Genomic DNA, 54750 nt, shown 5'->3' with positions numbered 1-54750 from the left:
AGTCCGGGGCCACGGGGATCTCGACGCGCGCTCCAGGCTGCAGGAACAGGTCGTAGACATGGGAACCGGCGGCCTCACGGACGGGCGAGCGCATCCCGAACGCCTCACCGGCCACCACCCGCAGCCGCACACCCTCGGCCAGTTCGCCGGAAGGCAGCTCGTCCGGGGTGAAGTGCATGCCGTACGGGTCGTCCTCCTCGGCGGACTGCGGCAGCCGTACGAAGATCTGCACGCCGTGCCCGAGGCGGCCGGTCTCCTCGACGACCTCGTCGTGCACGATCCCGGATGCCGCGACGGTCCAGTGCAGTCCGCCCGGCTCGATCAGACTCGTGTCGCCGAGGCTGTCCCGGTTGTGCAGCCGGGTGACGGAGCTGTCGAACATGTACGTCGCCGCGGAGAAGCCGGCGTGCGGGTGCGGCGCGAACGTGGGACCGGTGATCTCGAACAGGTCCATGTTGATGAACGGGTCCAGGTCGACGGTGCCGCGCGCACCGCGCGCCGCGAACTGGTCTCCGATTCGGTGGGTGTCGATGTCAGTGACGGTCGACAAGACGCGGGGCTCACGCATGTCGTTCTCCTCGATGCCTTGGATTGCCGGGGATTTCCGGGCGAGCCGGTCAGACGGAGGCGATGCCGAACGCCAGCGGCGCCAGGGACAGGACGGTCAGGACGACCGGGGCGCCAACGCCCTTCTTGTCACCGGCACGCAGGTGCGCGAGCACGGCGCCGACGAAGAAGAGGACGACGCCCACGCCGGCGGCGATGCCGAGCGGACGCGCGAACAGCCCGACCAGCAGACCGGCCGCACCCGCGAACTTGATCAGCCCCAGCGGGACGAACCAGCTGTCCGGGACGCCGATCTCGGCCATGCCGGCGGTCACCTTCTCGTTCTTGGTGGCGGTGGCGAACCCCGACCCGAGCAGTACGAGGGCGATGAGGACGGCAGAGATGGTGTAGGCGATGGACAAGGGTTGCTCCTGTGATGGTGCTCGATCAATGATGGAAGTACATCAACGATTTAAACACATCGAGAATCGGAACGCTTGTTAGGATCGAGAGCATGACGGAGAGTGCACGCGTTGAGACGGCGGATCGACTGGGACTTCTGTTGGCGCACCACGCGGGGACTTCCGGCGCCACGGTGCGGCAGGCGCTGCGCGCCATTGGCCTCTCCATCCGGCATGTGGTCGCGCTGCAGCGCCTCGCGGGCGGCCCGGTCGCGCAGCAGGCGCTCGCGGAACAGCTCGAGGTCGACCCGAGTGTGATGGTGGCCCTGCTCAACGACCTCGAAGGCAGGGAACTGCTGCAGCGCCGCAGAGATCCGGCCGACCGGCGCCGTCACATCGTCGAGATGACGGACGAGGGCGCGGCCGTCCTGCGGAAGGCGGACGCGGCGGTCGACGCGGCCGAGTCCGAACTGTTCGCGGACCTGACGGACCTTGAGCGCACCACACTGCGGAGCTTGCTGGCCCGCGTCCGGATGCCCGCGACGTTCGAGTTCGAGTGCACGGACAGGGACTGATCGGGCTCTTAAGTCCCCGTGCGGTGACAACCGTGCTGCCGGCTAGCCGCAGTGGTCAGGCCCCTGGCGTGCGGGATGGCCGAGGTCCTCGGCCATGGCGGTGGCCGAGCGGAGCAGCTCGGCGGTCATGTCGTCCATGATTTTCGGGGTGATGTGTCGGGCGGGCATGGCCAGCGCCACCACCAGCGGCAGCGAGTCCCCTGAGGTGAACACCGGGGCGGCCACGGAGGCGACGCCCGGTACGACGCCGCCGATGGTGGTCGCGACCCCGTCGCGCAGTACGTCGTCCTTGAGGGCTGTGATCTCGCCCGGGGACGGTGTCCGGCCCGCCTCCTCGGCCTGGGCGCGCAGTACCGGGCCGGTGATGGTTTCGGGCAGGTGTGCCAGGTAGACCCGGCCGATCGCCGAGGTGAGCAGCGGCATCGTCGCGCCCACCCGCACCGTGATGGGCAGGGCGTACGCCCCGTACTCCCAGCGCACGACCACGGGTCCGTGATCGCCCCACACGGCCAGATTGACCGCATGACCCGTGCGCTCGCGCAGGCCGGGGAGGTGCTCGGTCACCAGGGCCACCTCGTCCATCCGCCGCAGCGACTCGATGCCGAGACGTCGCAGCGCGGGCCCCATGTCGTACAGGCCGGAACTGGGGGACTGGGCGAGAAGTCCGATCCTGGTCAGGCTCACCAGGTAGCGATGCACCTTGCTGGGCTGCATGCCGCTCGCCGTGGCGATCTGCGTCAGGCTCATCGGGCCGAGGCCCCGTTCGAGCGCCGTCAGGACGGTCATGGCCAGCTCGACCGACTGGATGCCCTGACGGGGGGCCTTCTCCGCGTCGCCGTCAGCGGTTTCGGGAAGTGGCTGAGCTGTCACGGCGAGAGATCTTACCGACCCGGGGCGTCCCGGCAGGTCGGTGGGGCGGGGGGACGAGAGCCGCCAGCAGCGCGCCGAGGGCGCCGGGCACGACGAAGGCGTAGAAGTTCCACCGGGACGGGAGGTCGGAGGCGAGGATCCAGGCGCCCACCTGGGGGCCCGCAATCGCGCCGAGCCGTCCCGCGGTCAGCGCCCAGCCGAGGCCCGGGCCGCGGAGCGCGGCCGGGTAGCTGGTCACGATGAAAGCATTGACCAGCGCCTGGGAGCCGATGAACCCGAGACCGCTGAGGAACATGAGCCCGAAGAGCACGCCGAGGGGAGGTCCCGCGCTCAGTGCCACCAGGCACGCCGACCCGGCAACGAAGGCGATCACGACGACGGCCTTGGCGCCGATCTGATCCGCACCTCTGCCGCCGGCGACCATCCCGACCGCGGCGCCCGCCCACATGGCCGCGGTCTGCAGCAGGGACGAGCCGAGTGAGTAGCCCTCGGCGATCATGATGGCCGGCAGCCAGGTGCTGATGCCGAAGACCAGCAGCAGGCCGCAGAAGGCGATGCCCCAGAACAGGAGAGTGGCGGTGCGCGTGCCGCGCGCGAAGAGCGGTCGCAGTCCGAACAGGTCCTGACGCGCGGCCGATGGCTGCCCTTCTGTTGTCTGAGGTGTCGGAACCCGCACGAGCAGCCGAACCGAGAGCGGCACCAGGGCCGTCGCCGGAAGCGCCCCGGCGGCGTAGATCCAGCGCCACGACTGACCGGGCAGCAGCACGCTGCCCAGCAGGGGCGCCAACAGCGCGCCCACGGGGTAACCCGCCATCATCACACCGATGTTGCTCCCGTGCCGATGCGGCTCTGAGGCGTCAGCGACGTAGGCCGTCACGGCGGGTAGGACCACTCCCAGACCGGCGCCGACGACGAGGCGCGCGGCCCCGAACAGCGCGAGGGACGGCACGAGCGCACACGCCAACATGCCCGCGGAGAACGCGGCGGTGCCGATCAGAATCAGCAGCCGATTGCCGAACCGGCGGATCAGCGCGGCGGCGAGCGCTGTGCCGATGAGCATCCCGACAGCGGCCAGAGAACCGACGGTGCCCGCGGCGGCCTTGTCCACGCCGAGACCGTGCGGGCCGAGGAGTGAGGGAACGGTCACCCCGTAGCAGGCCATGTCGTAGCCCTCGAATCCGGCGATGCCTGCGGTGAGCAGGGCGACGGCCGTCGGTGAGGGGCGGCCCCGCGGCGCGGAACCAGAGTCGGGACGGCGCACAAGTCCTCCTGTGTCTTCCCCGTGTTCCGGGGTTCCGGTGGGTAGTTCGGGTGGCGACGCGCCGCTACGGAAGAAGGGCGTGTGCTCCCGCGGCGGTGAGCAGTTCACCGGCGAGCGCGGCAGTGGCGGCGGGACCGGTCGCCGTGCCGAACACGTACAGGTCTGGCCGGACGGCCACGGCCGAGCAGCCCAGTTCCGCGAACCACCTGCGATACGTCCCGTCGACGTCGCGCACCACGGCGGCTGACGGGTGGGTGGCGGTGTCGGGGCCGGGCGCGACGACGCGCACCCCGGCTGAGCGCAGCGGTCCGAGGAACTCGCCGAGCGTGTCCAGGAGTTCGGGCTCGACCAGGAGGTGGAAGCCGCCGCCGACCACCTGGTCCAGGCGGTCGCGCCGGTGTCCGTCGTCCACCACGCCCTGAAGTGATAGCTCGCCTCGCCCAGAGCCGGAGACGCGGGCGAGAAGCCCGCCGCCGAGCCCGGGGAAGCGGACGCTCTCGGGCTTCTGGGAGGCCGCGCGGCGGTCAAGCAGTTCCCGGTCGCGGGCCGCGGCGCGCTCGGGGTCCCGGATGGTCTGGGCGCGTCCCAGCTCGATGCCCTTCTTGGTCACGGCGCGCACGTGGGGTTCACGCTCGCGCTGGTAGGTGTCGAGAAGTCCAGCGTCGGCGGCGCCACGTAGGACGAGATCCAGTTTGAAGGCGAGGTTCTGCGCGTCACGGATGCCCGAGCACATGCCCTGGCCGAGAAAGGGCGGCATCTGGTGCGCGGCGTCCCCTGCCAGGAGGACCCTGCCGCGCCGCCAGTGTTCGGCGGACAGCGAACGGAAGGTGTACGTCGCCACGCGGATGAGTTCGGCGTCGTCCTTGCAGAGGTAACCGGCGACACGGGCCCAGACTTTGTCGGGAGCGCTCTCGGTCTCGAAGGCCTCCGGGGCGTCGAGCATGAAGCTGAACCGGTGGTGATCGGGGCCGAGCGAGATGATCGAGGTCGGCCCCGCCGGGTCGCCCAGCTGCAGAGCGGCCGGGACCTCGACCGGCCGCAGGAAACGGAAGTCGCACACCATCCACGGCTCGGAGAACCCCAGGTCCAGCTGGCCGATGCCGAGCGCCTCGCGGACGAAGCTGTTTCCCCCGTCGCACGCCACCACGTACCGGGCGGTCGTCGTCTCGGGACCCTGTGGGCCGTCGACGGTCAGCTCGACGCCGTCGGCTCGCTCCTCGATGGCGACGACCGGGCTCGAGAAGCGCACATCGACACCGGGCGAACTGCGACAGGCGGCGTCGAGGGCGTCCTCCAGGTCGGGCTGGTACATCGCGTACCACTCGGCCCACCCGCTGCGGCCGGTCGTCGCGTACGGCTGCTCGATGAGCAGGTCGCCCTTGGCGCCTCGCCACTCATAACTCGTCTGCACCCGCAGCTTCGGCAGCAGGCCCTCCGCCAGGCCGAGGCGGGCGAAGGTGCGCATGGTCTCGTCGTCGAAGATCGCGGCCCGCGGCAGGTTGTAGAGGCCGGAGTACCGCTCGAGGACCCGCACCCGGTGCCCCGCCTGGCCGAGCAGCGCCGCTGTGACCATGCCCGCCGGCCCGTAGCCCACCACAGCGACGTCCGACGTCAACTCACCCTGGTCCCGGTCTTGTTCGCTCATCTCACGTCTCCCCGATGGCTATCAGTGACTTCGCGCGTGGCCTTTGACACAGCGGACCGTAGGCTTCACCATCAGTGAAGTCAATGCAGCATAGTGAATGGAGTTGTGGTGCGAACGAAGCGAACGATGCGGACGATCGGCCTTGAAGAACACTTCGTCACCCCCGAACTCGTGGGCTACGGCGCCGGATCGGCGTCGATCGCCCAGCCCGCCCGCTGGGAGGAGGCATCGCGCCGGCTGCTCGACCTGACCGGAGAACGCCTGGAAGAGATGGATGCCGCAGGCCTCGACCTGCAGGTACTTTCACTCAACGCCCCCGGAATCCAGGCGGAGTCGGACCCGGCCGTCGCCGTCGCCCAGGCCGCCGCGGTGAACGACCTGCTGGCCTCGGTGATCGCCGAACACCCCACCCGGTTCGCCGGGTTCGCCGCGCTGCCGCTGCAGGATCCCGCCGCCGCAGCAAAGGAACTCGAGCGGGCGGTGACCGGACTCGGCCTGCGCGGAGCCCTCGTCAACGCGCACACGCAGGGCCGCTACCTCGACGATCCGGATCTGCGCGTGGTGTGGGAGTACGCGCAAGGCCTGGACGTCCCGCTCTACCTGCACCCCGCCAACGGCGTCGACAGCGGCCACGTACTGAACGGCCACCCCGAACTCATCGGACCGATGTGGAGCTGGGGCACCGACACCGCGTCCCACGTACTACGGCTCATCTTCAGCGGCGTCTTTGACGACTTCCCGGAGGCGAAACTCCTGCTCGGGCACATGGGGGAGGGGCTGCCCTACATGCTGTGGCGCCTCGACTCACGCTGGGGCTTCCACAACCACCACGGCATCGAACTCCGGCGCGAGAACCCCTCCGCGTACCTGCGCCACAACCTCTACATCACCACCAGCGGCGTCTGCTCCGCGCCGCCGCTGCTCTGCGCCCTGCTCGCCCTCGGGCCCGAACACATCCTCTTCGGCACGGACTACCCCTTCGAGGACATGGGCACCGCCACCGACTTCCTGCGCACCGCCCCGGTCAGCGAAGCCGACCGCGCCAAGATCGCGCACGGCAACGCCGAGCGGTTGCTGCGCCTTTGACGAGGCGGTGTTGCGAACCCGCCGAGGCGCTGGACAGGGGCTCGGCGGAAGCGCAACTGATCAGGCGGCCGACCGTGTGCGCGATCTGGTCGATGACGGGCGCGCACCAGGCAGGGTGACGGAAGCGATCGGGAGGGCCGGACGTTCTGGATCTTCTGGGTGATGTTCGCCCTCGGGTTCGTCTTCGTCCTGCGGCAGGTGCCGGAGACGAAGGGGCGTACGGGCGAACAGGTCGCGGCCGCGCTCGGGTCGGTGTGAGGAGTCCAGTGAGTTGGGCCGCCGGATCGCTCTGCCGACAGGTATGGACCCGACTCACGTGCTCTCGCGGCCTGTTGGATCCGTGGTGCTGTGTGCGTAGATCAGGCGCAACGCCTCGGGCCGGTCGCGCCGGTCCAGCGCATCGACCAGATCGCGGTGCAGGGCGAGCCGCTGGGCCACATATTCGCCGAGTGGTTGGTCATCGGCAGGGAGTACCGCCAGGGTGTGGGACTCGATGACCTCGAGCAGGTTCTGGTACAGGGACCGCAGCAACCGGTTGGGGCTCACGGCCGCGATCCGCGCGTGGAGGCGCCAGTTCGCATGCACGAAGGCGACGGGGTCCGCTGCACGCTCGGCGCTCTCCATCGCGGCGACCTCAACTCGCAGGTCTGCGATGTCGGCGGGTGAGGCATGCCAGAGCGCGTCCTCGATCAACAGAGGGTCAAGAGCGTCGCGGATCCGCACGGCCTCCGCGACATCCGTCTCGTGCGCGTCCAGCGCAAGCACCGAGTGTCCAAGGCGCACCATCGGGGAGGGCATGGCCGAGAAGATCCCGCCGCCCGGTCCTGGACGTACGGTCACCAACCCACGTGCCTGAAGCAGCCTCAGGGCCTCGTTGAACGTTCCCACCGAGACCTGACACGCCTGCCGCAGCGCTTCTTTCGTGCCCAGCCGGGTCCCCGGCTCGGCGCTCTGTGCGAGCGAGGCGACATGCTCGGCCGCTTGCTCGGCGCGGCTCGACGCGCCGGCCTGGGCAGCATCACGTACTGACTCCACCACTTACTCCCACAGGGCGATCGCACTTCACCATGAAGGCCACTCACGGCCTTCCTCGTGGATGAACACCACCGCACGACAGCAGCAGCATAATCATCATGCATGATACGACGGCGCAGGCTTGTCGGCGTCACGCTTCCCTAGTCACGAGCCCGCAAGGGCCGCGGGAAGGTTACCGCCCGCCTCCCTCTCCCTCCTTGCTGCGCGCCCTTGTTGCCGGTCGCCAGGAAATCATCATGCGGATTTGTGTCGCATCTCTTGACGAGACTTCTACCTCGGCACAACATCAGCGTAATCATCATGCTCAATAGGTGCAGCACTGGGAGTACACATGCGTGTCGCCAATCTCGCCGGCCGGTCGGTCCTCCTGACCCGCGACGGGCGGGCGGTCGATGTCGAGCAAGCCAGCAATGGGCGGTTCCCTTCAGAACCGCAGGCCGTCTATGACCAATGGTCCGGATTCCGTGCCTGGGCGCACAGCGCCGCGCTCCCCGAGGGCAGCGCGTACGACCCGGCCGACCTCGGTTCGCCGGTGCCCGCTCCGCGTCAGGTCCTGGCCATCGGCCTCAACTACCGTGACCACGCCGACGAATCGGGTTTCGAAGTTCCCCAGGACCTGCCGCCCGTGTTCACCAAGTTCGTGACCAGCATCACCGGCCCCGTCACCACCGTCGCCCTGCCCGACGGTGGACACACCGACTGGGAGGTGGAGTTGGTCGCCGTCATCGGCCGCCGCGCCGATCGTGTGTCCGAAGCCGACGCCTGGGGCCACGTCGCCGGCCTGACGGCAGGTCAGGACATCTCCGAGCGGCGCGGTCAACTCGCGGGGCCCGCACCACAGTTCAGCCTCGGCAAGTCCCATCCTGGCTTCGCGCCGATCGGCCCTTGCCTGGTCACCCCGGACGAGTTCGATGACCCGGACGATCTGGAGCTGCGCTGCTCCATCAACGGCGAGGAGATGCAGAAGGACCGCACCAGGCAGCTGATCTTCTCCGTTCCCGCCCTGATCGAGCGGCTGTCGGCTGTCCTTCCGCTACTGCCCGGAGACGTGATCTTCACCGGTACGCCGGCGGGCGTCGGCCTGGGGCGCACGCCGCAGCGGTGGCTGAAGGACGGCGACGTACTGGTGTCGCAGATCGAGGGCATCGGCGAACTGCGGCAGACCTTCACGAGCACCCCGACCGGCGCCACGGCCTGAGCCATTGATCCCGTGCGCCCACCTCTGATCCCGACACAAGGAGTTCTGCCGTGCCCCTGCATCGCCTGACCTCCATCACCATGGGGGTCCCAGACCCCGCGGCGGCGGCCGCGTACTACACCGACTTCGGGCTCGGCCTCGACGGTGAGGGTTGGTTCAGCACCCGGGACGTCGGCCGCCAGCTGCGGATCGTCTACTCCCCGACCCGCCGCCTTGTCGAGGTCCGCATCGGTGCGGACGATCCCGACGATCTGCGTGCAGCCGCCTCCCGGCTTGAGCGACTGGGCATCGGTGCCGGTCTGACGGACACCGTCCTGACCGCTCATGACGGCCCCACCGGGGTGAGGGCCGTCGTGGAAATCGCGCCGCGCCTTACCCAGCGCCCCGTCGCAGCGACCCCCTACAACGGTCCGGGGCGCGTCGAGCGGCCCGGCACCCGGGCGCCGGGGGTGCTGCGGTCCGGCGGTGTCCGTCCGCGCAAGCTCGGGCACGCGGTCGTCGGTTCGACCGATTTCGACGCCACCACCGCGTTCTTCCGCGACGGGCTCGGCTTCAAGGCATCGGACTACATCAAGGGCGCGGGGGCGTTCCTGCGCTGCTCCACCGACCACCACAACATCCTGGTCCTGGCCGCGCCGGTGGCCTTCCTGCACCACACCTCATGGCAGGTCGACGACATCGACGAGGTCGGCCGCGGCGCCGCCGCGATGCTCGAGGACCACCCGGAGCGCCACGTGTGGGGCCTTGGCCGCCACCACGCCGGCTCCAACTTCTTCTGGTACCTCAAGGACCCGGCCGGCAACTTCTCCGAGTACTACGCCGACATGGACTGCATCGCCGAGGACCAGCTGTGGACACCGGAGGTCCTCGAGGGTGCCAAGGGCCTGTTCAACTGGGGCCCTCCGCCGCCCCCGTCCTTCCTCCACCCCGAGGACCTCGCCGCCCTCATGACCGGCAGCCACGGCACAGACGGCTGACTGGCGCTCCGCTCCACGCCCACACGTCGAACGAAGGAAAGCACCATGACGCCCGTTCTGGCGCAGCGCGAAGCGGCAGGAAGTCATGGAATCCCGCCCCAAGCACGTGCCTCGTAGCGGCACAGCGAGGAGGGGCACAGCGACGAGCGGCACGGCCAGAGTCTCCCTCCTTCAGGAGGGAGTACGAGTCGATGCCGGATGCTGTCCAGCTGATGCACGTCTTCGCCATCGGCGCTCCTTGACGGCTGTTGCTGTCGGAGCGCTGTCCGGCGCGGGGGGCCAGGCACTCTGCGGACGGCCACACTCGCTCGGTGTCGCGACCGCGCAAGGTTCGCCATCGGCCTCGTCGTGACCCTGCTCCTCTGCCGTCCAGGCCCACCCCCCATCAGTCGATGAGGAAAAGCCGTAGCGGCGTGAGGGAGAAACCGGACTGCGCGCGATCGTCAACCCCAGCCCACGTCCACGGTTGTCCACCGCCCTGGTCCGCCCTCCCGTACCGGGCACTGACCACTCCAGAGTCGGCCGAGTGGGAGGGCGGAATCCAGGGCCCTGCGGCGAGGCCGGTGACGGCCCCGCCGCAGGTGCGGAGCGCCCGGCGGGGGATCCAGTCCTGGCGGGCAGTCCGCGACTTGGGCGGCCCGTGATGGTGAGGGGCCGCGGCTTGGTGTGTGGAGGCGGGCGTTCAGGCCCGGATGAAGCCGCCGTCGACGGCCAGGGTCTGGCCGGTGATGAACGCGGAGTCGTCCGAGGCGAGGAAGGACACGGTCCCCACCAGATCGTCCGGCTCCGCCACCCGTTGGATCGCCTGCCGCGTGACGACCGCGTCGAAGACGCCCAGTTCCAGCTGCGGGCCGGCGAGCGTCCCCGGGGTCCGGACCAGGCCCGGTGCGATCGCGTTGACGGTGACGCCGACTTCGCCGACCTCGGCGGCGAGGGAGCGGACAAAGCCGATCACGCCGCCCTTGCTGGCCGTGTAGGCCGACATCCCGGCCGAGCCGTCGTGGAACGTCGTCGAGGCCATCATCACGATCCGCCCCCAGCCCGCCTGCTTCATGCCGGGCAGGAAGGCTTTGGTGAGATGGAAGGCGGAGTCGAGGTTGATGTCCATGATGCGGCGCCACGTCGCCCAGTCGATGTCGTCGAATGCGGCGATCGGATAGATGCCGGCGTTGTGGACCAGGATGTCGACGGTCCCGAACCGGTCGAGCGCGGCCTCGGCGAAGCGCGCCACGCTGTGCGCGTCGGACACGTCGCATTGCGCGGAGAAGACCTCACCCCCGCCCTTTCGGATGAGCTGCGCCGTCTCGTCGGCCGGTTCCAGATCCGCGATCGCGACCGCGTGTCCGTCCTGGGCGAGGCGCAGCGCGTAAGCCTGGCCGATCCCCGCGGCGCCTCCGGTGATGACCGCGACGCGCCTGGTGCCGCGCTCGCCCGTTGTTCTGGCGTTCAATTCGTCCCCTCTCCGAGTCTCCGAGCAGTCCCAGACAGTCAGGCCGTGGCCGGCTTCGCGGCCGGGAGCACGCCCAACTGCTGGAGGAAGCCGAGCTCGTCGCCCACTGCCCAGACCTCGCTGACCTTGCCGTCGACGACGCGTTGGTAGAGGACCTCGTGGAACTCGATCTTGCGGTGGGTGGCTGCGACGCCGAGGAAGTCGCCTTCGTGGGTGCCGGTGAACGTGACGTGGGTGATCACGAGGTCGCCGTCGACGACCTGCGGGCCGACGACGTTGTTCCGCATGTCCGGGAAGGCCTGCATCAGCATGGTGAACACAGCCTTGAAGCCTTCGACCGGATCACCGGGGAGATCGCCGTCGAGCCCCGAACTACCGTCCTTCTGTGGCGGGTTGAGGGTGGTCAGATACTGGGCTGGGCCCAGCATGCCCATGCGGCGCAGCTGAAGTTTGGGATGCAGGACCTCATGGGCGAGGTCGGGGCGATGGGCGTTGACGACATCCTCGATGAGGCGGTTGACCACCGCCCGCGGGTCGGTCTCCATGCGAACTCCTGTCTGCTGCTCTTCGTGGTGGGCGGACTTGTGGGATCGGGGTCAGCCGGCGAGCCAGCCGCCGTCGATGTCCAGGACCGTGCCGTGCACGTACGAGGCGGCGGTGGAGCTGAGCCAGACGACGGCTTCGGCGATGTCCTCCGGCTGTCCCATACGCCGCACGGCGGTGCGTGCCACGACGGCGTCGAGGTAGCCGACCCTCGCCGCCTCGGCGGTCATCGGCGTCAGGATGGGGCCCGGCGCGACCGCGTTGATCCGGATGCCCTCCGCCGCGTGGTCGAGGGCGGCCGAGCGGGTCAGGCCGATGACGGCGTGCTTGCTGGCCGCATAGGCCGCACCGGTGGGGACGCCGACCCGCCCCCAGATCGACGCGGTGTTGACGATGGAGCCGCCATCACCGTGCTGCCTCATGGCGCGGATCTGGTGCTTCATGCCGTAGAACACGCCGTTGAGGTTGACCTGGATGACACGGGCCCAGTCCTCGTCCTGCTGCTCGGCCACCGGTGCCGGGACGGAGATTCCGGCGTTGTTGTGGGCGAAGTCGAGGCGGCCGAATTTCTCGACGCAGGCCTCGACCGCGCGGGCTACGGCGTCGGGGTCACCGACGTCGGTGTGGACGTAGAACGCCCGGCCGTCTTCCTTCTCGATGAGTTCCACCGTCTCCTGCCCCTGGTCGGACACGTCCGCGACCAGGACGGACGCGCCGCGGCGGGCGAAGGCGAGGGCGCTCGTGCGCCCGATGCCGCCGGCGGCGCCGGTCACGAAGGCGGTCCGCCCGGCGAAGTCCTGCGCGATGTCGGCGCTGCGGGTCATGACGGCTTGGTTTCGAGGTTGTGGAGGAAGTCCTCGGGCATCAGCGGGCACCACACGGCCGGCGGGACGTCCCAGTCCTGCCCCTTCCAGTTCTCGGAGATCTGGTCGATGTCGGAGAAGTACTCGATCCAGCTGCCCCACGGGTCGCGCATGTAGTGGAAGAGGTTGGAGCCGAGGGTGTGGCGGCCCAGGCCCCAGCCGGTCGCGTAGCCCTTGTCGGCCATCGTCCGTGCGCCGAGGGCGAGTTCGTCGAGGTTGTTCACTTCCCAGCTGGAGTGGTGCAGACCGGGGTGGCTGGACTGGATGAACCCGAAGACGTGGTGGTCGCCGGGACCGGAGTTCATGAAGACGACCTTGCCGGTGATCCTGTCTGACAGGCGCAGGCCGAGCGCACGGGTGTAGAAGTCCTCGGAGCGTCCTACGTCGGAGGAGAAGATCAGCATGTGGCCTAGCCGGCGGGGGCGTGGCGAAGCGTCCGCCGTCAGCCAGCGCGCTTGGTCCACGCGGTGGTACTCGCCCGCGAAGTTGGTCTGCTCCGGGACCGTGTGGCGCGGCAGAGCCAGTTCCTGTTCGCGTACGTTGACGACGTTGCCGTCCGGGTCGCGGAACCACAGTCCGCCGTCGAGTCCTCCGGCCGGAGCGTCCTCCAGCACGATGCCCAAGCCCTCCAATTGTTGCTGGAGCGCGGGCAGGGTGCCCACGGGGGTGGCGAACGCCACGTGGTGCAGGCGCTTCTCGCGCCCTTCGACGAGCAGGGTCTGGTCCTGGTCACGACCGTCGCACCGCACAGCCAGTTGGCCGGGGCGCTCGTCGACGTCGAGCCCGAAGGCGGAGTAGAAGTCCTTGCCCTGGCTCAGGTCGGGCACTTGGAGGCCATAGTGCAGGAGGCCGCTGACGCGCATGGGGTGGTGCCACCTTTCGTGAGGCGTGCGTGCCTTGTACGAGGCACTGGTGCAGAAGTCGTTTTGTGACGGTGGTCAGGTCGCGCTGACGCGTCTGAGATGGGTCCACAGGCGGTCGAGGAGTGGAGGACCGGCCGCCTGCCAGGCGGCGATCTCGTCGGCGGACAGCAGCTTGGGCAGCCCCGCGGAACGGGCGGTGAGGTGGACGCGGCAGGCGATGTCGAGCAGCCACATGCGGGCCACCGCGTGGCCGGGTGAACTGCCGGTCGTCACCGCTCCGTTACCCCGTAAGACCATGGCGTCGGCCGCTCCCAGAGTCTGCGCAGCCCTCTGGGCGATGTCGGCCGAGCGCATCAGGCGTGCGTCGTCATGGACGGGGATCGCGGCACCGAGCAGCGCCCCCTGTCCGTGCAGAGCGGGAAGGGCGGAGGCAACGGCCCCGGCGGCGAAGGCCGATTCGGGGATGGCGCGTGTGACGGCCGTGACGTCGGGCCGCGCCGCGTAGATCGCCAGATGCGCCCACGCCTCGCCCGGGGCCGTCGGAGGTAGGGACGTTGCGGTGAGGGGCACGCGCAACAGCCCGTCCTCGGTCGCCTCGGCGAGGTCGATCGCGGGTGTGATGAGCATGTGGTCACCGTCGCGCGCCGATACGTTCCCGAACGCCGAGACGAATCCGAGCGCGGCCAACGTCCGGGCGGCGGCCACGACCGATGAGGCCGTGCGGCGGGAGGGCGCACCCGCGCGTACGGCGGATGCGCCCTCCCGGGCGGCCACCGCCTCGTGTGCCGTGAGCGGTCCGGTCACGAGGCGGCTCCCCCTTCCCCGGGCTCCTCGGCTCCGACGGCCGCCCAGAGGGGAGCCGAGTCCTGGTAGATGCGGAGCGAGGAGATCTGGCCCGCGGGGGAGCGGTTGACCAACGTGACGCACGGCAGAGGGACGACGGTGCCGCCGTGCGTCGTGTAGTGCACCCGGGCCTCCAGGACGGCGGTGCCGTCGTCGGACACCCCGCGGCTGAGCCATTCATGGCGCAGGCCGCCGATCGCGGACCAGAAGCCGGTGAGCGCCTCGTGGAGGGCGGCATGGCCGACGGCGGGCGGGTTGCTGCCGAACACCAACTCACCGTCGGGCGAGAAGCGTTCGAGGACCTCGCGCAGCCGCATGCCGTCGACGTCGGCGTACAGGCCGTCCGTCCACGCGGAGAGGTCGGTCAGATCGGACATCGTCACAGTCTCCCGTCGAGGGTCGCGTGTCGTGGTCAGGCGGCTTCGCCGGCGGCGATGCGGCGCAGCGCGTCCCGGGTGCCGATCACGCCTTGGAGGTAGTCGCCGGTCATGGTCTCGGCGAAGCGCTGCTCCTCCTTGGAGTTGCCGGGCGCACCGGCGACCACCAGGGAAAAGCTGAACCGGAGTTCCATGTCGGTGCCTTCGCCCTCGATCTCGTTGGCGATGGTGCCGAGCACCGGGCCTGATGTGCGGGTGAAGGTGACGCGGTGCGGTTCTTCGAGCGTGATCCGCTCGGTGAACTTCTGCCCGCGCACTTCCACGTCGCGGTCGAAACAGGTGTCGCTGTGGCGTGCCGTGACGGTGCAGGAGCTGATGGCAGGCACGAACGGGAGGGCGTTGTTGGCCTTGCGAACGAGGCCCTCCCACACGGCGGCGCGGTCCAGGAGCGGAGCGCCCGGCTCGTTGATCGGCACCGCACGACTGACGAAGATCATGAACGTACCCTCCTTCGATCGGCCGCATCGCCGATCGCGGTAACTGTATGCAGTATCGACCGCTGGCGGTCAAGAGGTATGTATGCAGTTTCAAAGCTGGTTCGGTATCATCCGCGCATGCCCCAGCAAACCCTCCGGATCCCGGGGATCGAGCGGCTCGACCTCCCCCAGACACGTGGGGCCATCGAGCCTCTGCACGCCTATCTGCGTGAGTGCATCCTCGACGGCCGGATTCCACCGGGCACGAAGCTGTCGCAGGTCGCGCTCGCCGATCAGGTCGGCGTGAGTCGCACTCCCGTGCGGGAAGTGATGCGCATGCTCCAGGAAGAAGGCCTGGTCGAGGGGCAGGCGAACCAGCGCTTGCGCGTTGCCGGCTTCGACCCGGCGGAGCTGGACGACATCTACGGCGCCCGGATCATGCTGGAGTGCCTGGCCATCTCCATGACGATCGGCGTCTTCGACGCGGGGCAGCGCCGGCAGGCCAAGGCTGCACTCACCGGGATGCGGCGCGCCGCCAGGAGCCGTGACCTGTCCGCCTGGTTCACCGCCCACCGCGAATTCCACGGCGTCCTGGGTCGTGCTCCGGGCGGGATGCTGCATGCGCAAATGTGCGCTCTCGCCGACCGCAGCGTCCGCTACATCCGTATTGAGCAGCACGTGGATCCCGGTGACTGGCAGAAGGAAGGCGACCTTGAGCACGCCGTCATACTTGACGCGATGGTGGCCCGTGACGAACGACGCGCCGTCTCCCTGATGGCACGTCACCTGGAGCGCACCGCACGACGGGTGCTCACCGACTGTGCGCCCGACTACACCCTGCGCGCCGTGCCCAAGGCGGTGGCCCTGATGGTGCGCGAGGACGACGTGCCCGGCGGGGTCGACTGAGTGGCGCAAGGCCGCCCCGCGGTGTGCGGCCGGGCGCCGTTCAGGCTCCTTCGATGTGCATCACCACCGCCTTGGGTTCGGTGAAGAACTCCCGGCTGAACGTGCCCCCTTCCCGCCCGATCCCTGAGTCGCCGACGCCTCCGAAGGGCGCCCGCAGGTCCCGTACGAAGAAGCAGTTGACCCAGACGGTGCCGGCGCGCAGAGCGGCGGAGACGCGGTGAGCGCGGTGCACGTTCTCGGTGAACAGCATCGCGTTGAGGCCGTACGGGGTGTCGTTGGCCAGGGCGACCGCCTCGGCCTCCGTGTCGAACGGGATGACCACGACGACCGGGCCGAAGATCTCTTCGCGGACGTGCCGGGCGTTCGGCCCCATCCCTGTGATCACCGTAGGGCGTACGGTCAAGCCCTCGCCCAGGCCTCCGGTGTGCAGGATGCCGCCCTCCTGCGCGACGGTGTTCACGTAGGAGGCGACCTTGCCGTGATGCTCGGCGGAGGCCAGCGGGCCGACCTGGGTCTTCTCGTCCCTGGGGTCGCCGATGACCATCGCGTCGGCCGCCGCGGTGAAGCGGGCGAGGAACTCGTCGTACACCTCGCGCTGGACATAGAGCCGTGAACCGGCGAGGCACACCTGTCCGGCGTTGGTGAACACCGCCTTGACGGACCACTCCACCGCAGCCGCCAGATCGGCGTCGGCGAACACCAGGTTGGCGCCCTTGCCGCCGAGTTCGAGGCTCACCGGCGTGAGGTGACGGGCTCCGGCCGCCGCGATGACGCGGCCGGTGCCGGACTCGCCGGTGAAGGTGATCCGGTCGACGTCCGGGTGCTCGGTGAGGGCCTGGCCCGCGGAGTCGGGGCCATAGCCGTGGACGACATTGAAGACGCCGGGCGGCATGTCGGCCTCAAGTGCTAGGCGAGCCAGCAGAGTTGCGGACACAGGGGTGTCCTCGGCGGGCTTGAGCACGACCGTGTTGCCCCAGGCCAGGGCCGGCGCGACCTTCCAGGACTCCAGCATCATCGGGAAGTTCCACGGCGCGATCGCCGCGACGACCCCGGCGGGGTCGAAGCGGGTGTACGCGTGGTGGCCCGAGTCCATCGGGTAGGCCTCGGACGTCGCGAGCCGGGCGTGGTCGGCGAAGAAACGGAAGTTCGCCGCGGTGCGCGGGACGTCGTTGCCGCGGGACTGCGTGACGGGCTTGCCCATGTCGCGGGTGTCCGCGAGGGCGAGATCGTCGGCCTGGGCCTCGATCAGGTCGGCGAGACGGTGCAGGATGCGGCCGCGTTCGGCAGTGCCCATGCGGGGCCAGGGGCCGGAGTCGAAGGCGCGGCGGGCCGCGGCCACCGCCCGGTCGGCATCGTCCGCGTTGCCGAGAGCGATGTCTGCCCACGGCGCGCGGGTGTACGGGTCGGTCGAGGTGAAGATGGCTCCGGTGCCGGAGGCCACTTCCTCCCCGTCGATGACATGGCCGTAGGACTCCATCAGCGCGTTCCCTCAGGAGAGTTGGCAGCCTCGCGCTCGGCGATCGTGACATCGCCGGCCGCCCAGTGCGTCGTGGGCAGCTCCCGGACGGCGACGCGGACGCTCTGCTGCGGTACGTCGAGGGACTTGACGACCGCCGCGGTGATCTCGTGGATCACGTCGCGCAGCTGCTGCGGAGTGCGGCCTTGGGTCAGGGTGACTTCGATGAGGGGCATGTCAGCTTCCCTTGAGGTGGAGTGAGCCGAGGTGGGTGAAGTGGACTGCGACGGTCGTGTCGGGCGTGACGTGCACGGCGTCGGTCATGCCGCCGGTGAGGACCAGCCAGCCCGGCTCGATCGCCAGGGCCCGCAGGCCGAGCTCGTTGGCGGCCAGGGCGAGTGCCTCGGCCGGATGCCCCTGAACAGCGGCACCGGTGGCGCTGTCGACCACCTGCCCGTTGATCTCGACCAGGGCGGCCTCAAGAGCGAGGTCGAGGCGCTCGGGCGGCAGGCCGACGGGGCCGGTGACGAACCGGGCAGAGGAGGCGTTGTCGGCCACGGTGTCAGGCAACTTGAAGCGGAAGTCGCGGTAGCGGCTGTCGATCACCTCGATCCCGCCGTGCACTGTGCCGACCGCAGCCAGTGCCTGCGCGGCGGTGACCCCGGGCCCCGCCAGCCGGTCCTTCATCACGAACACGATCTCCGGCTCGACGCGCGGATGGATGAGCCTGCCCTGCGGGACCGGCTCACCGGCCGGCAGCACCATCGCGTCGGTCAGCCACGCGGTGAGGGGGACGTCGATGCCCATGCGCTGTTGCTTGGCGCGCGAGGTCAGGCCGAGCTTGACCCCGACGATCCGCTCGCCCCGGTCCAGACGGCGCCGGAGCATTTCGTCCTGCACCGCGTAGGCGGTTTCCAGGTCGAGTCCGGGCCACTCGTCGGTGATCGGGCCGCGGCCGGTGCGGCTGGCCTCGGCATGCAGCAGGGCGTCGGCCGCCTGGACGAGATCCCAGGTCATCGGTTCGCCCCCACTGTTTCGCGGTCCTCGGCGAGCTGCAGGGCGATGTCGATGATCATGTCCTCCTGGCCGCCGACATAGCCGGCCTCGCCGACCTTCTCCAGGATCTCGTGGGCCGGTACGCCGTAGCGTTCGGCCGCCCGCTCGGCGTGCAGCAGGAAGCTGGAGTAGACGCCCGCATAGCCCTGCACGATCGAGGAGCGGTCCATGTGGGGCAGTCGCGGCAGGAACGGCTTGACTACGTCCTGCGCGGCGGCCAGTGCCAACTCCACGTTCACGCCGGTGGGGATGCCCATCCGGTCGAAGGTGGCGGCCAGGACCTCAGTGGGTGAGTTGCCTGCGCCCGCGCCGAGCGCGCACAGGGCGCCGTCGATCTGCCGGGCGCCGCCCTGGTAGGCGAGGACGGAGTTGGCGACGCCGAGGGAAAGGTTCTGGTGGCCGTGGAAGCCGACCTGTGCCTCGTGGCCGATCTCCTTCACGAGGGCCCGCACCCGCGCCTGTGCGTCGGCCAGCACCAGCGCGCCGGCTGAGTCGACGACGTATACGCACTGCGCGCCCGCGTCGACCATGAGTCGCGCCTGCCGGGCGAGCTGCTCGGGACCGATGCGGTGCGACAGCATCAGGAACCCGACGGTCTCCATCCCCAACTCCCGTGCGGCGGCAAAGTGCTGGACTGAGGTGTCGGCCTCCGTGCAGTGGGTGGCGACGCGGGCCACGCTCGCCCCGACGGAGTGGGCGTGCTTGAGGTCGGTGAGCGTGCCGACGCCGGGCAGCGTCAGTACTGCGATCTGCGCGCGGCCCGCCTCTTCCACTGCGGCCTCGATCAGACGGAACTCGTCGACCTTGGAAAAGCCGTAGTTGAAGCTGGAGCCGCCGAGACCGTCGCCGTGCGTGACCTCGATGACTTCGACGCCCGCCCGGTCCAGGGCGTGCACGACGCCTCGTACCTGCTCCTCGGTGAACTGGTGCTGCATGGCGTGCGAGCCGTCCCGGAGCGTCGAGTCGGTGATCCGCAGCCTGGGCTCGGTGTCAGGGGTCGTTTTAGGGTTCATGCGGTCACCGCCGTGTTCTTGGCGGCCGCCAGCTGCTCGCCGACGCGAGCCGCCGCGGCCGTCATGATGTCCAGGTTTCCGGCCCAGGGCGGCAAGTAGTCGCCCCGGCCGCGTACTTCGAGGAAGACGGCCACCCGGGCCTGCCCCTGCCACTGCGGTCGCGGGTCGTCGTACTGCGGGTCTGCGCGCAGCGTGTAGCCGGGCACGTACTGGGCCACGTCGGCGACCATACGCACGATCGACTCGCTGATGGCGTCGCGGTCGGCGTCCTCGGGAATCGCGCAGAACACCGTGTCCCGCATGATCATCGGAGGCTCGACCGGATTGATGATCATGATGGCCTTGCCCGCGCCGGCGCCGCCGACCTGTGCGACCGCGTGCGAGGTGGTCTCGGTGAACTCGTCGATGTTGGCGCGGGTTCCGGGGCCCGCCGAGCGGGAGGCGATGGAAGCGACGATCTCCGCATAGCCGACGGGCACCACACGCGAGACGGCGTGCACGATCGGGATGGTGGCCTGGCCGCCACAGGTGATCATGTTGATGTTGGGGGAGTCCAGGTGCTCGTCCAGATTGACCGGCGGGCACACCAGAGGGCCGATCGCCGCCGGGGTCAGGTCGACGGCCTGGATGCCGGCCTCTGTGTACAGCTTCGCGTTGGCGATGTGGGCCTTGGCCGAGGTCGCCTCGAAGACCAGCTCGGGCTTCTCGTCGCGGGTCAGCAGCCACTCGACGCCGTCGGCGGAGGTCTCCAGACCCATCTTCGCGGCGCGCGCGAGGCCGTCGGAGGCTGGATCGACGCCGACCATGTAGCGAACGTCGACCAGGTCGCTGTCGTGGAGTTTGGCCAGGAGATCGGTGCCGATGTTGCCCGGGCCGACGATGGCCGCGGTCACCTTCCTCATCAAGTCTCCGTACGTTGATGTCGTGCGACCCGAAGGGGCCGGGGAGGGGGAGTGTGGGTCAGCTGAAGTAGGTGGTGACGCTGCCGAGCCCGGCGAACGCCGCGGTCACCTGGTCGCCCGCGGCAACGGGCACCGAGGCGGTGATGGAACCGGGCAGCACGAGGTGGCCGGCCTCCAGGACGACACCTCGCGCGCCGACGGTATTGGCCAGCCAAGCGAGGGAGTTGAGCGGTGAGCCGAGCACGGCGCCGCTCGCGCCGGTGCCGGCCGGCTGCCCGTTGTGGTGCACCGTGCAGCCCATGAGGCGCAGGTCGAGCCGGTCGAGGGGGACGGGGGTGCTGCCGAGGACGACGCCTCCGGAGGACGCGTTGTCGGCGACGGTGTCGACGATGCCGATGCGCCAGTCGCGGATGCGGGAGTCGATGATCTCCAGTGCGGGCAGGGCGAAGTCGACCGCGGCCGCCGCGTCGGCGACGGTCACGCCCGGGCCGGTCAGCGGCCGCTTGAGCACGAAGGCGATCTCGGGCTCGATCCGCGGCTGGAGGTACTCGGCAGTCGGCACCGCCTGGTTCTCTGCGTGCACCATCGTGTCGAGGAGGTGGCCGAAGTCGGGCTGGTCGACACCCATTTGGCGCTGCATCGCCGGAGAGGACAGGCCGACCTTGTGGCCCTTGACCCGGGCGCCCTCGGCGAGCCGCCGGTGGACCTGGAGCAGCTGGATCTCGTAGGCGTCGGCGAGCGTGAGCCCCGGGAACTTGTCGATGAGCGGGTCCACCGGGACGCGGGAGGCGTAGGCGTCCAGGAGGAGTTCGGCGGCCTCCGTCAGAGCCTTCGACCTCATCGCGATGCCGCCCGACGTGCCCTGGGCGAAGGGGTGTTGACGTGCTTCATGGTGATCTCCGATCGGAGCGCGCGGGGCTGGTTCACGACTGACCCTGAACCGGAGAAGCGGCCCGCCTGGACAAAACTGTGTTCAGTTTCGGGTATCTGTGTCAACCCTTGACGCCTGATGAAAGTGTATGCAGTCTGATGTCAACCCCCCGGTTCCACGGCACGAGACCGCCGTACGAAACCGCAGTCGTGCCGCCTTGGCCTCTGTGGCCATCGGTCCGCCCGCCGCACTGCGACCGGGCGTCAGTCGAGCGTGAGGAGTGCATATGTCCGCATGGAGCCTGGTGACTTGCCGTCCCAAAGGTGCTGATGCGGCGACCTGTGTCGCCGTCGCAGACGCCACCGGGATGGTGTGGCACCACCCGGCGCTCGCCCCCTACCCGGACGTGGGAGCCGTCGTCCGCGCCTGGGACGAGGTCGAGCCGCTCCTGTGCGGCTGGAGCCCCGACGATGCTGAAACGATGCGGGATGTCGAGGTGATCGCCCCGCTGCCCAGGTCCGGCAAGCTCATCTGCGCCGGCGCCAACTACCGGGACCACCTGGCCGAGATGGGCGTGGCGACGGTGCCGGACGATCTCGAACCGTACTTCTTCCTGCTGCCGACCACGTCGATGGCGGCTCCCGGCGATCCGGTGGACTTGCCGGTGACCGCGGGCGCGCGCGTCGACTGGGAGGCCGAACTCGGCGTCGTCATCGGCAGGGCTGCCCACTGTGTCTCCGTCGAGCAGGCACTGGACTTCGTCGCCGGGTACACGATCGTCAACGACATCTCGGCGCGCGGACTGCACGCCCGCCCCAACCCCCTCGCCCCGCCGTTCGCCTTCGACTGGCTCTCGTCCAAGGGGCGTGACACCTTCACGCCCGTCGGCCCCGGGGTCACCCCGGCGTGGTTCGTGCCCGACCCGCAGGCGCTCCCGGTGCGGCTGTGGCGCAACGGCGTCCTGGAACAGGACGGCAACACCAAGGACATGATCTTCTCCGTGGCCGAACTCATCGCAGCGGCAAGCGAGTTGATGACCCTCGAACCCGGCGACGTCGTGGCCACCGGAACCCCCGCCGGCGTCGGCGTGGCCAAGGGCCAGGAACTGCGGCCCGGCGACATGCTGCACATCGAGATCACCCCCCTCGGCTCGCTGCGCAACCCCGTGCGGCGGGCGGCCGAACCGGCCACGGCCGAAGGCCCGCGGCCTACCGTGAGCAACCAGGAGCCCCGATGACGACCACGGCGAACAGCTCCTCCACCGGAGCCGGCGGACCAACGGGAGCCGCTGCGGCAACCGGAGCGACCGGACCAGCCGGAGCCGGCGCAGCCGACTTCGCGCCGCTGTTCACCCCGCTGACGGTGGGCAGCCGCAGCGCCCGCAACCGCATCGTGCACGCCCCCATGTCCGTCTGCTACGGCAACACCGACGGCACCATCACCGACCGGGAGATCGAGCACTACGCCCGCCGCGCCCAGGGCGGCGCCGGCATCGTGATCACCGAGAACTTCGCGGTGAGCGCGGCCGGGCGGCAGATGCCGCTGCAGACCCTGGTGTGCGAAGAGGAACACGTAGCAGGACTGCGCCGCCTCGCCGACGGCATCCGCCGCCACGGCGCCCTCTCACTCGTCCAGATCGTGCACGCCGGGCGCTACGCGGGCCCCTGGGAGGAGTACGAGAACCGGCGCAGGCTCGCCCCGTCCGCCGTACCGTTCGAGCTCACCCCCGGACGCACCGTCACCCCGCAGGAGATCACCGAGGACGAAATCGAGGAGAGCATCGGGGAGTTCGTGCGCGCGGCGCAGCTGTGCGAACGCGCGGGCTTCGACGGCATCGACCTCCACGCCGCACAGGGATTCCTGATCTCCGAGTTCCTCTCGCCGCGCATGAACCGGCGTACCGACACGTGGGGCGGCGACTACACAGGCCGCACCCGCTACCTGCGCGAGGCCCTGCGCCGCATCGTCGCCGCCACCGGTCCCGACTTCGTCGTCGGCGTCCACCTGCTCAGCGACGAGCGCGTCGACGGCGGCTGGACGCTCGCGGAATCGGTTCGCCTCGCCCGCGAATTGGAGGACGACGGCGCCGACTTCCTCTTCCCGGTCCCCGCCACCTTCGAGACCATGCGGCTGCCCGGCAACAACCTGCTGGCCCAGCGCGCCTACACCGCCGGCGACTGCGCGGCCCTGTCCGCCGCCGTCGGCATCCCCGTCATCGCAGGCGGCGGCCTCGCCGACCCGCACGACGCCGCCGCGATCCTCACCGGGCAGCAGGCCGCGGCCGTCGCCCTGGCCCGCCCCCTCTTCGTCGACCCGGACTGGCCGCGCAAGGTCGCCACCGGTGCGGCCGGAACCGTACGCGGGTGCCCGTGCAATCCGCCGACCTGCCTGCGCACCCAGCTCACCGGCGCGCAGTGCGACCACTGGCCCGAAGCCGTGAAGAAGCAGGGCTACTACGGCCTGCAGGAGCCGGTGAACTCACCGAAGGAGGCCGAGAAATGATCAAGCTCACCGACATCGCGTATGTGCGCTCCGGAGTGGAGGACCTCAAGGGCGCCGTCCAGTTCGCCACGGAGATCGTCGGGCTCGAAGCGGTCGACTCCACGGAGGACGGCATCGCACACCTGCGCGCCGACTCCCGTGGCCGCTGCCTCACGTTCGTCGAGGGCCGCTCCGGCGTGATCTCCTGCGGCTTCACGGTTGACGGACCGGACGCACTCGCCGCCGCCGAGACCGAGCTGGAGCGCCACGGCCTGAGCGTGAACCGAGGCAACGCAGCGGACGCCCGCTCCCGTGGCGTCACCGAGTACCTCGCCTTCGACGACCCCTTCGGCAACCGCGTCGAACTCGCCGCGGCCCAGTACCGCACGGCCGAACCGCTGCACCTGGCCCGGCCCGCCTCCGGCATCACCGAGTTCGGCCACCTCTGCCTGGACGCTCCCGACGTCCACGGCGCGTACCGATTCTGGTCGACGCTCTTCAACGTGCGCGTCTCCGACTGGGTCGGCGACGGCGCCTGCCTGATGCGCATCGACGAGGTCCACCACAAGTTCGCGTTGTTCCGGGGCGACGACGCGGCGCTGTGCCACATCAACTTCCAAGTCGCCTCGTACGACGACCTCTTCCGCAACTGGCGCTTCCTCCAGGACCACGACGTCGAGATCCTCATGGGCCCCGGCCGTCACCCCACCTCCGGCTCGGCCTTCGTCTACTTCCGCGGCCCGGAGAGCCTCACGTACGAGTACGCGGTCGGCGGCACCCTGATCACCGACGAGGCGGCATGGCAGCCGCGCGTATTCGACCCGGCGATCCCGTCCTCCATCGACATGTGGCGCGGTCCCGTCGCGCCGACCACGCGCCAGCCGCAGCTGACAAGGGAGTCGTCATGACGCAGGAGAACGCCCAAGAGCGAGCCCGCATCGACGGACAACCGCCCATGTGGGTGCGGGAGTTCTACGCGGCCATGGACGCCCAGGATGTACCGGGCGTCACCAGCAGGATGAGCAAGGGCATCCGGATGCGCTTCGGCAACGCGCCGGCCCTGGTCGGCCTGGACGCCGTGCACTCCGCCTCGATGCAGCTCCTCGGATCGGTCGCGGGCATGAAGCACCTCGTCCGGCAGTGCTGGGTGTGCGGTGGCGAGGTCATGCTCGTCGCCGATGTCGAGTACACCCTTCACGACGGCAGCGTGGTCCGGCTGCCGGGCTCCACTTACATCCGACGCGGCGACGACGGGCTCATCGACGACATCCAGGTGTTCATGGACCTGGCCCCCGTCATGCCGGCGTGAGGGCGCACGCACATCCGACACGAGAGCGGAGACACCATGGACACGACTTCAGGCCACGCGATCCAGGCGATCGCCGAGCGGGTCCGACGGTCCGTCGCCGAGGGCGACATGAACACCTTGAGAGGGCTGTTCGCGTCGGACGCACGGGTGTGGCACAACGTGGACGACGCGGACAAGGGCGTCGACGAGAGCATCGCGTTCATCGAACTTCTGCAGCGGACGACCACCCGCCGTTGGTTCGAGCAGGTGCGGGTCAGCCCCACGCCCAGCGGGTACCTCGCCCAGCACTACATGTGCTCGGAGCTGATCGACGGTACGAGGACCCGGGTGCCCGTCTGCATGGTGGTCACACTCGAAGGAGGCCGCATCAAGAGAGTGGAGGAGTACGTCGACGGACGGGTGCTCGGATCTCCCTCGGAGACGGGTGGCAACGGCCTGTAGGACACCTCCCGCTCTCACGCGGCGGGAGGTGTCCAGTTCGTCGTGCGGGATCACGAGCGCCGTTCCGTTTCTGCCTTGGCCGCGCCGACTGCCGCAGTCAACGTGCGAGAGGAGGCGCTGAGCGGGATTCGTCTGGCCTCAGGCGCGGTGGTCCGCCGCCAGCGCTTCGGACACGGCTGCGGCAGGCGCCCTGTGACTGGGATCGGCAGAGGAACGGAGGGTCAGACTGAGGGCCGCGGCGACGAGGTAGAGGCCGACGAACGTCCAGATCAGAGTCGCCATGTGGGCGGTGCCGCCGAGCAGGCCGACCAGTGCCGGACCGACGAACGCGGAGAGCCCGGCGGCGAGGCTGTAGACGGCCAGTGCATTGGCGCTGTCGGCGCGCGGGACGAGGCCGGGCATGAGGGCCGTGAGCGGCACGAACCCGGCGAGCCCGATGCCGAAGGCGCCCCAGCACAGCAGCGTGATCCAGAAGCTGGGGCCGACGGCCTGAGGCACGTAGTAGAGGAGGAGCAGGCCGATCGCGCACAGCACGCAGCCGAACCAGGTCACCGTGCGTCGCCAGCCGATCCGGTCGCCGAGGACGCCGAAGAAGAGGTTGGCGAAGATGTTGGCCGTGTATACGCAGGTGACGAGGAGCAGATAGGTGTGCTGGGAGAAGCCGATGGTGCGGGTGAAGTAGAGGGGTGCCACGACGAACAGTGCGAAGTTCGGGGCGGTGTTGACGAGTCGCACAAAGGCCCCGGCGGCGACCCGAGGGTCGCGCAGGATCGTGATGCCGCGGACGAGTCCGCGCAATGCCCGGTCGGTCTTGGCGTGCGGCGGTGGTCCGGCGTGGCGGAGGTCGCGCAGGCCGAGCAGGGCGGTCAGCGCTCCGACGGTGACGAGGGCCGCGGCGACCCAGAAGGTGCCGAACTCCCCGACCAGCGGGATGGAGGCACTGGCGACCAGGGAGCCGAGGGTGGGCAGGCCGGCACCGAAGACGAACCAGAACCAGCCGACGGACGTGCCGCGTTGGGACTCCGGGGCGGCCTGGGTGATCCAGACCAGAAACGCGTAGGCGAAGAAGGGGTAGCTGATCCCGCGCAGGCCGTAGAAGACGGTGACCAGCACGGCCGAGTCGCTGGGGATCGCCCAGGCGAGCAGGGCGAGTTCGAGGACGATCCATGAGAAGGCGCCGTGGAACATGACGCGGCGGGGGCCGAGGACGGCGGACAGGGCGCCGGAGAGCCAGGAGCCGATGGCGACGAACGCGCCGTAGATGCTGATGGCGGTCGCGACATGGCTGGAGGTGAAGCCCTCGTCCTCCAGGAAGGGGGAGAGGTAGTTGCTCTCGACTCCGTCGCCGATCATGAAGAGCAGGACGCCGACATAGCCGAGCAGCAGGGGAGCGGGCAGTCCGATTCTGTGGAGGAGGGGCTGCCCGGCGGTGCGTGGGCGTGGGGACGTGAGGGCAGGCATGGTGATTCCTTCGCCGTCGAAGGGCATGGTCGGCCGGATTATGTACGTACAGGCCGTACTGCCCGGACAGTATGTAGCTCGACTCCGTGCGTCAATGGCTGGAGGTCAGTCGACTACCTGGTGTGCGCCGTCCGTAGGCGCCGCATCCATTAATTTTGTACGTACAGTCCGTAACGTATAGACAGTCCGGCTCAACCGTCCTACCTTGCTTGTGTTCGCCCCGGTGAGGGACGCCGGCGGCGAACCAGCCGGCTGGGCTTCTCCGCTCAGCCCGAGCCAGTGAGAGGACGCGACGATGCGTGCGGTTGTCCTGGACGGACAGGGATCGCCAACGATCCAAGAGCTGCCTGACCCCGTGGCCGGGCCCGGTGACCTCGTGGTCGCCCCGGCCGCGGTCGGAATCTGCGGTACCGACCTGCACCTGGCCGTCGGTGACTATCCGACGGGCCGGTTTCCTGTGGTCCCCGGTCATGAATTCTCCGGCACGGTAGTGTCGGTCGGTCACGGCGTGGAGGGCTTTGCGCCAGGTGACCGGGTCTGCGTCGACCCGAACGTGGCCTGCGGGACCTGCGAGCAGTGCCGGGCGGGAGCGACGAACCTCTGCCCCGACCTGGTGCCGATCGGCGTGACCACGGACGGGGCCTGCGCCGAACTGGTGCGCGTCCCGGCGAAGGTCGCCTTCCACCTGCCCGACGGCCTCGACTTCGCGACCGGCGCCCTGGTGGAGCCGCTTGCCTGCGTGCTGCACGCTGCCTCGCGCATCCGGCCGGTCAAGGACCAGCGGGTGCTCGTCTACGGAGCCGGTTCGATCGGGCTCCTCGCGGTCGCATACGCCCGGGCACAAGGCGCCAGGAGCGTCGACGTGATCGAGCCCAGTGCCGTACGCCGGGGCGCCGCCGTAGAGTTCGGAGCCGACGCGGTGCACGCGCCCGGACAGCGCCCCGCGGGGCACGACGTCGATCTGGTCGTGGAGGCGAGCGGCCACCCCTCCGCCGTGGCCGACGCGCTCGACCGGTTGGCCAAGCGCGGCACCCTGCTGCAGATGGGCGTGGTCAGCCCGGAGGCCTCGATCGACCTGTTCCCCTACGACCTGTTCGACCGCGAGCTGTCCCTGGTCGGCTCGCAGTCGCTGGCCACGGCCTTTCCCGACGCGGTCCGCGCGGTGATCGACCTGCCGCGCCTCGCGGAGCGCATGGTCACGCACACCTTCGGGCTCGACGACTACGCGCAGGCCCTGGAAGCGGCCCGCTCCGACAGCGCCCGCAAGGTCCACATCCTTCCGCAGCAGTGATGCCGCACCTGCGTCGACTTGATTGGGGACACCCATGTCCGCATCCGCTCCGCCGGCCTCCGGCGACCAGGGCCTGATCGAACGCCTGGGCCTGCCACGCCCGCTCCTGTGGGGGTTCGTCGGCCTGCTGCTGTTCATGATCGGCGACGGCGTCGAGTCCGGATACATAGCCCCGTACCTGCGTGACAACGGGGCCGGTACCGCCACACGGGCAGCCGTGATCATCACCGTCTACGGTGCCGTGGTCACCGCCGGTTCCTGGCTCTCCGGCGCCCTGTCGGACGTGTGGGGGCCGCGCCGCGTCATGTGGCTCGGTCTGGGGATCTGGGGCGGCCTCGAAGTCGTCTTCCTCGCAGTGGCCCTGCCCGCGCAGAGCTACCCCCTGATGCTCCTGACCTACGGGCTGCGCGGCTTCGGCTATCCGTTCTTCGCCTATGGCTTCCTGGTGTGGGTGCTGGCAGGCAGCCCGCCGCGCCGCCTCGGATCGGCGGTCGGCTGGTTCTACTTCGCCTTCACAGGCGGCCTGCCGACCCTCGGCTCGCTCCTGGCCAGCGGCAGCGAACCGCTCATCGGCGAGTACGCGACCCTGTGGCTGTCCCTGGTCCTGGTGGTGACGGGCGCCTTCATCGCGCTCCTCGGCATCCGCAGCGCCCAGGGCGGCGAGCGCCTCGCGGCGCCCGGTGTGTCCGCGGGCCGCTCCATCGCCAACAGTGTCGCCATCATCTTCTCGCAGCCGCGCATCGCGGTCGGCTGCCTCGTGCGGATCGCCAACACGGCCCCGCAGTTCGGGTTCCTGGTCTTCCTGCCCGACATCTTCTCCGACGACCTGCACTTCGGTACGTCGGGCTGGTTGCAGTTGGTCTTCGTCCTCGGCGCGGCGAACATCTTCGCCAACCTGTTCTTCGGCGTGCTCAGCGACCGGCTCGGATGGCATCGCACCCTGCGCTGGTTCGGCTGCGTGGCCTCGGCGGTCAGCTCCCTGTGCCTGTACTTCCTGCCGACTCACGTCAGCGGTGCGTACTGGCTGGCCGTGGTGTGCGCGGCCCTGTTCGGGATCACCCTCGCCGGGTTCACCCCGATCTCCGTCCTCATGTCGCTGATGGCACCCGGACAGAAGGGCAACGCCATCGCCGTCCTCAACCTCGGCGCCGGCGCAGCGACGTTCGTCGGCCCGCTGATCGTGGCCGTCTTCCTCAACACGCTCGGCCCCGGCGCAATCACCGTGATCTTCGCGGCGCTGTACCTGCTGGCGGCGGTGGCGGTGCGCTGGCTGACGATTCCCGAGGAGTCGCAGCAGGCCGTCGAGGACGACGAGCCGCTGGCGACCGTCACCGATCCGGCGGTGACCCACTGAGCCCCGACCAGGGAAACGAGAGGGCCGCCGTGCGTTGCACGGCGGCCCTCTCGTCCGTTCGCTCGGTCAGGAACCGGTCGCGTCGACGTTGACCTCCAGCGGCACGATGTCGCTGCGCACCCATGTGTTGTAGACGTCGAAGTACTGACCGCTCGGCGTCCACGACGTGGAGCGGATGTGCAGCACCGGCGTCGTCGGCCGGATCTCCAGGGCCTGCGCGATCTCCGGTGTGGGCGCCACCGCCCGCACGGAACGGTGTGCGCCGCCCAGCGTGAACCCGGCCTTCGCCAGCACCTGGCTCAGGGCGGCCCGGCCCTCGAGGACGTCGTCGCTGGCGGCGATGACCGGCACGAGCTCGGACGGGCTGTAGTTGATGCTGTACAGCGCCGGGACGTCGTTGAGCTTGCGCAGCCGCACCAGCTCGTAGCCGGCCGTCTTCTCCGGCACCTTGAGCAGCTGGCAGGCGAACGCGGGCAGGATCGTGGGGCCGTGCCGCAGCACGTGCGTGGTCACCGACCGGTTCTCGTGGCTGAGCGCGTTCTCCAGGAAGCCCTGTGGCTGCTGGATCGTCCACCCCTCGTCGGCGGCCCGTGCCCGGTTGGCGAACACGCCGCGGTTGGCGATCCGGGTCACCAGGCCCTGCGACTCGAGCACCTGAAATGCCTGCCGCACCGTGGCCCTTGACAGGCCGAACTCCTTGCACAGATCGTTCTCGCTGGGCAGCCGCTGCCCCTGAGGGATCTGCCCGTCCGCGAGGCGCTGCTCCAGCGCGTCGACCAGCTGCTGGTAATAGGGCGTCGACGACTGCCGGTCGATGGCCCCCGATGGCGACACCATGCGTTCCCTCCGCTGACTGAGGCGGCATACGGCCGCCGCTCCCTATCGTAAGCCCTGTACGTACTGTCCGTACGGGACTTAGTGAGGGGATATACCACTCGGCTGGGCGGGGGAGCGACCCGTCGGCCACGCCCCCGCTGCCTCGGCGCATCAGGCTTCGTTGATCCAGTCAGTGTCCACGGCAGTGCCGTTCCCCGATTGCGCGGCGGCCGCCCCCTGCAGGATGATCGCCGCGGCCGTCGCGCCCGGATCCAGTACGCCGCGTGCCACCTCCCCGACATAGCTGGCACGGCCGCGGCGGGCGAGCAGGGCCGCCGTGCTGCGCGCACCCGTCACGGCCGCCTCGGCGGCTCCGGCCAGAGCCCGGGCGGCGTCCGTGGCCTGCGGGGCGAGCTCGCCCAGAGACTGCGCGGCGGGGACCAGCGCGTCGACCATGGTCTTGTGGCCGACCTCGGCCTTGCCGTAACGCTGGACGGTCGCCACCGCGCTGTGCAGGCCATGGGTGAGCTCGGCGAGGGTCGGCTCGCCCGCACCGGCGCAACGCGCGAGGTCGCGGAAGAACATGCCGAACAGGGGGCCGCTGGTGCCTCCGGTTCCCAGGAAGCCGCGCGACACTGCGGTGAGCCACCCCTGGTAGTCGCGCGGCGGCTCGGCGGCGATGGCCTGGTGCGCCCGCCCCAGGGCGGAGGCGATGTTGTTGCCGAAGTCGCCGTCGCCGGTGAGCTGGTCCAGCTTGCCGAGATCCTGGGCGCGTCCGTTCAGGAAGATGTCGAAGAGCGACTCCACCCAGCGGCGGCCGAAGCCCTCTGCGAGCCTGATGTCGGTAACGGTCGTGGTGGTCATGGCAGTTCCTTCTTTCGTCACCAGGTCAGGGCGGGTGTACGGACGGCGGCGTCCCACAGGGGCAGCAGGTCGTCGTCGGCGGGGAGCAGCGTCACGGAAACACCGTGCATGTCCAGGGAGGTCACGTACGAGCCCGCGAGCGTGCGGGCCACCGTCACGCCCTGCGTGGCCAGATGCTGGTGCACGCTGCGGGTGCAGACCGACAGCTCCAGCGGGGAGAGGCCTCCGAGGCCGTTGACGATGGCGATGGCAGAGGCCCCCCGGCGCAGTTCGAGCGCGGCGGACAGAGGGCTGACCAGTTGGGCGATGAGGGTGTCCGCGTCGGCGAACGGGATGCGTCCGGTGCCGCGCTCGCCGTGGATTCCGACGCCCAACTCGACCTCGCCGTCGGGAAGTTCAAATGCGGGGCCGTCGGCTCCCGGGTGTGTGCCGGCCCGGACCGCGAGGCTGAGCGTACGGGCCTGACGTGTCACTCGGCGCCCGAGCGCGGCCACTTCGCCGAGGTCGGCCCCGGCCTCGGCGGCGGCTCCGCAGATCTTCTCCACGGCGAGCACCGCGGCCGTACCGCGCCTGCCGGGACCGTCGCTGACGCTGTCGGTGGCCAAGTCATCGTCGACCAGGACGACCTCGGTCTTGACGGCGTCGTCCCCCGCGAGTTCGCCGGCGATCTGGAAGTTCAGCACGTCCCCGGTGTAGTTCTTCACGATCTGCACGACGCCCCGCCCGGAGTCGGCCGCGACCGTCCCGTTGAGCACCTGCAGGGCGGTCGGACTCGCGAACAGGGCCCCCGGTACGGCGACGTCGAGCATGCCGGTGCCGACGAACCCCGCATGCAGCGGCTCATGTCCCGAGCCGCCGCCGGAGACGAGGCCGACCTTGTCCCGGGCGGGCCGGGCGCGACGGACGATGCCCTGCTCGCGGTCGTAGGACACCAGGTGGGGATGGGCGAGGGCGAGGCCCTCCAGGGCCTCCTCTGCTGCGTGTTCCGGTCGGTTGGTGATGTGCCGGTGCATGGCGTCGTGCTCCTTCGGCTCGGGTCTTGACCGCACTCACGCTAACGCCTACTGTTCGGACAGTACAGACTGTACGTACAACTTTGGTGTGTGTGAGGCCCTGAGTCGCCCGACCTGCACCGATCTGCCGCAGCCGCGCCAGCGACTGCCCCGCAACTGCCCCACGACTGAGAGGGACAAGACAGCCATGTCCATGGAATACCGGATGCGCCGCACGCTGCCCAGCGACCGGGTCGCCATCATCATGCCCGTCGACCACGGCCTGATCTTCAACCGGATCGAGGGCCTTCAGACCCCCTCGGCGCCCTTCGCGACCTGGGGAGACAAGGACGTCACCGGCTTCATGATGACGCCGGGCCAGGTCAAGCAGACCGAGGGCTTCTTCGCCCGCAACCCGCACCTGACCCGCGTACTCACCATCGACACCTACTACGACGTCACCAACCTCGACGGCGGCGGCTCGCACCAGCTCATCACCACGGTCGAAGAGGCCGTCCGGATGGGCGTCGACGCCGTCAAGATGCTCTTCCCGTGGAACATGTCCCGCGCCGAGCAGGCCGCCATGTGCAAGCGGGTCGGCCAGGTGGTCACCGCCTGTGAGGCGTGGGACATCCCGCTCGTCCTCGAGCCGGTCATCATGGGCGCGCCCCGCACCGAAGAGGTCATCATCGAAGAGGAGAAGGTCGCGCGCATCGCGTACGACCTCGGCGCCCACATCATCAAGATCGCCTTCCCCGGAGAGGAGCGCACCCAGCGCCTGGTCGAGGAGCTGAAGGTCCCGCTCGTCATCGCGGGCGGCCCGCTGTCCGGCGCTGCGGGGGAGACCGTCGACGCGGTGGCCCAGACCATCCGTGCGGGCGCCCGGGGTGTCATCGTCGGCCGGAACATCTGGCAGCGTGAGCAGGCCGAGGCGGAGAAGGTGCTGTCCGAGGTCGCCGCCCTCACCCGTAGTGTCAGCTTCGACGACTGACCCCACCCCGCGAGAAGCAGGGGCCTGAGCCGCCGCGTCGATCGAAGGAGATGAACAGCACGTGGGAACCTCGGCGCAACGGGAAGATGCCGTCCTCGGCATCGACATCGGCAGTACGAACGTCAAGGTCGTGACCCTCGACTCTGCCGGGAACGTTGCTTCACGGGTACGACGCGCCACCCCGCGTCCCCTCGACGACCCCTCGATCGACGCCGCTCAACTCTTCGACACCATCGAGGAGATGGTCATCGAGGCGTGCGGCGAGCGTTACTCCGTCGCAGCCGCCTGCGCCGCCGGCATCGGTGAGGACGGCGTGCTCACCGACGCCGCGCTCACCCCGCTCACCCGGGCCCTGCCCTGGTTCGACCCCCGCCGCACCGAGCTCTTCGGCTCCCTGATGCCAGGCCTCGCACCGGCCGACGACCTCGGTACCGCATCGGACGCGGCCCGTACCTTCGTCGGCTGGTCCTGGGCCCGGGCCCAACCGCAGGCGCGGACCGCCACAGGCTGGCTGGCCGTGACGGACTATGTTGCGGGGCGATGGAGCAGCACTCCGTTCTTGAGCGACACCCTCGCCGCGCGCACCGGGGCCTGGTCCCCGTTCACGCGCTCGTGGCACGCCGACCGCGTCCACGCCACCCTCGGCCGAACCGCCCTGCTGCCGCCGGTGACGCCGACCGGCACCGTCGTCGGGGAGTTGCGCTCACCGCGACTGCGGCGCGCGGGGGTCCTCGCCGAGCACGCCCAGGTCGTGGCGGGCGGCCATGACCACCCCGTCGGGGGCTGGGGCGTGCACCTGATGCATCCCGGCGCCGTACTGGACTCGATGGGCACCGCGGAAGTCGTCGTCGCTCAGGCCCCGGTGTCCCCGGGCGGGAAGCCGGCCGGGGTGGACGTGTCGCCCGGCATCCGCAATCCGGCGGGCGCGACCGTCCTGCGTGTGGAGGAACTCGCACGCAACGTGCAGTGGGCCTCCCGCGAACCCGAGGTCGCCGCGGCGCTCGCCCGGCTCCTGTCGGGGGAGGCCGAACCGGACGCGTACCTCACGTCGGATGCCTTCCGGCCCGGGGCCGCGGGTGGCCGGACCCCCAGCTACGCTCCCGACGCTCCACAGGACCCGCGATCCCGGGCCTCGGCGGTCCTGGGAGCCCTCGCCGACCTGGGCGGCCGGGCCGTCACCGCGATCCGCGGTCTCACGGCAGCCGATGCCCCCAGCGCCCCGGTGTACACCGCGGGCGGCTGGGCCCGCTCCCGCGGCTGGATCGATATCAAGGAAGCCGTCACCGGCAACAGGCCGCACGTCATCGCGGAACCCGAAGTGACCGCGGTGGGGGCGGCGCTGCTTGCCGCCACGGCCATCGGCTGGAGCCCTAAGGTGGCTGGCTGTCTTGCGGCGCCCGGGAGCACAGGCCCCGGATTCTCCGCTCTCAGCGGCAGGGCGAGTGCGAGCGGGCTCGCCTAGCGTCACTGGCTTCGCAACGAGGCCGCAGGGGACGGCGGCGCCGAGAACCGGCATCCGGAGGGATCAGACGTCCCGGGCATCGACGCTCAAACTGTGGGCAGGGGTATCGCTCTGGGCGATGCCGAAGCTGATCACGCGCCGAGGGGTGATGCGGATCAGCGGTTCGTGCGTCCCGTCGGCAGAGATGGCGTGCGCGGTGCCACGGATCTCTACGCAACGCGGGCGCCAGGGCTCGACGGAAGCCAGGTCGTCCACAACGAACGCGACCTTGCCGTTGGCGCCCACGTTGCGGAACTTTCTGCTCTTCTCGAGGTTGTAGCCGGATACGTCGATGGTGTCCGTTTCCGGATTGTGGCGGAAGCCGACAGGGCTGACCTGGAGGGTGCCATCAGGTTTCTGGGTCGCGATGCGGCCCAGCCGCTGGGACGCCAGGTAGGAGAGTTCGGTGTCCGAGAACACACTCATCATGTCGCACTCCTTGTGATGAGGTCTCCGGCCGGAGACCGGTTCGGGTGAGGGTCGGGCAACGGTGGGGCGATGGGTGCCGCACCGCCTAACTCGCGCTCTTCGACAGCTTCGTGCCGCCGGATCGCTGGGACGGCAGGCCCTCGGCCAGGTCCTCGGCGAGGAGCCGTTTGGCGATCGCGTCCAGGGCCTGGCGCATCTCGGGGGTCGTGGGGCGTCCCTCGGACCGTTCGACCCGCTCGGACAGCCAGTCCATGGCGGACTGCTCGATGGCTGCGATCTCCACATCGCCCTGCGGTGTGGACGAGTAGAAGCCGCTGTGTTCGCTGAGGTAGCCGTCGGCCACGGCGCTGTCGAAGGCGGGCTGGAGGACTTCCTCCGGCATTCTGCGCCGGATCGCGATCTGGCTGACCTTCGCGAAGCCGACGAGTCTCGTGTACACGAAGACCTGCATCAGCGCCCAGGCGGCCGCTGGCGGCACTCGGGTTCCGGAGCGGGCCAGCACCTCGCGGGCGGCGCTCGGTGTGATCCGGGTGAGCAGTGGCGCGAGGGTCCGCTCCAGTACCTGACGGGACTCCAGGGAGGCGGTGCCGAGACTTGAGTTGAGGTCGCCCGCGCTGGCCTTGGCGGAGTCCCGCAGGTCGACCTGCTTCAGGAAGAGCGCGACGACGAAGCCGGCCAGGGCGACCGGCACGGTCCAGCGGAAGACGGTGCCGAGGGTGGTCGCGTAGGCGTCGATGATCGGGATGGCGGCGGCGTCGGGCAGCTGGTGCAGGGCGGACGGGTTCTGGGCCGCAGCGGCCAGCTGGTCCCGCGGGACGAGGCCGGTGGCAGCGGCCTCGGTGATGCCCGCCTTGAGTTCGGGGCCGAGCGTGTTGGCGTAGATGGTGCCGAAGACGGCCGTGCCGAAGGAGCTGCCCAGCGTGCGCATGAAGGTCACACCCGACGTGGCCGTGCCCAGGTCCTTGTAGTCGACGGTGTTCTGCACAGCGATCGTGAGGACCTGCATGCTCAGCCCGAGCCCGAGGCCCAGAACCAGCAGGAACAGCGACTCCAGCCACGGGGACATGGTGCGGTCCATGAACGAGAGGAGGAACAGGCCGAGCGCGGTGATCAGCGAGCCGTACACGGGGAACCAGCGGTACTTGCCGGTCTTGCTGACGACGTTGCCGCTGTAGATCGAGGTGCTCAGCAGGCCGATGACCATGGGCAGGGTGCGCACGCCAGAGAAGGTGGCCGAGGCCCCGTCGACGAACTGCATGTACGAGGGCAGATACGTCATCGCGCCGAGCATGGCGAAGCCGACGACGAAGGAAAGCACCGAGCAGACGGCGAAGACCGAGTTTTTGAACAGGTGCATCGGCAGCATCGGCTCGGCGGCCTTGGTCTCCACCCAGCAGAACAGCGCGAGCGCCACGACACCGCCGATGACGAGGCTGATGATCACGGCCGATCCCCAGGCGTACTCGTTGCCGCCCCAGCTGGTCGCGAGGATCAGCGCGGAGGCGCCGATACCGACCAGGGCGATGCCGAGGTAGTCGACCTTCGGCCGTCCCTCGGACCGCACGGACGGGATGTACCTGAGAGACAGGATCACGACGACGATCGCGATAGGCACATTTACGTAGAAGCACCAGCGCCAGGACCAGTTGTCGGTGAAGAACCCGCCCAACAGAGGACCGAGCACGGTGGAGGCACCGAAGACGCCACCCAGGGCGCCCTGGTACTTGCCGCGGTCGCGCAGCGGGATCACGTCGGCGATCAGGGCCATCGCTGTCACCTGGAGGCCGCCGCCGCCGATGCCCTGGATCGCGCGGAAGGCGATCAGCATGGTCATGTTCTGTGACAGGCCGCAGAAGAACGATCCGCCGATGAAGACGATCACCGAGAGGGTGAAGACGAGCTTGCGGCCGAACAGGTCACCGAATTTGCCGACCAGCACCGTGGAGATCGTGGAGGCCAGCATGTAGGCGGTGACCACCCACGACATATGCGCGCCGCCGCCGAGGTCCGAGACGATGGTGGGCAGCGCGGCGCCGACGATCGTCTGGTCCAGGGATGCCAGCAGCATGCCGGCGGCGATGGTGACGAAGACGATATTGCGTCGGCCTGAGTCCAGCACAGGGGGTTCGCCCTGCGGCGCCGCGCGGGTGTCCTGCGCTGTGGAAGTACTCATGGCGGCATCGTCACATCAAGCGTAGGTGTGCGCACTTTCAGCAACATGCCCGGTTGGGTGGTCGGCCGCGTTGCGCGACGGACTCGCGGCCTAGGCTGTGGGCCAACGCCCTCGCCGCACGGACACCTACTACGACGAAATCGACCTCGCCCACACCTGAAACGCGGCCACTACAGGGTGCAGCTCTTCTTAAGGAACCGGCCCGCACGCGGCAACGGTTCGCAGGACTTGGTCAGTGAGGCTGTTGGCGACGGTCAAGTATCTCGAAAGTGGGCTGACCGTTCATCGAAGTCCGAGAGCACAGCCTGGGCGGCCGTTGGTACGTGTGCTCGCTCGTAGTCCTCCCCCATGAACGTCTGCACAGAGGTCAGGGCGTCGAACCACATCAGAGTCAAGAACTCGACGTCGTCTTCCCGCTCGCGCCGGATCAGATCGATCGACTGAAACCCCGGGATACGACGTGCTTCGATTCCGGGGATGACCTGCCCGCGCACGATGCGCTCGTACACGTCGGCGTTTTCCCTCGTGGTCCAGCCACGCCACAAACGACAGATCACGGGCTGAGTCCACTGCGCAATCGCGTCGGTCCGTTCTGGATTCGCCGAAGGCACAGCCTGATACGTGCGCATGAACGTCGCTCGGCTCGCTGCACCCGCGTCCAATGAAGTCGGCAAGTTGCGTCTGTAGTTGGCCGAGTTCCGTATCCGCCGAGGTGGCGAGGAATCGCTTGTCCTGGGAGAACTGTGTTCAGTTTCGCGGGGTGCTTCGACCCTTGACTCGCCGTGAAACTGTATGCAGTGTTGTTCCGTGCGCACCGGACCGCACCGGGGAACAGGGGCCGCTTCCGGCGGCCGAGTCAGGCCGCGCCTGACGTCCCCGAAGAGGGCTTGCCACGCCCACACTCGACGCCTCACGGAGCCGCCATGACGCAGGGGAACGTACGGATCGACGCACAACCGCCCGTCTGGGCCGCGGAGTTCTACGCGGCCATGGACGCCCAGGACGTGACCGGCGTCGTCAGCCGGATGAGCCCGGACATCCGCATGCGCTTCGGCAATGCGGACCCCCTGACCGGGCGCGAGGCCGTACACGCCGCGTCGAAGGCGTTCCTCGGCTCCGTGGGCGGTGTGCGGCACGTGTTCCGTCAGAGCTGGGTCCATGGCGACGAGGTCATGCTCCTCGCCGATGTCGAGTACACCCGCCACGACGGCACTGTCGTACGGCTTCCCTGCTCGACGTATGTCCGCTGCGCAGAGGGCGGGCTCATCGACGACGTCCAGGTCTTCATCGACGCAGGTCCCATCATGGCGCCGCCCGCCGCGGACGCGGGCCGGACAGAGCCGACAGTGAGGTCAGCATGACGAAGGGCATTCCCGGTCCCGGGCGAGAGCTTGCCGGGGGAGACCTCGGCTTCGATCCGGAAGCGGTCCGCCGCAGGTACGAGGACGCGGCCGAGCACCGCAGCCCGCAGTTCCGTACGGCGGGCCGCCCCGCGTCGGCGGGCACCGAACTCCCGGCCGGTGATCCGTACGCGCCGCCGGACGCGCGGGCGCCGCTGCACGACGACATCGACGTGGTCGTGGTCGGCGGCGGTTTCACCGGTCTGGTGACCGGGGCCCGGCTGCGGGAGGCACAGGTGCCGGGTGTGCGGCTGGTCGAGAAGGCCGGCGGCTTCGGCGGCGTCTGGTACTGGAACCGCTACCCCGGCATCCGCTGCGACGTCGATGCGCTCACGTACCTGCCGTTCCTGGAGGAAGTCGGCACGATACCCAGCGAGAAGTACACCCGCGGGGACGAGATCCGCGCCCACTGCCATGCCCTGGCCGAGCACTACGGCCTCGACGGGACGGCCTGCCTGCAGACGCAGGTGACCGGCATGCGCTGGGACGAGGGTGCGCGACGGTGGCTCGTCGAAACTGATCGGGGCGACCGTTGGCGGGCGCGATTCGTGTGCCTGGGAGGCGGAGTCCTCGATGTGCCCCGCCTGCCGGACATCGACGGCCTCGACGAGTTCGAAGGCCACGTGTTCCACTCCAGCCGCTGGGACTACGGTTACACGGGCGGTGACGAGGGCGGCGGACTGACAGGACTGGACGGCAAGCGTGTGGCGGTGGTCGGCACTTCCGCCTCCTCGATCCAGTTCATCCCCCATGTGGCCGAGGTCGCACGGGAGTTGCTCATCATCCAGCGCACACCCGCCGTGGTGCTGCCCCGAGGGAACGCCCCGGTGGACCCCGACTGGTATCGCGCTCAGCCGGCCGGATGGCAGCGGGAACGGGTCGCGAACCTCACCGCCGTGACCCAGAGCCCGCCCGGAGTGCCGCTGCCCGAGAGGGACCTGGTGGACGATGCGGGCACCCGACTCATGAAGCGCATGCGGGAGTTGGCGGCCGATCTGCCCGGAGTGCCGCACGATGCGGACCCCGCCACGCGCATGCTGCTGACCAACTACGCGATGATGGAGCAGGTCCGCTCCGACATGGCGGCTCTGGTCGACGACCCGGCCACGGCCGAGGCGATCAAGCCGTACTACAACTTCGGCTGCAAACGCCCCCAGTTCAGCGACGACTACCTGCAGACGTACAACCGCCCGAACGTCACCCTGGTGGACAGCGACGGTCGCGGTGTGGAGCGCCTGACGGCCAAGGGTGTCGTGGTCGACGGCACGGAGTACGAGGTGGACTGCGTCGTTTTCGCCACCGGATTCTCAGCGGACGCGGGGCGCTCACGTGCGGGCGGATTCCCCGTGATCGGACGCGGCGGACAGACTCTCGCGGACAAGTGGGCGGGTGGTGTGCATTCCTTGCACGGCATCCAAGCCGCGGGCTTCCCGAACCTGTTCGTGATCGGCGGCATTGCTCAGGCGACGTACACCATCACGGGCACCCACACCCTTGACGAGCAAGCCGCGTACGCCGTGACGCTGATCAGGCGGTGTCTGGACGGTGGCATCGAGAGCGTGGAGGCCCGGCCCGAGGCCGAGGACCGGTGGGCGGCCCACCTGAGGGAGCAGGCGGCGCAGCTGCCGCCAAGGCCGAACCTGGCGTGCGTACCGGACAGCATCATGACGCTGATCCAGTCCGGCCACCCACGGGGCCCGCTGGCCTACATGGACGAGTGTCACCAGTGGCTCGTGGGTGACGGGATCGCGCGCGATCTGCTGACAGTACCCGCCGTCGCGCCGAACTGAGTCTTGCCGGATTGTCGGTGTCGGTTGCCGTCGTCGAGCACGGCGAGGAGGACGTCGGTTCGGCGTCGGGCGAGGTTGAACCGTGGGTGTGCCAGCATTCGCGGACGTTCGAGCCCGGGGCCGCGGGCGGTCGCACTCTCGCTGCCCTCCCTACGCCCCGACGGCCGCCATGTCCCGGGCGCTCGGCGGCCTTGGGGGCCTTCGCCGGTGCCCTGGGACACGTAGGCGGCGCTCCAACACGGCTCGTGCCGGCGGAGGCTGCGCAAGGAGCCATGGCCGCCGCCGCTCACATGTGAGTCGCTCCCGTCCACTCCGGGTGTCAGGCGACAGCGTTTGTGCTGAAGTCTTGCCCTGAGCTGGTCTATATGCGAGCGTAAAATCATTCAGGTGATGGAAACGTTTCCATAAGGGGATGGGGCGACGGATGGCCACGATCAAGGACGTTGCGGCGCGGGCCGGAGTCGCGCTGGGGACCGCGTCCCGGGTGCTCAGCGGCAGCAGCCAGACCTCGGCCGACTCCCGCGCGCGCGTGCTGGCGGCCGCCGCCGAGTTGGGCTACGTCGCCAACGGTCCCGCCCGCGCTCTGCGACGCGCCCGGACCGAGGTGCTGGGCCTGCTTGTCTCGGACATCCGCAACCCGTTCTTCTCCGAACTGGCGCACGCCGCCGAGCAGGAGGCCCGCAGTCACGGATATACCGTCCTCTTGGCCAACGCCAACGAGGACGCCGAACAGGCCGACGCCTACCTGCAGACCTTCGCCTCCCAGCGCATCGACGGCCTGTTGTTCGCGCCGCAGAGCACCGTCTCACCGCAGCTCGCCGCCACCGTGGCCTCCGGCCTTCCGCTCGTCTTCCTCAACCGCACCATCGACGGCATCGACGCCCCCATGTACGGGACGGACAACGCCCAGGGGGTCGGGCAGGTGCTCAACTGGCTGCAGGGGCGCGGACACCGCGACGTCGCCTTCATCGGGGGCCCGGACGGCATCTCCACCGGCGCGGAGCGCCGCGCCGCCTACCTCGCCGGGCGTGAGGCGCACGGCATCAGCACCGATGACGGGCTGCTCGAGGCCGGTGACTTCCTGGCCGACGGGGCGGCGAAGGCCATGGGCCGCATCCTCGACCGCGGCGTCCCGTTCACGGCCGTCTTCGGTGTGAACGGCCTGACCACGCTGGGCGCTGTACGAACGTTGCGCGAGCGGCTCGGCGCTGAGGAGGCGGCCCGTATCGAGGTCGTGTCCTTCGACGACCTCGACTGGTTCGAGTTCGCCTCGCCGCCCATCAGCGCGGTCCGTCAGGACGCGGCGGAGATCGGACGGCTCGGCGTACGCGGGATCGTGGACCTCATCGCCGGGCGCGCGGCGTCCGGTCAGCGCATCCCGACGTCCTTCGTCGACCGGGTGCCCAAGGACGACCAATGACCCCCGCGGGCCGCCATGGGCGACACGATCCCATGACGTCATCACAGGCTGGCTCTATGGCCTGCGAAGTTGCCGCATGTCGATTAGCTGGAGCGCCCTTGCCCTGAGCCCGGAAGGCCACTGCCACCGAAGCCAGCACACCCTTCCTCCGCAATAGCACGCTCCCTACGTCATCGCGATGTCCACCCGCGCACGGCCACCGGTGGCGCGATGCCGCATCGCTGCGTAGATGGACGGAACCAGGAGCCCATCGCGCGGCCTTGCGTAGCTGCCTCCGTACAAGCCCAGCGTGCGGTCACCACTGCGGGCTGTACTCGCCAATCCTTGCGCGGAACACGACCGCGCACAGCACCGCTCACCTCCAGCTGACTTGATGTGTCTCGCCGACGGGAGGAGCCGCAGAAGTCTGTTCCCGGGGGCATCTCGGACACACTCGAGGACATCGGTCGCCGAACCGCTGAGGTGTTGGGGCGCGAGGCGCTCGTCGCCCGTCGGCTTCCAGACATGCACCGGTCATGGTGCGACGAGGTGAGGTGCCCTCACCCGGTTACCGCGCTTGGCGCGAGCGCCTCCTCACCACAGCAGATTTCACACTCAACAAATGCAAACCCCCAAAGGAACAACCATGCGTATCGCACTCGGGAACGACCACGCGGGCCTCGGTCTGAAGCCTGCGGTCGTAGAAATGCTCGTAGAGCTGGGCCACGAGATCCAGGACTATGGAGTCCAGGACGAAACTCCCGTTGACTTCCCTGACATCACCTTCGCGACGTGCGATGCGGTGCGACGCGGTGAAGCGGACCGGGCGATCCTCGTGTGCGGCACCGGAGTTGGAGCCCTCATTGCCGCAAACAAGATCCCTGGGATTCGCGCGGGCATGGGGCACGACGTGTACTCCGCGCACCAGGGTGTCGAGCACGACGACACCAATGCGCTGTGCCTCGGCGCATGGCTGATCGGTCCCGCGACGGCGCGCGAGACGCTCGTCGCTTTCCTCGACGCGCGCTTCGACGACGACGAGGACACCCGGCGGCGTGTCGACAAGCTCCGCCAGATGGAGATCAGCGGGGCCCGCGAACTCGCCGGCCTCGTCTGATCGGACGAGGCCGCGCACGACTTTCCCCAGCCACGGCACACCTCACCCGCACACACCAGGGCAGGACATGTCAAAGAAGATAGTTCTCCGCCACCCCTCAGACGTACAACGCCTCATCAACGACGGCGTCATCAACCGCGGTAACTCGCGGTTCATCGTCATCATCGCGCTTGCCGGCATCTTCATGGACGCCTTCGACTTCACGTCGATCGCGTTCGGACTCACCTACGTACAAAAGCAGTTCGCCTTCACGCCGCTCGAACTCGGGCTCGTCTCCGGTGTCATCCTCGTCGGAGCGCTGGCAGGCTCCCTCTCCGGTGGCGTGCTCATGGACCGGATCGGGCGGGAGAAGGTGTTCACCGCCGACCTGATCATGCTCATCGTCGCGACGCTGCTGTGCGCGGTCTCCCCGAACGCCTGGGTCTTCATCCTTGCGCGCTTCCTCATGGGCTTCGCGGTCGGTGTCGACTACCCGGTCGCGCTGAGCTTCATCGCCGAGTACTCGGACAGCCGCCGCAAGGGCGGCGCCCTGAACATGTACGCACCTGTCTGGTACGTGGCGGTCGCCTCCACGTGGCTGCTACTGCTCGGCGGCTACTTCCTCTATGGCGCCATGGGCGCGGACATCTCGTCGCTGTGGCGCTGGGTCGTCGGCCTGGGCGTAGTCCCGGCCCTCGTCGTCCTCGTCCTGCGGCGCAAGTACCTTACAGAGTCGGCGAGTTGGCTCGCCCAGAACGCGGACCTGCACCGGGTCGCCGAAGTGCTCCGCAAGGCCTACGGCGCCGACGTGGAAGTCGCCCCCGATGCCGTCCTGCGCGTGGAGAAGACCACCGTTCCGGCCCGTCGAGCCTTCCATGTGCTGTGGACCTCGCGGTACCGGCTGCGCACCGTGCTGTCGCTCATCGTCAATTTCTGCCAGGGACTGGAGTATTACGCCGTCGGGTTCTCGATCGGTATCGTGGTGGAGCAGGTGCTCGGCGAGTCCGTGGTGACCGGGATCGTCGGACCGCTGGTGTTCAACGCGATCTTCGGTGTCGCGGGTGGCCTGGTCGCGGTCACAGCCGCACCGCGCATCGGCGTACGCAAGCTCGCCATGATCGGGTTCGTGATCACCACAGTGTCGATGCTGCTTGTCGGAGTGCTCGGGCGCGGTCTCTTCCCCGGCGCCATCGCGGCGGCCTGTGTCTGCCTGGGGACCTTCATCTTCGGCCACGCCGCCGGACCCGGCACCCAGGGCGTGGTCATGGCGACCATGTCGTACCCGACGTCGATCCGCGGCGCCGGCGTCGGCTTCGTCCAGGTCGGCAACCGACTCGGCGGCACGGTGGGCCTCGTCATCTGGCCCGTACTGACCGCGGCGCTCGGTCTCAACGCTCTCTTCGTGCTCGCCGTCGCGCCGTTCATCGGCCTGCTCGCCCTCCTCGTCATCCGCTGGGACCCGACGCACGTCGACGTCGACGCCGAAGACTTCGCGGCCCGCGAGGCCGTGGACCGCACCACCCTTCAGGAGAAGATATGACCACCGACCTCCGTATCGCGTTCCTCGGCCTGGGCGTCATGGGCACACCGATGGCCCTCAACATTGCCCGTGCGCAACTGCATGTCGAGGCCTACGACGTCCTCGACAAGGCACGGGAGCAGGCGCGCGCCGACGGGCTCACCGTCGTGGACGACGTGCGTGAACTCCTGCGGCGTGCGGACGTGGTCGTCACGATGCTGCCGAACACTCCGCACGTCGAGGCGGTCGTGCACGGTGCCGACGGCACGCTCGTGAACTGCCGCCCGGGCACCGTCCACATCGACATGAGCAGCATCTCCCCGGTCGCTACCCGCGAGCTCGGCGAGGCCAGCCTGGCCGCCGGCATCGGGTACATCGACGCTCCTGTGAGCGGCGGTGTGAAGGGCGCAAAGGAAGGCGCGCTCTCGATCATGGCCGGCGGCAGCGACGAGGACCTCGACCGCGTGGCCGACGTCCTCGACGCGATGGCCGCCCGTGTGACGCGGATGGGCCCCATCGGCGCCGGCCAGGCCACCAAGGTTTGCAATCAGGTCGGCGTGGCCATCAACATCCAGGCGGTGTGTGAGGCGTTCACGCTCGGACGAGCCCTCGGCGTCGACCTCGACAAGCTCCGCGAGGCTTTGCTCGGCGGGGCCACATCGAGCTGGGTCCTTGAAAACCTGGGTCCGCAGATGATCGCCGGTGACGACAGCGCCGGCTTCCGTATCGCCCTTCAGGTCAAGGACCTGCGCCTCGGCATCGAGGCGGCCCAGGCCAACAACGTGCCGTTGCCCGCCGCGTCCGGCGTGCTCGACATGTACCTCGAGGCCATGGCCCACGGTGAGGAGTCCCACGGCAACCAGGCCCTGACTCGAGTGTACGAGCGCCTGGCGAACCTGCGGATCGCCGAGCCCGCGGAGGGGGCGGCCTGAGCGTCGATACGTGTGTTGTCGGCGCCCCGTAGGGCCCCGACGGTAAGGGATGCAGCCGGGCGCAGCTGATCGTGCGCGCCCGGCTGTTTTGCTGCCTGCAGAAGCCAGCACGTTCCGCGCCAACCGTGGCGTGTGCGGCGGCAGTTGGCTCCGGTATGCGGTGACGTCGACAGTCTCATCTGGGTGACAGGGCGGGGAAGGGCCAGGTTTGTGTGGCAGCTGCCGCGGCCCGGTCGCGTCGGCCCGTGAGCCGCCTCCGAGAGAGGGCCTGGCCGCGGTAAAGCGCACTGGCGCCCTGGCAGGTCGCGCGGGCTGCTCGCCGAATCGGCCAAGAGTCATGTGGGACAGATTGCATACAGTTTCAGGGTGATGTCAAGGGTTGACATCACTCCATAACTGCATGCAGTTTGGAGGCGCCGCAAGGTCGGCAAGGGGGCGCCCTCGTCTCGGCTTCGTGGGCCGTGGGCCGACGGCTGCAAGGCCACTCGTCGGCAGAGTGTGACGGCATGTCAACTGTTTCCACGGGAGCATCAATGGTCAGAATCGGTGTCATTCTCGGCAGTACCAGGCCCGGCCGGAAAGGTGAGGTCGTCGCGAACTGGGTGATGGAGCATGCCGCGAAGCGCGCGGACGCAGCGTACGAGCTGATCGATCTGGCGGATTATCCGCTGCCTCACCTGGATGAGCCCGTGCCGCCGATACGCGGGCAGTACGCGAACGACCACACCAAGAAGTGGGCTGCGACGATTGCCCGGTTCGACGGCTACATCTTTGTGACGCCGGAGTACAACCACTCGACCTCCGGCGCGCTCAAGAACGCCATCGACTTCCTCTATGCCGAATGGAACAACAAGGCGGCGGGGTTCGTGTCGTACGGGGGCGCCGGCGGAGCTCGTGCGGTCGAGCACCTGCGTCTCGTCATGGGTGAACTGATGGTCGCTGACGTCCGCGCCCAGGTTCCCCTGAGTCTCTTCAACGATTTCGAGAACCTGGCCTCCTTCAACCCCACCGACCGCAGTACCCAGGCACTCGGGGCGGTGTTCGAGCAGATCGAAGCCTGGGCGGGGGCCCTTGCCGCGCTCCGGGCAACCACTGACTCAGGCGCCTGATCTCCTTCGCAGACGGGTGCTCCTGAGAAACCTTCACCGGCCCACCGCCTACAGGCGAGGGCTCACCGAAATCCAGGAAAGGGCAGTTCCATGGCTGAGTCGAAAAATGTCAAGACGGTCAGGCGGTTCTTCGATGTCGCCGACGGCAGGGTGACAGGTGACGCCTTCAAGATGTTCACCGAGATGTTCACCGAGGACGCGAGGATCGCTCGTCCGGGCTTTATCGGAAGCGGCCGCGAGGCGACGCTGTCCGGGAGTGACGACCGGGCGAAGTTCCGGCGCATGATCCATCACGCCGACGAGTTCGAGATCGTCGAGCAGGGTGACCGCGTCATCGTCGAAGGCACGACCGAGGGTGAGACGGTCACGGGCCAGACATGGGACGGACGGAAGATGGTCGCGGGGCATTTCTGTTCCAGCTTCGACTTCCGTGACGGTCGAATTTGCAGCATGCGCGTCTACTTCGACCCGAACTTCAGCGGCGAGGACGCGCTCCCGCAGGAGCCGGCACCGGAGGCCCTGGACGGGGGAACCGCCGCACCCGACACCACCGAGCCGCTGCCCGGTGTCCTCCGCCTGACGCCGACCATGAACGAGGTGCACTTCGAGCGGCACTACGACGTTCCGGCCGAACGGCTGTGGTCGTACATCGAGGACCCGAAGCTCCTGTCCAAGTGGGCCGGGCAGGTCGAGACATTCGAGCTCGCCCTCGACGGAAAGATTGTCATTGTCCACCACGTGGGCGGCGCGACCGCGACGATCACGTGTCAGGTGACCACGTACGAGCCCGGTCGGCTTTTGGAGATGACCTGGGACGTCCCGGCGTGGGGTACCGCTCCCGGCCCGCACTCGCCCGCTCTCCTGGGCACGACGATGCGCTGGGAGGTGCGCCCGGACGGGGACGGTTCGAAGCTCCTCCTCACCCACGCGCTTCCCAACACCGTCGGTAAGGAGCACATGCTGCTTGCCGCGTGGCATCTTCACTTCAACCAGCTGACTAGCCTGCTCGACGGGGCAGACAAGGCGGATATGCAGGCGCAGCGCATGCCCGGCCTGATCCGAGCCTATGTGGATCAGGAGTCGGCGAAGCGGCTCGACTACTACATGATGTTGCTCGGCCGGTAGTTCGCTGTCGACCGGCCCGCCGCGCTGCGGGCCCATTCATGACCTTCACCCCAGGGAGAACCCTGATGTCGAAACTCTTGGTCATCGTTGGCAGCACACGCCCGCACCGCGCCTCCGACCTCGTCACCCCCTGGGTCATGGAGCGCATCGGTGAGCACGAGGCGTTTGACGCTGAGCTGATCGACTTGCGTGAGTGGCCGCTGCCTATGTTCACCGAGCACCCCGGAACGCTCGGCGACATCAACGACCCTTCCTACTCCGAGCCGATCGTGCGAGCTTGGAACCGGAAGGTGAAGGAGGCTGACGCGTTCCTTCTCGTCACGCCGGAGTACAACCACAGTGTTCCGGCGGTCCTGAAAAACGCGATCGACACCGTATGGCTGTCGTTCGGGTTCCGGAACAAGCCGGTGGCGGCCGTTGGATACAGCGCTGGCCTCAGCGGCGGCATCCGGGCGATCGAGCATCTCGCGCAGATCTTCGTCGAGGCCGAGGCTGTGCCGATGCGCAACGCCGTCGTCCTGCCGACGGTCGGCAATGCGTTCGATGCCGACGGCAAGCCCACCGATCCCATCACCGAGGCCAGTCTGAAGATCCTCCTCGATGATCTCGCCTGGTGGACTTCGGCGCTCGAAAAGGCGCGCGCTGAGGGCCAGTTGATGCCGAGCCCGCTGCGCATGCGGGCGGCACGTCAGGCCGCGGGCCGCTGATCCGCGGCCGCTCTTCGTGCGGGGGTTGCCTGGAGTTGGTGCAGGCAGCCCCCGCACGCATCTCTTGGCTGGCTCCTTCACGCAGTACCTGGTCGAGGGCTTGGTGGCCGGCGCTGAGGGGAAGGACAGTTTCGTCACTGTCCACGAGACTGGGTGGGTCCGGGCCGTGGCATTTCGCCGTGCAGTCCGGAGGAGCCTGCGGCAGTGTGAAGCCATGTCGAACCACGCGTATCGCGTGATCGAAGTCGTCGGCACAATCCGACGAAGTGTCGACCAGGCCAACCGCAATGGCGTTTCACGGGCATCCCAGTGAGGTGTCCCGAACTTTCCGGACAGCTACCCAATAGGGTTGTCCTGACAAGGGCCTGCTTGTACAGCTGGTGGGTGAAGTTGATCGCGTTCGTGGCCTGCGGGATGCCGCCGACCACGAACAGGTTGGGGCAGCCCGCCGTCAGGATGCCGTGCAGCGACCGCATGCCGTCGGCCCACCGCTCGGATAGCAGTTGCTCGCCACGTCCGGTCACGAGGAAGCGTCCGGCATCGATGTCGAAGCCGGTGCCGAAGACGACGCAGTCGGCCTCGTGCCATACGCCGTCGACCACGATGCCCGTCGAGGTCAGCCGCTCGATGTCGCCGACGAGTTCGAGATTGTCGAGCAGGGCGACCGTGTCGTCGTCGAAGGCACGGCCGAGGGAGAGACGGTCGCGGGCCAGGCGTGGGACGGAAGGAAGACGGTCGCGGGGCGGCTCTGTTCCAGCTTCGACTTCCGCGACGGCCTCATCCACAGCATGCGCGTCTACTTCGACCCGGACTTCAGTGGTGAAAATGTCGTCCCACAGGAGTTCGCGTGGGACAACCTGGACGGGATCATCAAGGTGACCGCGACGATGAACGAGATTTACTACGAGCGGCGCTTCGACGCACCGCTGGATCGCCTGTGGGACTTCATCGTCGACCGCGATCTGCTCGCGAAGTGGATGGGCGGCCCTGTCGACAAGCTCGACCTCCGTGCCGGTGGTGACGTCCTCATCCGTATCCACCCCGAGTGGGGCGCGACGGTCCACGGCAAGGTCTTCGCGTACGAGCCGAAGCGCGTCCTGGCATTCAGTGGGACGTCCCCGCCTGGGGCAACACGCCCGACCTGCTGGGCACGACGATGCGATGGGAGATCGAGGCCGACGGCGACGGGTCCAGGATCGGGCTCACCCACGGGCTGCCACACACGGTCGGACGCGAGCACCTCCTGATGTCCGCCTGGCATTCCACCTCGACCAGCTGAACTCGCTGCTGCCAGGGGTGGACGCCGACTATGAAATCGAGCGCGACCGCATCCTGGCCATGACGCTGCAGTACCTCGACGAGGAGACGGCCAGGGCGCGCGCGGTCTACACGGAGATGCTCGAACACGGGTGAGACGCGCGGTGAGCCCACCTGTCGCACCGCAGGGGAGAGCCTCAACTCCCTGATGTTGCCTCACCGTTCGGGGTGATGCGGGGCCAGGAGATGCGCTGGGCGATCGTGGAGCAACTCAGAGCGCCCGGCTTCGACGTAGATCGAGAGATCTACCCGAAGCCGGGGGCTCTGGCCGTGGCCAGGCGACAAGTCAGGTCGTCGTCGCTCGGTGCTGCCGGACAGCCGACCTGAGTCGGGCGCCCGGCAGCACACCACACCCGCCTGGATCAGGCGGGTGTGGAACCGCCTACGTAGTGGTGAGGGTATGGCCGTCGGCGCGGATGAGTTCGCCCGTGATGTTGGTGTTGGCGTCCGAGCAGAGGAAGACGATCAGATTCGCGATCTCGCGTGCGGAGCTCGGACGTCCGATCGCGGCCGAACGGCTGGCCCGGTCCATGACGGCCTGCGGCAGGTCCGGGCGGGGTATGAGGCCAGAGAGGACGGCATTGGTCAGGATCCCCGCGGGCGCGAGCTCGCGCGACATAGTGCGGGTGAGGCCGTGCAGTGCAGCCTTGGGCGTGGTGTAGGCGGATGAGCCGGGAAGGCCATCGATGACCAGGCCGCTCGAGAGGTGCACGATGCGCCCCCATCCCTGCGCGCGCATCGGCCTGACTACTGATTGACTCAGGGCGTATTGCCCGACGAGGTTCGTCTCGACCGAGGCGCGCATCAACTCCAGGGGAAGGTCCTCGAACAGATCCCGGGCCGAGCCGCGTGGCGGACGTGCTACTGCGTTGTTGACGAGCACATCGACACCACCGAAGTCACGCACGACCGTGTCCACCGTCTTCACGATCGACGACGCGTCGCCGAGGTCGAGCTGCACGACCATCGCGGTGCCGCCCCCGGCCGCGATCTCCGCCGCGATCTTCTCGGCCTCCTGCGTGTTCGTATGACAGGCGAGGGCGACGTGTGCGCCTTCGGCGGCGAACGCGAACGCTGTCGCCCGCCCGATGTTTCCAGAGGCACCGGTGACAAGCACCCGCCGACCCTGTAGTCCCAGTTCCATCGTGCTCCTTAGATACGTGCGGGGATCTTCCTGCTCGTGCGCGTACTGAACGGCTCAGAGGGCTGCCCCCTCGTCGACCACGTCCATGGATGCTTCCGGTGCGCACGGCTGGCGCCCCCGGGCGGGACGGTGCTGGTCCCATCGGGGGCGATGATGCGTTCCTGGCGCGGCACGGATAGCGCCGGCCTGGACGGCCTACGCTCCGCTGGGCTCCGTGGCCTGCTGGTACCAGGGGTACCGAGCCGTGTCCTCGGTGGCCACGTCGGGATCGAAGTAGACGTACATCCTGGAGATCCGGCCGTCGCGGAGTTCGAAGACGGAGCAGAATCGTCCGCCTACGGTCGTCCGCCCGTCCCACGTCCTGCCGGTGAAGGTCTCGCCTTCGGTGGTGCCCTCGACGATGACGCGATCGCCGTGCGCGTGGATCCTGAATTCGTCCGCGTGGTGCCTCAACCGGCGGAACCGCTTGCCGCCCTTGCCCGCGGCGAGCATGCGCTCCCGGCCGGTGGCGGTCCCGAACTTCGGGGTGAAGACCTGGACGTCCTCAGTGAACAGCTCGGCCATGTCGCCCGCCCTCCGGCGGTCGGCGAGTTCGTAGTACCGCTTGACCGTCGCGACATTCGGATGGTCCGCCATGTAGCTCTCCTCCACTGCAGCAGGTGCATACACTTTGAAAGTGTATGCAAGTTAGCACCGCGAAATCGGAGCTGGCAACAACGTTGCGGTCTGGGAGTGCCGCGGGGCGGGGCATGACTGTTCAGGCAACAGAATCGTGGATGTCGTGCCCCCGTAGAGGGCTGCGCGGGCCTTAGCGGGCTTCACTGCCCCTTGGTAGGGCTTGCTTCGCGGTCCAGGAATAGATCCAGCAAGGTGCATGTTGAGCCATTTGATTGACCGAACAATCAAAGTCTGCGGTTTCCAGGAAAGGCGCCATCATGACTGCTCAGCCGTTCACGATCGACAGCTCAGCGATCCTGCTCATCGACCATCAGGTAGGCACCATGGGCTGGGTGCGCTCCACCTCCTTCGAGGAGATGAAGGACAACGCGCTGGCGCTGGCCAAGGCGGCCAAGGCCGTGGGCATCCCGTTGGTGCTCACGTCCTCCATGGAGGAGTTCGCCCAGGGTCCGCTGCTGTCGGAGTTCGAGGAGATCGCTCCCGAGGAGTTCGCCGGCCGGATCAAGCGGCTCGGAGTGGTCAACGCCATGGACGACGAGAACTTCGCCGCCGCGGTCAGGGCCACTGGCCGCCAGAACCTGGTCATCGCCGGGGTCACCAACGACGTGTGTACCGTCTACCCGACGCTGACCGCGCTGGCCGAGGGCTTCCAGGTCCAGGTTGTCGCCGATGCGGGCGGCTCGCCGACCAAGCTGGCCGACGACATCGCCCTCAAGCGGATGGCCGACGCCGGCGCCACTCTCACCTCCACCAACCAGCTCCTGGCCGAACTCGCCCAGAACTGGACCACGGAGCGCGGCGGCAAGATCGCCCCGATCGTCATGGGTCTCATGCCCCAGGCATAGGACTCCACGCAGCGCAGGCTTCACCACGCTGCCCGCCCACCGCCCCCAACCCCTCGAACTCACCCCAAGAAAAATGGAGACCAAGTGACCGCCAATCGGCAGTCTGAACCCGGTCCGGTGCGGCTCGCGGTCGTGTCGGCAGGGCTGAGTACCCCTTCGTCCACGCGGCTGCTGGCGGACAGGCTCACCGCGTCGGCGCGCGGGCACCTGGCCGATGCCGGGCGAGACGTCGACGTGCACATCGTGGAGTTGCGCGACCTCGCCGTCGACATCGCCAAGAACTTCGCCTCCGGCTTCCCCTCGCCCGAGCTGGCGGACGCCATCGAGACCGTCACCTCGGCGGACGGCCTGATCGCCGTCACGCCGGTGTTCACCGCTTCGTACAGCGGGTTGTTCAAGTCGTTCTTCGACGTGATCGACAACGATGCGCTCACCGGCAAGCCGGTCCTGGCCGGCGCCACCGGGGGTACCGCGCGGCACTCGCTCGTCCTCGACCACGCGCTGCGCCCGCTCTTCGCCTACCTACGCGCTGTTGTCGTCCCGACGTCTGTGTACGCGGCGACCGAGGACTGGGGTGGCACCGGAGACCCACTCACTGACACGCTCCCGACCCGTATCGACCGGGCCGGCCGTGACCTGGCCGGGCTCCTCACTGGACGTTCCGCAAGGCCGGCCCGCCCGCCGGCGGAGAGCGACGTCGTCGTCCCCTTCGCACAGCAACTTGCCGCACTGCGGGCCCAGTAGACCGCGGACCTACGTCTCCGAACGTCATGCTGGTGGGCCCAATCGCCGCGGAAGACCACGCGGAGCCGCTCGGCCTCGGCCTCGATGCCTCGCTTGCGGCCGGCCCGCTTGAGCGCGGCTTGCAGCTGCGTGCGCGTGAGGCGCGCGGCCCGCGTGGGCGTCGGGGCCAGCTCGAGGACCTGATGAGCCTCGGGTCGGCAGAGGCCGTTCTTCCAAGGCTCAAACGCTGCCAAGGCTGACGGGTAGTACTCGCGCAGCAGCGAGCGGAGCTGGTTGGCGATCTGCTGGCGATTCCAGACGGTGTCCTGCTGGGCTTTGGCCAGGACGGCAACGGCGCGGACCAGATCAGTGTCCTGCGGCAGCGTCCTGTGGGCGTGCATGTCGGTGCGCAGGATGTTCGCAAGGACCAGGGCATCGCCGGGGTCGGACTTCTTGCGCGAGACACTGTGCCGATCACGGTAGCGGGCCGCGGCCAGCGGGTTGATCGCGAAGACTCGCCGGTCGCCGGTTCGCAGGACCGCCACCAACAGGCCCCGGGATGTCTCGATGGCGACCGGGATCGGGGTTTCATCCGTGTCGCCGTACTCGGAGAGCAGGTCCAGCAGAACCTTGTAGCCGACCGCGTCGTCGGTGATATGGCGCTTGGCTAACAGGCTCTAACAAAAGCTGTTGATCATGTGACTGTTGGCTTGTCGGATCGTTGGTCTGTTCATGGGGAAGCGTCAGTCGCGGCCGTGGATCGTGTCGGACGAACTGTGGTCGCTCATAGAGCCGTTACTGCCCAAGCCGGGCCCGAAGCTGGTCGAGGGCAGACCGCGGGTGCCGGACCGGCAGGCGTTGTGCGGGATCCTGTTCGTCCTGCACACCGGCATCCAATGGGAGTACCTGCCCCAGGAGTTGGGCTTCGGATCAGGCATGACCTGCTGGCGGCGCCTGGCCGCCTGGAACCAGGCCGGCGTGTGGGACAAACTCCACGCGGTACTGCTGAAGCAACTGCGCTCGAAGAACCAGCTGGACTGGTCGAGGGCGGTGATTGACTCTTCCCACGTCCGGGCGGCCCGGCGGGGCCCAAAAGCGGACCCAGTCCGGTCGACCGCGCACGTCCGGGCAGCAAGCACCACATCATCACCGACGGGCAGGGAATCCCGCTCGCGGTGTCACTGACCGGTGGAAACCGCAATGACGTCACGCAGTTACTGCCCCTGCTCGACAAGATCCCCGCCATCGGCGGCGTCGTCGGCAGGCCACGGCATCGGCCCGACCTGCTCTTCGCTGACCGCGGCTACGACCACGACAAATACCGGCGCCTGGTCCGGGCGCGGGGCATCCGCCCCGTGATCGCCGAACGCGGTCAGCCGCACGGCACCGGACGGGGCGTCTTCCGTTGGGTCGTCGAGCGGACGATCTCCTGGCTACACGGCTTCCGCCGCCTGCGCATCCGCTGGGAAAGACGCGACGACATCCACGAGGCCTTCCTCGGCCTCGCCATCTGCCTCATCACCCACCGCCACGTCCAACGCCTTTGTTAGCGCCTCTAAAAGCGTTCCGGTGTCGTCGACCAGAGCGACGTCATGCGTCTTTTCCGCCCAGTCGATGCCGCAGTAGATCATGATGGGTTCCTTCCCTGTG

General features: G+C 68.8%; 55 protein-coding genes and 4 pseudogenes (1 of these 59 only partly in view). 28 read left to right on the top strand and 31 right to left on the bottom strand.

Annotated features, from left to right (window positions below; translation table 11 throughout):
* Both ACZ67T_RS37335 and ACZ67T_RS37330 read right to left on the bottom strand, forming a co-directional pair.
* On the bottom strand, positions 1-568 hold the 5' portion of the coding sequence (locus ACZ67T_RS37335; protein WP_469990299.1) for a pirin family protein. 284 nt of this gene lie to the left of the window's left edge; only the first 568 of its 852 coding nucleotides appear in the window; it begins with the start codon at positions 566-568; its stop codon lies beyond the left edge, outside the window.
* A 49-nt stretch (positions 569-617) separates the two neighbouring features.
* Positions 618-968 (bottom strand): DoxX family protein, encoded by a 351-nt coding sequence (locus tag ACZ67T_RS37330; RefSeq protein WP_469990298.1) that lies wholly within the window; start codon positions 966-968, stop codon positions 618-620.
* A gap of 92 nt (positions 969-1060) precedes the next feature.
* On the opposite strand from ACZ67T_RS37330, the gene ACZ67T_RS37325 reads away from it, so the two are divergent.
* A complete protein-coding gene (locus ACZ67T_RS37325) occupies positions 1061-1522 on the top strand; it encodes a MarR family winged helix-turn-helix transcriptional regulator (protein ID WP_469990296.1) in 462 nt (153 codons plus the stop codon).
* Between the two features lie 42 nt (positions 1523-1564).
* Here the strand turns inward: ACZ67T_RS37325 and ACZ67T_RS37320 are convergent, their stop codons facing one another.
* The 3 genes from ACZ67T_RS37320 to ACZ67T_RS37310 all read right to left on the bottom strand — a co-directional run bounded on the left by ACZ67T_RS37320 (position 1565) and on the right by ACZ67T_RS37310 (position 5298).
* Positions 1565-2392: an IclR family transcriptional regulator gene (locus tag ACZ67T_RS37320; RefSeq protein WP_469990294.1), complete on the bottom strand. Its 828-nt coding sequence runs from the start codon at positions 2390-2392 to the stop codon at positions 1565-1567.
* The gene (locus tag ACZ67T_RS37315; RefSeq protein ID WP_469990293.1) at positions 2361-3653 is read right to left on the bottom strand and encodes an MFS transporter; all 1293 of its coding nucleotides are present in this window, start codon (positions 3651-3653) and stop codon (positions 2361-2363) included. The genes ACZ67T_RS37320 and ACZ67T_RS37315 overlap by 32 nt, the downstream gene beginning before the upstream one ends.
* Before the next feature lie 64 nt (positions 3654-3717).
* Positions 3718-5298 carry a bifunctional 3-(3-hydroxy-phenyl)propionate/3-hydroxycinnamic acid hydroxylase gene (locus ACZ67T_RS37310; RefSeq protein WP_469990291.1) on the bottom strand — a complete coding sequence of 527 codons (1581 nt, stop codon included), beginning with the start codon at positions 5296-5298 and terminating at the stop codon, positions 3718-3720.
* Between the two features lie 108 nt (positions 5299-5406).
* Here ACZ67T_RS37310 and ACZ67T_RS37305 point away from each other — a divergent pair, with 108 nt between their 5' ends.
* The gene (locus ACZ67T_RS37305) at positions 5407-6384 is read left to right on the top strand and encodes an amidohydrolase family protein (protein WP_469990289.1); all 978 of its coding nucleotides are present in this window, start codon (positions 5407-5409) and stop codon (positions 6382-6384) included.
* 147 nt (positions 6385-6531) lie between these two features.
* Positions 6532-6642, top strand: a pseudogene (locus tag ACZ67T_RS37300) (hypothetical protein); the annotation flags it as partial.
* Positions 6643-6696: 54 nt separating this feature from the next.
* On the opposite strand, the gene ACZ67T_RS37295 reads toward ACZ67T_RS37300, so the two are convergent.
* Positions 6697-7422 (bottom strand): FadR/GntR family transcriptional regulator, encoded by a 726-nt coding sequence (locus ACZ67T_RS37295; RefSeq protein ID WP_469990287.1) that lies wholly within the window; start codon positions 7420-7422, stop codon positions 6697-6699.
* 328 nt (positions 7423-7750) lie between these two features.
* On the opposite strand from ACZ67T_RS37295, the gene ACZ67T_RS37290 reads away from it, so the two are divergent.
* Positions 7751-8617 carry a fumarylacetoacetate hydrolase family protein gene (locus ACZ67T_RS37290; RefSeq protein ID WP_469990285.1) on the top strand — a complete coding sequence of 289 codons (867 nt, stop codon included), beginning with the start codon at positions 7751-7753 and terminating at the stop codon, positions 8615-8617.
* A 50-nt stretch (positions 8618-8667) separates the two neighbouring features.
* A complete protein-coding gene (locus tag ACZ67T_RS37285; RefSeq protein ID WP_469990283.1) occupies positions 8668-9594 on the top strand; it encodes a VOC family protein in 927 nt (308 codons plus the stop codon).
* Positions 9595-10276: 682 nt separating this feature from the next.
* Here the strand turns inward: ACZ67T_RS37285 and ACZ67T_RS37280 are convergent.
* The 7 genes from ACZ67T_RS37280 to ACZ67T_RS37250 all read right to left on the bottom strand — a co-directional run bounded on the left by ACZ67T_RS37280 (position 10277) and on the right by ACZ67T_RS37250 (position 15030).
* Positions 10277-11044, bottom strand: a complete 768-nt coding sequence (locus ACZ67T_RS37280) for an SDR family NAD(P)-dependent oxidoreductase (protein ID WP_469990281.1) — start codon at positions 11042-11044, stop codon at positions 10277-10279.
* 38 nt (positions 11045-11082) lie between these two features.
* Positions 11083-11589, bottom strand: a complete 507-nt coding sequence (locus ACZ67T_RS37275; RefSeq protein WP_469990280.1) for an ester cyclase — start codon at positions 11587-11589, stop codon at positions 11083-11085.
* Positions 11590-11640: 51 nt separating this feature from the next.
* Entirely contained in the window at positions 11641-12411 is a 771-nt protein-coding gene (locus ACZ67T_RS37270; RefSeq protein ID WP_469990278.1) for an SDR family NAD(P)-dependent oxidoreductase, read from the bottom strand.
* Complete coding sequence (locus ACZ67T_RS37265; RefSeq protein WP_469990276.1) at positions 12408-13313, bottom strand: VOC family protein; 906 nt, start codon at positions 13311-13313, stop codon at positions 12408-12410. Before ACZ67T_RS37265 ends, ACZ67T_RS37270 begins: the two co-directional genes overlap by 4 nt.
* Positions 13314-13388: 75 nt before the next feature.
* On the bottom strand, positions 13389-14117 hold the full coding sequence (locus ACZ67T_RS37260; protein ID WP_469990274.1) for a class II aldolase/adducin family protein: 729 nt from the start codon (positions 14115-14117) through the stop codon (positions 13389-13391).
* On the bottom strand, positions 14114-14533 hold the full coding sequence (locus tag ACZ67T_RS37255) for a nuclear transport factor 2 family protein (RefSeq protein WP_469990272.1): 420 nt from the start codon (positions 14531-14533) through the stop codon (positions 14114-14116). Before ACZ67T_RS37255 ends, ACZ67T_RS37260 begins: the two co-directional genes overlap by 4 nt.
* A gap of 35 nt (positions 14534-14568) precedes the next feature.
* A complete protein-coding gene (locus ACZ67T_RS37250) occupies positions 14569-15030 on the bottom strand; it encodes an SRPBCC family protein (protein WP_469990270.1) in 462 nt (153 codons plus the stop codon).
* A gap of 117 nt (positions 15031-15147) precedes the next feature.
* Here ACZ67T_RS37250 and ACZ67T_RS37245 point away from each other — a divergent pair, with 117 nt between their 5' ends.
* Positions 15148-15915: a GntR family transcriptional regulator gene (locus ACZ67T_RS37245; protein WP_469990268.1), complete on the top strand. Its 768-nt coding sequence runs from the start codon at positions 15148-15150 to the stop codon at positions 15913-15915.
* Between the two features lie 40 nt (positions 15916-15955).
* Here ACZ67T_RS37245 and ACZ67T_RS37240 read toward each other — a convergent pair whose 3' ends face one another.
* From ACZ67T_RS37240 to ACZ67T_RS37215, 6 genes are read right to left on the bottom strand one after another with little or no spacing between them, the layout of a single operon-like run.
* Entirely contained in the window at positions 15956-17392 is a 1437-nt protein-coding gene (locus ACZ67T_RS37240) for an aldehyde dehydrogenase (protein WP_469990267.1), read from the bottom strand.
* Positions 17392-17607, bottom strand: a complete 216-nt coding sequence (locus ACZ67T_RS37235) for a tautomerase family protein (protein WP_469990265.1) — start codon at positions 17605-17607, stop codon at positions 17392-17394. Before ACZ67T_RS37235 ends, ACZ67T_RS37240 begins: the two co-directional genes overlap by 1 nt.
* A gap of 1 nt (position 17608) precedes the next feature.
* Positions 17609-18388, bottom strand: a complete 780-nt coding sequence (locus ACZ67T_RS37230; protein ID WP_469990263.1) for a 2-keto-4-pentenoate hydratase — start codon at positions 18386-18388, stop codon at positions 17609-17611.
* Positions 18385-19440 carry a 4-hydroxy-2-oxovalerate aldolase gene (gene dmpG, locus ACZ67T_RS37225; protein WP_469990262.1) on the bottom strand — a complete coding sequence of 352 codons (1056 nt, stop codon included), beginning with the start codon at positions 19438-19440 and terminating at the stop codon, positions 18385-18387. Before dmpG ends, ACZ67T_RS37230 begins: the two co-directional genes overlap by 4 nt.
* Complete coding sequence (locus tag ACZ67T_RS37220) at positions 19437-20342, bottom strand: acetaldehyde dehydrogenase (acetylating) (protein ID WP_469990260.1); 906 nt, start codon at positions 20340-20342, stop codon at positions 19437-19439. Before ACZ67T_RS37220 ends, dmpG begins: the two co-directional genes overlap by 4 nt.
* 58 nt (positions 20343-20400) lie before the next feature.
* On the bottom strand, positions 20401-21183 hold the full coding sequence (locus ACZ67T_RS37215) for a 2-keto-4-pentenoate hydratase (RefSeq protein WP_469990259.1): 783 nt from the start codon (positions 21181-21183) through the stop codon (positions 20401-20403).
* 316 nt (positions 21184-21499) lie between these two features.
* On the opposite strand from ACZ67T_RS37215, the gene ACZ67T_RS37210 reads away from it, so the two are divergent.
* Genes ACZ67T_RS37210 through ACZ67T_RS37190 form a run of 5 tightly spaced genes read left to right on the top strand, consistent with a single transcriptional unit; the run spans position 21500 to position 25444 of the window.
* Positions 21500-22450 carry a fumarylacetoacetate hydrolase family protein gene (locus ACZ67T_RS37210; protein WP_469990257.1) on the top strand — a complete coding sequence of 317 codons (951 nt, stop codon included), beginning with the start codon at positions 21500-21502 and terminating at the stop codon, positions 22448-22450.
* Positions 22447-23715, top strand: coding sequence for an oxidoreductase (locus ACZ67T_RS37205; RefSeq protein WP_469990256.1), 1269 nt, complete (start codon positions 22447-22449; stop codon positions 23713-23715). The genes ACZ67T_RS37210 and ACZ67T_RS37205 overlap by 4 nt, the downstream gene beginning before the upstream one ends.
* Positions 23712-24602, top strand: a complete 891-nt coding sequence (locus ACZ67T_RS37200; RefSeq protein WP_469990254.1) for a VOC family protein — start codon at positions 23712-23714, stop codon at positions 24600-24602. Before ACZ67T_RS37205 ends, ACZ67T_RS37200 begins: the two co-directional genes overlap by 4 nt.
* Positions 24599-25003, top strand: coding sequence for a nuclear transport factor 2 family protein (locus ACZ67T_RS37195; RefSeq protein WP_469990253.1), 405 nt, complete (start codon positions 24599-24601; stop codon positions 25001-25003). Before ACZ67T_RS37200 ends, ACZ67T_RS37195 begins: the two co-directional genes overlap by 4 nt.
* Positions 25004-25039: 36 nt before the next feature.
* Complete coding sequence (locus ACZ67T_RS37190) at positions 25040-25444, top strand: nuclear transport factor 2 family protein (protein WP_469990252.1); 405 nt, start codon at positions 25040-25042, stop codon at positions 25442-25444.
* Positions 25445-25582: 138 nt separating this feature from the next.
* On the opposite strand, the gene ACZ67T_RS37185 is transcribed toward ACZ67T_RS37190, so the two are convergent.
* On the bottom strand, positions 25583-26905 hold the full coding sequence (locus ACZ67T_RS37185) for an MFS transporter (RefSeq protein ID WP_469990250.1): 1323 nt from the start codon (positions 26903-26905) through the stop codon (positions 25583-25585).
* 355 nt (positions 26906-27260) lie between these two features.
* Here ACZ67T_RS37185 and ACZ67T_RS37180 point away from each other — a divergent pair, with 355 nt between their 5' ends.
* On the top strand, positions 27261-28196 hold the full coding sequence (locus tag ACZ67T_RS37180; RefSeq protein ID WP_469990248.1) for an alcohol dehydrogenase catalytic domain-containing protein: 936 nt from the start codon (positions 27261-27263) through the stop codon (positions 28194-28196).
* 34 nt (positions 28197-28230) lie between these two features.
* Complete coding sequence (locus tag ACZ67T_RS37175; protein WP_469990246.1) at positions 28231-29550, top strand: MFS transporter; 1320 nt, start codon at positions 28231-28233, stop codon at positions 29548-29550.
* A 66-nt stretch (positions 29551-29616) separates the two neighbouring features.
* Here the strand turns inward: ACZ67T_RS37175 and ACZ67T_RS37170 are convergent, their stop codons facing one another.
* From ACZ67T_RS37170 to ACZ67T_RS37160, 3 genes are all read right to left on the bottom strand, one after another.
* The gene (locus ACZ67T_RS37170) at positions 29617-30387 is read right to left on the bottom strand and encodes a GntR family transcriptional regulator (RefSeq protein ID WP_469990244.1); all 771 of its coding nucleotides are present in this window, start codon (positions 30385-30387) and stop codon (positions 29617-29619) included.
* A 150-nt stretch (positions 30388-30537) separates the two neighbouring features.
* Positions 30538-31230 carry a DAK2 domain-containing protein gene (locus ACZ67T_RS37165; RefSeq protein ID WP_469990242.1) on the bottom strand — a complete coding sequence of 231 codons (693 nt, stop codon included), beginning with the start codon at positions 31228-31230 and terminating at the stop codon, positions 30538-30540.
* A gap of 17 nt (positions 31231-31247) precedes the next feature.
* Positions 31248-32243 carry a dihydroxyacetone kinase subunit DhaK gene (locus ACZ67T_RS37160; protein WP_469990241.1) on the bottom strand — a complete coding sequence of 332 codons (996 nt, stop codon included), beginning with the start codon at positions 32241-32243 and terminating at the stop codon, positions 31248-31250.
* A gap of 187 nt (positions 32244-32430) precedes the next feature.
* On the opposite strand from ACZ67T_RS37160, the gene ACZ67T_RS37155 reads away from it, so the two are divergent.
* Together ACZ67T_RS37155 and ACZ67T_RS37150 are read left to right on the top strand one after the other, a co-directional pair.
* Entirely contained in the window at positions 32431-33213 is a 783-nt protein-coding gene (locus ACZ67T_RS37155) for a class I fructose-bisphosphate aldolase (RefSeq protein WP_469990239.1), read from the top strand.
* Between the two features lie 61 nt (positions 33214-33274).
* Positions 33275-34675, top strand: coding sequence for an FGGY-family carbohydrate kinase (locus ACZ67T_RS37150; protein ID WP_469990237.1), 1401 nt, complete (start codon positions 33275-33277; stop codon positions 34673-34675).
* A gap of 63 nt (positions 34676-34738) precedes the next feature.
* Here the strand turns inward: ACZ67T_RS37150 and ACZ67T_RS37145 are convergent, their stop codons facing one another.
* The 3 genes from ACZ67T_RS37145 to ACZ67T_RS37135 form a co-directional block, all read right to left on the bottom strand.
* Complete coding sequence (locus ACZ67T_RS37145) at positions 34739-35143, bottom strand: PPOX class F420-dependent oxidoreductase (RefSeq protein ID WP_469990235.1); 405 nt, start codon at positions 35141-35143, stop codon at positions 34739-34741.
* Positions 35144-35228: 85 nt separating this feature from the next.
* Positions 35229-37316, bottom strand: coding sequence for an MDR family MFS transporter (locus tag ACZ67T_RS37140; protein WP_469990233.1), 2088 nt, complete (start codon positions 37314-37316; stop codon positions 35229-35231).
* Between the two features lie 254 nt (positions 37317-37570).
* Positions 37571-37825, bottom strand: coding sequence for an antibiotic biosynthesis monooxygenase (locus ACZ67T_RS37135; RefSeq protein ID WP_469990232.1), 255 nt, complete (start codon positions 37823-37825; stop codon positions 37571-37573).
* A gap of 414 nt (positions 37826-38239) precedes the next feature.
* On the opposite strand from ACZ67T_RS37135, the gene ACZ67T_RS37130 reads away from it, so the two are divergent.
* The 9 genes from ACZ67T_RS37130 to ACZ67T_RS37090 all read left to right on the top strand — a co-directional run bounded on the left by ACZ67T_RS37130 (position 38240) and on the right by ACZ67T_RS37090 (position 48393).
* Positions 38240-38677 carry a nuclear transport factor 2 family protein gene (locus ACZ67T_RS37130; protein ID WP_469990230.1) on the top strand — a complete coding sequence of 146 codons (438 nt, stop codon included), beginning with the start codon at positions 38240-38242 and terminating at the stop codon, positions 38675-38677.
* Complete coding sequence (locus ACZ67T_RS37125; protein WP_469990228.1) at positions 38674-40506, top strand: flavin-containing monooxygenase; 1833 nt, start codon at positions 38674-38676, stop codon at positions 40504-40506. The genes ACZ67T_RS37130 and ACZ67T_RS37125 overlap by 4 nt, the downstream gene beginning before the upstream one ends.
* A gap of 424 nt (positions 40507-40930) precedes the next feature.
* Entirely contained in the window at positions 40931-41926 is a 996-nt protein-coding gene (locus tag ACZ67T_RS37120) for a LacI family DNA-binding transcriptional regulator (protein WP_469990226.1), read from the top strand.
* A gap of 625 nt (positions 41927-42551) precedes the next feature.
* Positions 42552-43022: an RpiB/LacA/LacB family sugar-phosphate isomerase gene (locus ACZ67T_RS37115; protein ID WP_469990224.1), complete on the top strand. Its 471-nt coding sequence runs from the start codon at positions 42552-42554 to the stop codon at positions 43020-43022.
* Between the two features lie 67 nt (positions 43023-43089).
* Positions 43090-44541 (top strand): MFS transporter, encoded by a 1452-nt coding sequence (locus ACZ67T_RS37110; protein WP_469990222.1) that lies wholly within the window; start codon positions 43090-43092, stop codon positions 44539-44541.
* Positions 44538-45452: an NAD(P)-dependent oxidoreductase gene (locus ACZ67T_RS37105; RefSeq protein ID WP_469990220.1), complete on the top strand. Its 915-nt coding sequence runs from the start codon at positions 44538-44540 to the stop codon at positions 45450-45452. The genes ACZ67T_RS37110 and ACZ67T_RS37105 overlap by 4 nt, the downstream gene beginning before the upstream one ends.
* A gap of 533 nt (positions 45453-45985) precedes the next feature.
* Positions 45986-46561, top strand: a complete 576-nt coding sequence (locus ACZ67T_RS37100) for an NADPH-dependent FMN reductase (RefSeq protein ID WP_469990218.1) — start codon at positions 45986-45988, stop codon at positions 46559-46561.
* A 90-nt stretch (positions 46562-46651) separates the two neighbouring features.
* Complete coding sequence (locus ACZ67T_RS37095) at positions 46652-47686, top strand: SRPBCC domain-containing protein (protein ID WP_469990216.1); 1035 nt, start codon at positions 46652-46654, stop codon at positions 47684-47686.
* Positions 47687-47751: 65 nt separating this feature from the next.
* Positions 47752-48393, top strand: a complete 642-nt coding sequence (locus ACZ67T_RS37090) for an NADPH-dependent FMN reductase (RefSeq protein ID WP_469990214.1) — start codon at positions 47752-47754, stop codon at positions 48391-48393.
* A 134-nt stretch (positions 48394-48527) separates the two neighbouring features.
* On the opposite strand, the gene ACZ67T_RS37085 is transcribed toward ACZ67T_RS37090, so the two are convergent.
* Complete coding sequence (locus tag ACZ67T_RS37085) at positions 48528-49178, bottom strand: hypothetical protein (RefSeq protein WP_469990213.1); 651 nt, start codon at positions 49176-49178, stop codon at positions 48528-48530.
* A 3-nt stretch (positions 49179-49181) separates the two neighbouring features.
* On the opposite strand from ACZ67T_RS37085, the gene ACZ67T_RS37080 reads away from it, so the two are divergent.
* Positions 49182-49640 carry an SRPBCC family protein gene (locus tag ACZ67T_RS37080; RefSeq protein WP_469990211.1) on the top strand — a complete coding sequence of 153 codons (459 nt, stop codon included), beginning with the start codon at positions 49182-49184 and terminating at the stop codon, positions 49638-49640.
* Positions 49641-50092: 452 nt separating this feature from the next.
* On the opposite strand, the gene ACZ67T_RS37075 is transcribed toward ACZ67T_RS37080, so the two are convergent.
* Positions 50093-50854 carry an SDR family NAD(P)-dependent oxidoreductase gene (locus ACZ67T_RS37075; RefSeq protein WP_469990210.1) on the bottom strand — a complete coding sequence of 254 codons (762 nt, stop codon included), beginning with the start codon at positions 50852-50854 and terminating at the stop codon, positions 50093-50095.
* Positions 50855-51049: 195 nt separating this feature from the next.
* Complete coding sequence (locus tag ACZ67T_RS37070; protein ID WP_469990208.1) at positions 51050-51490, bottom strand: nuclear transport factor 2 family protein; 441 nt, start codon at positions 51488-51490, stop codon at positions 51050-51052.
* Between the two features lie 299 nt (positions 51491-51789).
* On the opposite strand from ACZ67T_RS37070, the gene ACZ67T_RS37065 reads away from it, so the two are divergent.
* Both ACZ67T_RS37065 and ACZ67T_RS37060 read left to right on the top strand, forming a co-directional pair.
* On the top strand, positions 51790-52377 hold the full coding sequence (locus ACZ67T_RS37065; RefSeq protein ID WP_469990206.1) for an isochorismatase family protein: 588 nt from the start codon (positions 51790-51792) through the stop codon (positions 52375-52377).
* Between the two features lie 84 nt (positions 52378-52461).
* Entirely contained in the window at positions 52462-53121 is a 660-nt protein-coding gene (locus ACZ67T_RS37060) for an FMN reductase (protein ID WP_469990204.1), read from the top strand.
* Between the two features lie 29 nt (positions 53122-53150).
* Here ACZ67T_RS37060 and ACZ67T_RS37055 read toward each other — a convergent pair.
* Positions 53151-53777: pseudogene (locus ACZ67T_RS37055) on the bottom strand (IS110 family transposase); the annotation flags it as partial.
* Between the two features lie 55 nt (positions 53778-53832).
* Here ACZ67T_RS37055 and ACZ67T_RS37050 point away from each other — a divergent pair.
* Positions 53833-54563: pseudogene (locus ACZ67T_RS37050) on the top strand (IS5 family transposase); the annotation flags it as partial.
* Here ACZ67T_RS37050 and ACZ67T_RS37045 read toward each other — a convergent pair.
* Positions 54534-54750 (bottom strand): annotated as a pseudogene (locus ACZ67T_RS37045) (hypothetical protein); the annotation flags it as partial. The pseudogenes ACZ67T_RS37050 and ACZ67T_RS37045 overlap by 30 nt on opposite strands.

The sequence above is a fragment of the Streptomyces sp. NPDC107517 genome, from assembly GCF_055582645.1.
This window is presented reverse-complemented; position numbering and strand designations above follow the sequence as displayed.

Bases quoted from the DNA above. Each gene is read 5' to 3' on its own strand.
- ACZ67T_RS37245 (WP_469990268.1), top strand. From the start codon at position 15,148: ATGCCCCAGCAAACCCTCCGGATCCCGGGGATCGAGCGGCTCGACCTC.
- ACZ67T_RS37250 (WP_469990270.1), bottom strand. From the start codon at position 15,030: ATGATCTTCGTCAGTCGTGCGGTGCCGATCAACGAGCCGGGCGCTCCG.
- ACZ67T_RS37170 (WP_469990244.1), bottom strand. From the start codon at position 30,387: ATGGTGTCGCCATCGGGGGCCATCGACCGGCAGTCGTCGACGCCCTAT.
- ACZ67T_RS37155 (WP_469990239.1), top strand. From the start codon at position 32,431: ATGTCCATGGAATACCGGATGCGCCGCACGCTGCCCAGCGACCGGGTC.
- ACZ67T_RS37100 (WP_469990218.1), top strand. From the start codon at position 45,986: ATGGTCAGAATCGGTGTCATTCTCGGCAGTACCAGGCCCGGCCGGAAA.
- ACZ67T_RS37240 (WP_469990267.1), bottom strand. From the start codon at position 17,392: ATGGAGTCCTACGGCCATGTCATCGACGGGGAGGAAGTGGCCTCCGGC.
- ACZ67T_RS37325 (WP_469990296.1), top strand. From the start codon at position 1,061: ATGACGGAGAGTGCACGCGTTGAGACGGCGGATCGACTGGGACTTCTG.
- ACZ67T_RS37130 (WP_469990230.1), top strand. From the start codon at position 38,240: ATGACGCAGGGGAACGTACGGATCGACGCACAACCGCCCGTCTGGGCC.
- ACZ67T_RS37075 (WP_469990210.1), bottom strand. From the start codon at position 50,854: ATGGAACTGGGACTACAGGGTCGGCGGGTGCTTGTCACCGGTGCCTCT.
- ACZ67T_RS37290 (WP_469990285.1), top strand. From the start codon at position 7,751: ATGCGTGTCGCCAATCTCGCCGGCCGGTCGGTCCTCCTGACCCGCGAC.
- ACZ67T_RS37090 (WP_469990214.1), top strand. From the start codon at position 47,752: ATGTCGAAACTCTTGGTCATCGTTGGCAGCACACGCCCGCACCGCGCC.
- ACZ67T_RS37215 (WP_469990259.1), bottom strand. From the start codon at position 21,183: ATGAGGTCGAAGGCTCTGACGGAGGCCGCCGAACTCCTCCTGGACGCC.
- ACZ67T_RS37125 (WP_469990228.1), top strand. From the start codon at position 38,674: ATGACGAAGGGCATTCCCGGTCCCGGGCGAGAGCTTGCCGGGGGAGAC.
- ACZ67T_RS37175 (WP_469990246.1), top strand. From the start codon at position 28,231: ATGTCCGCATCCGCTCCGCCGGCCTCCGGCGACCAGGGCCTGATCGAA.
- ACZ67T_RS37220 (WP_469990260.1), bottom strand. From the start codon at position 20,342: ATGAGGAAGGTGACCGCGGCCATCGTCGGCCCGGGCAACATCGGCACC.
- ACZ67T_RS37310 (WP_469990291.1), bottom strand. From the start codon at position 5,298: ATGAGCGAACAAGACCGGGACCAGGGTGAGTTGACGTCGGACGTCGCT.
- ACZ67T_RS37270 (WP_469990278.1), bottom strand. From the start codon at position 12,411: ATGACCCGCAGCGCCGACATCGCGCAGGACTTCGCCGGGCGGACCGCC.
- ACZ67T_RS37105 (WP_469990220.1), top strand. From the start codon at position 44,538: ATGACCACCGACCTCCGTATCGCGTTCCTCGGCCTGGGCGTCATGGGC.
- ACZ67T_RS37145 (WP_469990235.1), bottom strand. From the start codon at position 35,143: ATGATGAGTGTGTTCTCGGACACCGAACTCTCCTACCTGGCGTCCCAG.
- ACZ67T_RS37195 (WP_469990253.1), top strand. From the start codon at position 24,599: ATGACGCAGGAGAACGCCCAAGAGCGAGCCCGCATCGACGGACAACCG.
- ACZ67T_RS37185 (WP_469990250.1), bottom strand. From the start codon at position 26,905: ATGCCTGCCCTCACGTCCCCACGCCCACGCACCGCCGGGCAGCCCCTC.
- ACZ67T_RS37210 (WP_469990257.1), top strand. From the start codon at position 21,500: ATGTCCGCATGGAGCCTGGTGACTTGCCGTCCCAAAGGTGCTGATGCG.
- ACZ67T_RS37140 (WP_469990233.1), bottom strand. From the start codon at position 37,316: ATGAGTACTTCCACAGCGCAGGACACCCGCGCGGCGCCGCAGGGCGAA.
- ACZ67T_RS37275 (WP_469990280.1), bottom strand. From the start codon at position 11,589: ATGGAGACCGACCCGCGGGCGGTGGTCAACCGCCTCATCGAGGATGTC.
- ACZ67T_RS37255 (WP_469990272.1), bottom strand. From the start codon at position 14,533: ATGTCCGATCTGACCGACCTCTCCGCGTGGACGGACGGCCTGTACGCC.
- ACZ67T_RS37065 (WP_469990206.1), top strand. From the start codon at position 51,790: ATGACTGCTCAGCCGTTCACGATCGACAGCTCAGCGATCCTGCTCATC.
- ACZ67T_RS37235 (WP_469990265.1), bottom strand. From the start codon at position 17,607: ATGCCCCTCATCGAAGTCACCCTGACCCAAGGCCGCACTCCGCAGCAG.
- ACZ67T_RS37165 (WP_469990242.1), bottom strand. From the start codon at position 31,230: ATGACCACCACGACCGTTACCGACATCAGGCTCGCAGAGGGCTTCGGC.
- ACZ67T_RS37190 (WP_469990252.1), top strand. From the start codon at position 25,040: ATGGACACGACTTCAGGCCACGCGATCCAGGCGATCGCCGAGCGGGTC.
- ACZ67T_RS37095 (WP_469990216.1), top strand. From the start codon at position 46,652: ATGGCTGAGTCGAAAAATGTCAAGACGGTCAGGCGGTTCTTCGATGTC.
- ACZ67T_RS37200 (WP_469990254.1), top strand. From the start codon at position 23,712: ATGATCAAGCTCACCGACATCGCGTATGTGCGCTCCGGAGTGGAGGAC.
- ACZ67T_RS37265 (WP_469990276.1), bottom strand. From the start codon at position 13,313: ATGCGCGTCAGCGGCCTCCTGCACTATGGCCTCCAAGTGCCCGACCTG.
- ACZ67T_RS37120 (WP_469990226.1), top strand. From the start codon at position 40,931: ATGGCCACGATCAAGGACGTTGCGGCGCGGGCCGGAGTCGCGCTGGGG.
- ACZ67T_RS37110 (WP_469990222.1), top strand. From the start codon at position 43,090: ATGTCAAAGAAGATAGTTCTCCGCCACCCCTCAGACGTACAACGCCTC.
- ACZ67T_RS37115 (WP_469990224.1), top strand. From the start codon at position 42,552: ATGCGTATCGCACTCGGGAACGACCACGCGGGCCTCGGTCTGAAGCCT.
- ACZ67T_RS37080 (WP_469990211.1), top strand. From the start codon at position 49,182: ATGCGCGTCTACTTCGACCCGGACTTCAGTGGTGAAAATGTCGTCCCA.
- ACZ67T_RS37230 (WP_469990263.1), bottom strand. From the start codon at position 18,388: ATGACCTGGGATCTCGTCCAGGCGGCCGACGCCCTGCTGCATGCCGAG.
- dmpG (WP_469990262.1), bottom strand. From the start codon at position 19,440: ATGAACCCTAAAACGACCCCTGACACCGAGCCCAGGCTGCGGATCACC.
- ACZ67T_RS37070 (WP_469990208.1), bottom strand. From the start codon at position 51,490: ATGGCGGACCATCCGAATGTCGCGACGGTCAAGCGGTACTACGAACTC.
- ACZ67T_RS37160 (WP_469990241.1), bottom strand. From the start codon at position 32,243: ATGCACCGGCACATCACCAACCGACCGGAACACGCAGCAGAGGAGGCC.
- ACZ67T_RS37205 (WP_469990256.1), top strand. From the start codon at position 22,447: ATGACGACCACGGCGAACAGCTCCTCCACCGGAGCCGGCGGACCAACG.